This window comes from Streptomyces sp. NPDC000075 (genome assembly GCF_040301925.1).
Lineage (GTDB): Bacteria > Actinomycetota > Actinomycetes > Streptomycetales > Streptomycetaceae > Streptomyces > Streptomyces polychromogenes.
The window spans coordinates 1-54,608 of the sequence record NZ_JBEPFL010000003.1; the positions used below are offsets into that span (position 1 = coordinate 1).

A 54,608-nucleotide genomic window follows, 5' to 3' on the forward strand; every position below is an offset into this window, starting at 1 on the left:
GACGCCGCCTGGGCGGCCTGCGCCCGCGGCGCCCGGTCCCGGTCCGCCGCGGCCTGACCCGGCCCGGCCGGGGCGAAGGCGAGGGCGAGGCCCAGTACCCCCGCCACCACCGCGAACACGGCGGCGGCCGAGAGGCACCACGCAGGGCGACGGCAGGACAAGGTGGGCTGCCTCTCACTCGCACGGCTGGGGGACTCGTCCCGAAATGGTACGGGGAGGGGCACAAATGCGTTCGCCACCCGCCCGGCCCAGGTGAGATCCTCGATCAGGTATGTCTACTTCCTTCGCCGCCCTGCAGACGCTTCTCGGTGAGATCTCCCTCCGGGACGCGCACCGCCTCGGCCGTCGCCTCGAGGGCGCCCGCCGCATCCGCAAGCCCGAGGCCCAGCAGGCCGTGCTCGACGAGATCGCCGCGGAGGCCGAGAAGGCCGCCGCGCGACTGGCCGGCCGCGCCTCGCGCATGCCGGAGGTCACCTATCCCGAGAACCTCCCCGTCAGCCAGAAGAAGGACGAGATCGCCGAGGCGATACGCGACCACCAGGTCGTGATCGTCGCCGGTGAGACCGGCTCCGGGAAGACCACGCAGATCCCCAAGATCTGCATGGAGCTGGGGCGCGGCGTCCGGGGCATGATCGGGCACACCCAGCCCCGCCGGATCGCCGCCCGCACGGTCGCGGAGCGCATCGCCGAGGAGCTCAAGTCCGAGATCGGGCAGACCGTCGGCTGGAAGGTCCGCTTCACCGACCAGGTCAACCCCGACGCGACCTTCGTCAAGCTGATGACGGACGGCATCCTGCTCGCCGAGATCCAGACGGACCGCGAGCTGCGCGCCTACGACACGATCATCATCGACGAGGCCCACGAGCGCAGCCTCAACATCGACTTCCTGCTCGGCTACCTGGCCCAGCTGCTCCCCAAGCGGCCCGACCTCAAGGTCGTGATCACCTCCGCGACCATCGACCCGGAGCGGTTCTCCCGCCACTTCGGCGACGCCCCGATCGTCGAGGTCAGCGGGCGGACGTACCCGGTGGAGGTCCGCTACCGGCCGCTGCTCGAAGAGGACAGCGAGGAGAGCGACCGCGACCAGATCACCGCGATCTGCGACGCCGTGGACGAGCTCCAGGGCGAGGGCCCGGGCGACATCCTGGTCTTCCTCTCCGGCGAGCGGGAGATCCGCGACACCGCCGACGCCCTGATCAAGAAGAAGCTCCGCTTCACCGAGGTGCTGCCGCTCTACGCCCGCCTCTCGCACGCCGAGCAGCACCGGGTGTTCCAGCAGCACACCGGCCGCCGGATCGTGCTGGCGACCAACGTCGCCGAGACCTCCCTGACGGTCCCCGGCATCAAGTACGTGATCGACCCGGGCACGGCCCGCATCTCCCGCTACAGCCACCGCACGAAGGTGCAGCGGCTGCCCATCGAGCGGATCAGCCAGGCCAGCGCCAACCAGCGCAAGGGCCGCTGCGGCCGTACCAGCGACGGCATCTGCATCCGGCTGTACTCCGAGGACGACTTCAACGCCCGTCCGGAGTTCACGGACGCCGAGATCCTGCGCACCAACCTGGCCTCCGTCATCCTCCAGATGACCGCCGCCGGGCTCGGCGAGATCGAGAAGTTCCCCTTCATCGACCCGCCGGACCACCGCAACATCCGCGACGGCGTGCAGCTCCTCCAGGAGCTCGGCGCGCTGGACCCCGCGGAGAAGGACCCGAAGAAGCGGCTCACCCCGATGGGCCGCCAGCTCTCCCAGCTGCCGGTGGACCCGCGCCTGGCCCGCATGGTGGTGGAGGCGGACAAGAACAACTGCGTCCGCGAGGTCATGGTCATCGCGGCGGCCCTGTCGATCCAGGACCCGCGCGAGCGCCCGTCGGACAAGCAGACCCAGGCGGACCAGAACCACGCCCGGTTCAAGGACGAGACGAGCGACTTCCTCTCCTTCCTGAACATGTGGCGCTACATCCGCGAGCAGCAGAAGAAGCGCGGCTCGTCCTCCTTCCGCCGGATGTGCAAGCAGGAGTACCTGAACTTCCTGCGGATCCGCGAGTGGCAGGACATCTACGCGCAGCTGCGCTCGGTGGCCAAGACGATGGGCATCCACGTCAACGAGGCCGACGGCGCCGAGACGAACATCCACGTCTCGCTGCTGGCCGGTCTGCTGTCGCACATCGGCCTGAAGGACACCGACAAGAACGAGTACCTGGGCGCGCGGTCGGCGAAGTTCGCGATCTTCCCCGGGTCGGCGCTGTTCAAGAAGCAGCCGAAGTTCGTGATGTCGGCGGAGCTGGTGGAGACCTCGCGGCTGTGGGCGCGGGTCAACGCCAAGGTGGAGCCCGAGTGGGTGGAGCCGCTGGCGCAGCACCTGATCAAGCGCACGTACAGCGAGCCGCACTGGGAGAAGGACCAGGCGGCCGTGATGGCGTACGAGAAGGTCACCCTGTACGGGGTGCCGATCGTCGCCCAGCGGAAGATCAACTACGGCCGGATCGACCCCGAGGTCTCGCGCGAGCTGTTCATCCGCAACGCGCTGGTCGAGGGCGACTGGCGCACCCACCACAAGTTCTACGCGGACAACCGCAAGCTGCTGACCGAGGTCGAGGAGCTGGAGAACCGGGCGCGGCGCCGCGACATCGTGGTGGACGACGAGACCCTGTTCGACTTCTACGACCAGCGGATCCCCGAGCACGTGGTGTCGGGGGCGCACTTCGACTCCTGGTGGAAGCACAAGCGGCGCGAGGAGCCGGAACTCCTCGACTTCGAGCGCGAGATGCTGCTGACGGAGAAGGCGGCCGGGGTCACCAAGGCCGACTATCCGGACTCCTGGCGGCAGGGGCAGCTGAAGTTCCGGGTGACCTACCAGTTCGAGCCGGGTGCGGACGCGGACGGCGTGACCGTCCACATCCCGCTCCAGGTGCTGAACCAGGTCACCGACGAGGGCTTCGACTGGCAGATCCCGGGTCTGCGCGAGGAGGTCGTCACCGAGCTGATCCGTTCGCTGCCCAAGCCGATCCGCCGGCACTACGTGCCCGCGCCGAACTACGCCTCGCGGTTCCTGGAGCGGGAGCCGGTGCTGGGGGAGCCGCTGCCGGTGGTGCTGGCGCGCGAGCTCCAGCGGATGGTCGGGGTCCCGGTGTCGGCGGAGGACTTCGACCTCTCCCGGATCCCGGACCACCTGAAGATCACCTTCCGGATCGTTGACGAGCGGCGCCGCAAGCTCGCGGAGGACAAGGACCTGGAGGCCCTGCGGCTCCAGCTGAAGCCCAAGGCCCGCCAGGCCCTGTCCAAGGCCGCGGCGGCCACCGCCGAGCGGGCGGGCGGGGAGTCGGTGGAGCGCTCCGGGCTGACCGACTGGACGATCGGCGCCCTGGTGAAGGTCTTCGAGACCCGCCGGGCCGGCCAGCCCGTGAAGGCGTACCCGGCGCTGGTGGACGAGGGGACGAGCGTCTCCGTCCGGCTCTTCGACACCGAGGCCGAGCAGCAGCGGGCGATGTGGCTGGGCACCCGGCGGCTGATCCTCCTCAACATCCCGGTGAACCCGGCGAAGTTCGCCTCGGAGAAGCTGACCAACCAGCAGAAGCTGGCCCTCTCCCGCAATCCGCACGGCTCCATCCAGGCGCTGTTCGACGACTGCGCGACCGCGGCCACGGACAAGCTGATCGCCGACCACGGCGGTCCCGCCTGGGACGAGGCGGGCTTCCGCCGACTCTTCGACGCGGTACGGGCCGACCTGGTGGACACCACCGTGCGGACGGTCGGGCAGGTGCAGCAGGTGCTGGCGGCCTGGCAGGCCTGCGAGCGGCGGCTGAAGGCGACGAGCAGCCTGGCCCTGATGGCCAACGTCGCGGACGTGAAGGCGCAGCTGGCGGCCCTGATGCCGGCCGGTTTCGTGACGCTGACCGGGCTGAAGCGGCTGCCGGACCTGATGCGCTACCTGGTGGCGATCGACCGGCGGCTCCAGCAGATGTCGACGGGCGCCCAGCGCGACACCACGCGCATGGAGAAGGTCCACGAGATGCGCGACGAGTACCTGTGGCTGCTGGAGCAGTTGCCGAAGGGCCGGCCCGTGCCGGAGGCGGTCACCGAGATCCGCTGGATGATCGAGGAGCTGCGGGTCAGCTACTTCGCGCACGCCCTCGGCACGGCGTACCCGATCTCCGACAAGCGCATCGTGAAGGCGGTGGACGCACTCGCTCCGTGATCCGGTTCGACCGCACCCCCTGACCTGCTGTACAGTCTGACTCGCAGCCGAGCGATCGGCGGCGATTCGAGGACCTGTGGAGCAGTTGGTTAGCTCGCCACCCTGTCAAGGTGGAGGTCGCGGGTTCAAGTCCCGTCAGGTTCGCAGAAACGTCAGGGCCCGTATCCCCCAAGGGATACGGGCCCTGACGCATTGTCGGGCCCTACGACCCGGCCCGCACGGACGCGCTCCGCCACCTCATGATCACTCGGGGCTCACGAAGCCCCTGGAAGCCCCTCAGAGGGCCTCGCTCGCCCGCCCGGATCTCCTGGGGCCACCCCCGCCGCCCACGCCCCCCAAGGGGCCCTCCGGAGGCTCGCGGTGCACATCGCCCAGACGGGAGAAATCCCCCGTTCGCGTGAGGCGACCTGCGCAGGACATCCCTTTACGGGGCGCATTGCCGGATGTACAAGAGTCATCACGTGTGACGGGAGTCACCACATGAGTTTTTGGGACTCGCACATTTATCGGAGCCCTACGCACCCTCGATTTAATATGTGCAATGGCACCTACCGGCCCGACCCCTCCCGGGACAAAAAAATCGCGCTGGACCCGGCGGAGTCCAGCGCGATCGACGGCGGTGCCTGTTGGGGCAGGCCCCGCCGCATGAAGCTGTGTGGGTTCATCGGATTGGGGGATCCGATACGCACCCTTTAAAGCGGTGGTGCTGCGGGACCTCAGGCCTCGCTGCGCTGCTGCGGAATTCCCGCGAGCAGTGCGCGAACCTCGGCCTCGCGGTAACGGCGGTGTCCACCCAGGGTGCGGATGGACGTGAGCTTGCCGGCCTTGGCCCAGCGGGTAACCGTCTTCGGGTCCACGCGGAACATGGTGGCAACCTCAGCCGGGGTCAGCAGCGGCTCGGCATCAGGGGTGCGAGCGGTCATGAGCGGCCTCCTCGGGAGAACCGAACCATCTCGGTTCTTTCCTCTAAATTCTGCACCTTGGCCCGCGTTGCCCGAAATGGACATACGCAGGCCGAGTCGGTTATAGGACGAACGGCTTGTCCTCGGCACTACAACTACACCATCCGTCCAGCCTCGACGGCCAAACCGATGGAATTGCCCTCCGAGGTGTTCATCAGCGGCGGAAGCCGATGGACCGCCCTATAACGGACAGTCACCCCACTGTGACGATCAGTCACAGAGCGATCAGGAGTCGTCAGACCCCCCATAGAGTGCAATACCGAGCATTCCGCCCATAGTTGGGCGGAAGGAACCCTCCCCGGACTCCTTGTCCTATTTTGGCATGAGGATAGGGGATGGGCGCAAGGGTGTGGATAGTGCGGTCCGTCACGCTTGAGCCAATGGCCCGGATCGGGACGTAGGTCCTGGAACAAAGACCCTAATACCGTGATCAAGCCCCTGATCTGCGACTTGTGGGCCATTCGGCCGATCGTGACCGATACGGGCGATACGCGTAGCGCCCGAACGGGTTCCGAACTGGTATGTCCATGATCTACGCAGACCCCGTCTCCGGAAAGGGTCAAGGCTGCCTCTAGTTCGCGAAAAGTCTCTCCCGCACCACCCTCCAGCGCCGCGCGAGTTCCTCGTGCACCGCCGCCGCGCCCTCGCGGTCCCCCTCCCGCAGGGCCGCGATCCCCTCCGCGAGGTCGCGGGCCGACCTGTCCGCGGCCAGTCCGTCAGCCGGGAGCGCGTGCAGCAGCCCGCCGTAATCCAGTTCGACCATCGACCTCGGATGGAACTCCTCCAGCCAGCGGCCGACCTCCGCCAGCCCCTCGGCCAGCTGCCCGTACCCCGGCCAGCCCCGCCGGTCCGCCTCGCGCAGGGTCCGCAGCCCCCGCGCCAGCCGGCGCCTCGCCTGCACCATCGGCGTCCGGTAGCGCAGCCGCTCTCCCGGCAGGTACTCCCGCTCCTCGTCCGCCACCAGCACGAACCAGCGCAGCGGCACCTGCCACACCCCGGTGCGGATCCACGGGCGCGCGTCGGGGTTCCTCTCCCGCCAGGCCTCGTACTCGGCGGCGGCCCGCCGACGGGCGGACGGGGGCAGCGCCGCGTCCAGCACCGGCGCCGGGAAGTTCGCCGCCAGCTCCTCCAGCGCCAGCCAGCCGCGCAGCCGCGTCCGCCACGGGCAGACCAGCAGCACCCCGTCCAGCTCGGCGGTGAAGGCGTCCCCGCTCTCGCGGTCCGGGACCCCGACCACGGGGACCCGGACCAAGTCGGACAGGGAGCGGCGCAGTTCGTCCTGCGCGGTCGGCGCGGTCCCGCGCCGGGCGTACGCCGCCCAGTGCGTGCGCTCCGGTTCGGGGAAGGAGGCCAGGGGCTCGTAGACCCTCAGGTAGGAGGCGTACGGGACCGTCGGCGCGGGCCGCGCGGACGGCGGCCGGAGGTCGGGGGATTCGCTCACCCCCTCGTCCTCCCCGCTTCGGGGGCCCGGTTCACCTCCAACTCGCGGGCCGGGAGCGGGAGGCGGGGAGCCGGGCGGAACCCGGGAGCGTTCCGATCCCCGGACAAGGGGTACCGGCATCCGCCACAGGTCTTACTCTGCTCCCAGTGCGCCCTCCCCCACCCGCAGGGCGGGCGTCTTTCCGCCGCATCTCTTCCATGGGAGTCACCACCGTGACCGAAATGACCGACGGCGTCCTGCACACCCTGTTCCGCAGTGAGCAGGGCGGCCACGAGCAAGTCGTGCTGTGCCAGGACCGGGCCACCGGACTCAAGGCCGTCATCGCCATCCACTCCACCGCCCTGGGCCCCGCCCTCGGCGGCACGCGCTTCCACGCGTACGCCTCCGACGAGGAAGCCGTCCGTGACGCGCTGAACCTCTCGCGCGGCATGTCGTACAAGAACGCCCTCGCCGGTCTCGACCTCGGCGGCGGCAAGGCCGTCATCATCGGCGACCCCTCCGTCCTGAAGACCGAGGAGCTCCTGCTGGCCTACGGCCGGTTCGTGGAGTCGCTCGGCGGCCGCTACGTCACCGCCTGCGACGTCGGCACGTACGTCGCCGACATGGACGTCGTCGCCCGCGAGACCCGCTGGGCCACCGGCCGCTCCCCCGAGAACGGCGGCGCCGGCGACTCCTCCGTGCTCACCGCGTTCGGCGTCTTCCAGGGCATGCGCGCCAGCGCCCAGCACCTGTGGGGCGACCCGACCCTGCGCGGCCGCAAGGTCGGCGTCGCGGGCGTCGGCAAGGTCGGCCGCCACCTGGTCGAGCACCTGCTGGAGGACGGCGCCGAGGTCGTGATCACGGACGTCCGCGAGGAGTCCGTGCGCGAGATCCTCGACAAGCACCCCGGCGGCAAGGTCTCGGCCGTCGCCGACACCGAGGCCCTCATCCGCACCGAGGGGCTCGACATCTACGCCCCCTGCGCGCTGGGCGGCGCCCTCAACGACGCCTCCGTCCCGGTGCTCACGGCCTCGGTCGTGTGCGGCGCGGCCAACAACCAGCTGGCCCACCCGGGCGTGGAGAAGGACCTCGCGGACCGCGGGATCCTCTACGCCCCGGACTACGTGGTCAACGCGGGCGGCGTGATCCAGGTCGCCGACGAGCTGCACGGCTTCGACTTCGACCGGTGCAAGGCCAAGGCGTCGAAGATCTTCGACACCACCCTGGCCATATTCGCACGTGCGAAGGATGACGGGATCCCGCCGGCCGCCGCGGCCGACCGGATCGCCGAGCAGCGGATGGCCGACGCCCTGGCCGCCCGCGCCGCCGCCCGCACGGCATAGCCCCACCGGGGTCCGGCCGGACCCCCGCCGGTGACCCGCCGGAGCGTGGCGAGACGGAACTCACTGCGCTTCGGCGGGTCGGCGGCCAGGAAAGCGTTAAAATCGCAGCTGACCAGCGAGTACGGGGTGTCCCGCTGGTTCTGTGGAGAGGCACGTCATGCGGGCGGCGTACCGTATGGCCGCGGAAGCAGGTACCGTTAAACCCCTACGGACGGTCTCTCCACGGAGAGCCCGCTCCGAACCATGAACGCGTGTCAGACTCTGGGGCCGTCGAGCCCCGTCACCGAGGGGGTCGAGCCATGGGGCGCGGCCGGGCCAAGGCCAAGCAGACAAAGGTCGCCCGCCAGCTGAAGTACAACAGCGGCGGGACTGACCTCTCGCGTCTGGCCAATGAGCTGGGCGCATCGCCGACAGAGCCGCTGCCTATCAGCGCGCCGGTCGAAGTCGATGACGATCTGGACGACGACGACCCGTACGCGAAGTACGCGGATCTGTACAACGATGACGACGAGGACGAGGACGAAGAGTCCGGTCCGTCGGCGCACCGTCGCGGGGCTTGACGCACACCACCTCTGCCGTGAGCGTCTGCGCAGTCCAGCTCTCGCTGGCTGAAAGCTGAAAATGCCGAAACCCGGTCCAGGGCCTTAGCCCCGGACCGGGTTTCGGTGCTGCTCAGACCGCGTAGTCGCCGGTCAGGGTCGCACCCTCGGTGTGGTCGCCCCGGTCCAGGATCTCGCCGGCGACCCAGGCCTCGACGCCCCGGTCGGCCAGCGCGGTCAGGGCCACGTCCACCGACTCCTGCGGGACCACGGCCATCATGCCGACGCCCATGTTGAGGGTCTTCTCCAGCTCCAGCCGCTCGACGTCGCCGGCCTTGCCGACCAGGTCGAAGATCGCCCCGGGGGTCCAGGTGGAGCGGTCGACCGTGGCGTGCAGGTGGTCCGGGATGACGCGGGCCAGGTTCGCGGCGAGGCCACCGCCGGTGATGTGCGAGTAGGCGTGGACCTCGGCCGTGCGGGTGAGGGCCATGCAGTCGAGCGAGTAGATCTTCGTCGGCTCCAGCAGCTCCTCGCCGAGGGTCCGGCCGAGCTCCTCGACGTGCCGGTCGAGGGACATCCCGGCCCGGTCGAAGAGGACGTGGCGGACGAGCGAGTACCCGTTCGAGTGAAGGCCGGACGAAGCCATCGCGATGACGGCGTCCCCCGTACGGATGCGATCGGCGCCCAGGAGGCGGTCGTACTCGACCACGCCGGTGCCGGCGCCCGCGACGTCGAAGTCGTCCGGTCCGAGCAGGCCCGGGTGCTCGGCCGTCTCGCCGCCGACCAGGGCGCAGCCGGCCAGGACACAGCCCTCGGCGATGCCCTTGACGATGGCCGCGACGCGCTCGGGGTGGACCTTGCCGACGCAGATGTAGTCCGTCATGAAGAGCGGCTCGGCGCCGCAGACGACGATGTCGTCCATGACCATGGCGACCAGGTCGTGGCCGATGGTGTCGTACACGCCCATCTGGCGGGCGATGTCCACCTTGGTGCCCACGCCGTCCGTGGCCGAGGCCAGCAGGGGGCGCTCGTAGCGCTTGAGGGCGGAGGCGTCGAAGAGGCCGGCGAAGCCGCCGAGGCCGCCGAGGACCTCGGGGCGCTGCGTCTTCTTCACCCACTCCTTCATCAGCTCGACGGCGCGGTCGCCCGCTTCGATGTCGACGCCGGCGGCTGCGTAGCTTGCACCGGTGGTCTTCTCTGTCATGACAGGCGAGAGCTTTCGTGTCGTTGCTGCGTGTGGTGCCGGGCCCCGGGAGAAGCCTCAAAGACAGGGCTCGGCGCAGGTGGAGCCGGGCCGGCCCGGAAAGGGCCGGCCCACGGGCCTACGGGCGGCGGAGCGCGTCGGCGGCGTCGGTGCCGCCCGCGAGCTCGTTCTCCAGGAGCTGCTTGCCCAGGAGCTCCGGGTCGGGCAGCGCCATGGGGTACTCGCCGTCGAAGCAGGCACGGCAGAGGTTGGGCTTCTGGATGGTGGTCGCCTCGATCATCGAGTCGAGCGAGATGTACGAGAGCGAGTCCGCGCCCAGCGACGTGGCGATCTCGTCGACCGTCATGCCGTTGGCGATCAGCTCGGCCCGGGTGGCGAAGTCGATGCCGAAGAAGCACGGCCACTTCACCGGCGGCGAGGAGATCCGGATGTGGACCTCGGCCGCGCCGGCCTCGCGGAGCATCTTCACGAGGGCGCGCTGGGTGTTGCCGCGGACGATCGAGTCGTCGACGACGACGAGGCGCTTGCCCCGGATGACTTCCTTGAGCGGGTTGAGCTTGAGGCGGATGCCGAGCTGGCGGATCGTCTGCGAGGGCTGGATGAAGGTCCGGCCGACGTAGGCGTTCTTGACCAGGCCGGAGCCGTACGGGATCCCGCTGGCCTCGGCGTAGCCGACGGCGGCGGGCGTGCCGGACTCCGGCGTCGCTATCACCAGGTCGGCCTCGACCGGGGCCTCCTTGGCGAGGCGCCGGCCCATCTCGACGCGCGAGAGGTAGACGTTGCGGCCGGCGATGTCGGTGTCCGGGCGCGCCAGGTAGACGTACTCGAACACGCAGCCCTTGGGCTTCGCTTCCGCGAAGCGCGAGGTGCGCAGGCCGTTCTCGTCGATCGCGATGAGCTCGCCCGGCTCGACCTCGCGCACGAAGCTGGCGCCGCAGATGTCGAGGGCGGCGGTCTCGCTCGCGACCACCCAGCCGCGCTCCAGGCGGCCGAGGACCAGCGGGCGGATGCCCTGCGGGTCACGGGCGGTGTAGAGGGTTCCCTCGTCCATGAAGACCAGCGAGAAGGCGCCCTTGACCTGCGGGAGGACCTTGGCGGCCGACTCCTCGATGGTCAGGGGCCTGCCCTCGTCGTCGGTCTGGCCGGCGAGGAGGGCGGTCACCAGGTCGGTGTCGTTGGTGGCCGCCACCTGGGTGGCGCGGCCATCCTGACGGGGGAGGTCGGCGACCATCTCGGCGAGCTCGGCGGTGTTCACCAGGTTGCCGTTGTGACCCAGGGCAATGGAGCCGTGGGCGGTCGCCCGGAAGGTGGGCTGAGCGTTCTCCCAGACGGAGGCTCCGGTGGTCGAATAGCGGGCGTGACCGACCGCGATATGACCCTGGAGCGAGCCGAGGGAGGTTTCGTCGAAGACTTGGGACACAAGGCCCATGTCCTTGAAGACGAGGATCTGGGAACCGTTGCTCACAGCGATTCCCGCGGACTCTTGTCCACGGTGCTGCAGGGCATACAGTCCGAAGTAGGTGAGCTTGGCGACCTCTTCACCCGGAGCCCAGACACCGAAGACGCCGCAAGCGTCCTGGGGGCCCTTCTCGCCGGGGAGCAGGTCGTGGTTGAGTCGTCCATCACCACGAGGCACGCCCCCGAGTGTAGGCGAGATCGACCACTGGTCCGAATTGGGGACGGCTGGGAAATGTCACAGCACAGAGGGTGACGGGATGCCTCCGTCTCGCTATTCGATCTTTTGTTGACATCTACGAGGGAATTCGTACAGGCTCTCGCCCCATGCAGCCCCTCGGTGACCGTTCCGTCACCCTCGTCGAGCGCCGGCACGTGGACCTGGTCCGTGTCGCGAGCGCCATGTGTCGCTGCTTCGCATAGCCGCAACTCTTCTTCCCCTTTTCACATTTCCGCCTCACCCCGGCCTGCCCCGCCGCGCCGCGCGCCGTCCCGCGCCCCGCCGGCGGCGGGCGGGTGAGCCGCGCCTTGGAGTACTTGTGTCTTCGCACAACAGCAAGCTGTCCCGCCGTGCCTTCGGGGGCGCCGTCGGAGCGACCGCGGCGGTCACCGCGGCGGGGCTGGGAGCGGCTCCCGCACAGGCCGCCGACCGGTCTGCGGACGCCCGTGAGGCCGCTCCCGGGGAGCGCGATTTCCGGGCCGCCCGCGAGCGCCGGTCGCGCCGCCCGAACATCCTGTTCATCCTGGGCGACGACCTCGGCTGGGCCGACCTGTCCTCGTACGGCTCCCCCCACATCAAGACCCCGAACCTGGACCGGCTCGCCCGCCAGGGGGTCCGGTTCACCGACGCCTACTCCGGTTCGGCGACCTGCTCCCCGACCCGTTTCAGCCTCTACACCGGGCGCTACCCGGGCCGTACGAAGGGCGGTCTGGCCGAGCCGATCGCGGACAAGACGGCGGGCCTGGACCCGACGCACCCGACGCTGGCCTCACTGCTGCGGGAGGCCGGGTACTCCACCGCGCTGATCGGCAAGTGGCACGCCGGCTACCTGCCGGACTACAGCCCGACCAAGTCCGGCTGGGACACGTTCTTCGGGAACTTCGGCGGGGCGCTGGAGTACTACTCCAAGCTGGGCCTGGGCGGCGAGTACGACCTGTACGAGGGCGACGCCGAGTACAAGGACCTGCGCTACTACACGAGGATCATCACGGAGCGGGCGAGCGAGTACGTCTCCCGCGACCACCACGGCAAGCCGTGGCTGCTGAACCTGAACTTCACCACCCCGCACTGGCCGTGGATCGCCGAGGGGGACACCGCGGAGAGCGCCGAGATCGTCCGGCGGATCAAGGCGGGCGACGCCCGGGCGCTGTGGCACCAGGACGGCGGCTCGGTGGAGAAGTACAAGCAGATGGTGGAGGACCTGGACCGCTCGGTGGGCCGGGTGCTGGACGCGCTGCGGCGCTCGGGCCAGGAGGAGGACACCCTGGTCGTCTTCGGCAGCGACAACGGCGGCGAGCGCTTCTCGTACAACTGGCCGCTCTCGGGCAACAAGGCCTCCCTCCAGGAGGGCGGGATCCGGGTGCCGAACATCCTGCGCTGGCCCGCCCGGATCGACGGCGGCCAGGTCAGCCGGGTCCCGGTGTTCAGCCCGGACTGGACGGCGACCCTGCTGGAGCTGGCCGGGACCCGGCCGCACCGGGCGTACCCGCTGGACGGCGTGAGCCTGGCCGGATACCTGCTGCGCGGGGAGCGGCCGGCCGAGCGGGACCTGTTCTGGCGGGTGCGCGGGGAGCGGGCGCTGCGGCGCGGGAACTGGAAGTACTACCGGGGCAGGTCCGGCCGCGACCAGCTGTTCGACCTGGCCGGTGACCTGCGCGAGCAGGCCGACAAGGCCGCGGTGGAACCCGCCAGGCTGGCGGAGCTGCGGGCGGCCTGGGAGCGGACGGACGCGGGCCTGCTCCCGTACCCCTCCTGACCTCCCTCAGGCGCCGACGGACCCGCCTCACTCGGCCGCCGAGCCCGCCTCCGCGGTCAGGGACCTGCCGTCGGCCGCGGTGAGGGTGAGGGTGGCGCCCCGGACCTGCCAGGTGAGCGGGCCCGCGCCGAACAGCCCGGTCAGGGCCCGCTCGACCTCGCCGGGCGGGCCCTCGCAGGCCATCCGGGTGCTGGTCAGCGGCCCGAAGGTGACGGTGGGTCCCGCGACGGCCGCCCCCGCGCTGAACCGGTTGCAGCCGAGGCTGCCGCCGGCGGTGCCGTCGGGGGCGAGGGTGAACCGGGCCCGGCCGGCCGCCCCGGCGGGCACCGGGACTCCGGAGAGGGCCGTCACGGTCCACCGGGTCACGGTCAGCGGGGCGTCGGGGACCGGGGGCGTGGCGGAGACGGGTGCGGGCACGGGGGTGTCCCTCTCCTGCGGGGTCCCGGCGCAGCCGGCCAGGGCCAGTACGAGGACCAGCCCGCCGGCGGCGAGCCCCGGGGAGTGCCTGAGGATGCGCATGCCCCTGGGACGGCCCGGCCCCCCGGCCGGTTCCCCGCTCAGCTCATCAGCGGCAGCAGCCCGGACAGGTCGGCCCGCTCACCGCTCGCGCTGACCCGGGCCGCGTCCAGGGCCTCGGCCCAGCCGGTCCGGCCCGTCGCGAGCCGGAGCCAGGTGAGCGGGTCGGTCTCCACCACGTTGGGCGGAGTGCCCCGGGTGTGGCGGGGTCCCTCGACGCACTGGACCACCGCGAAGGGCGGGATCCGCACCTCCACCGAGCCCCCGGGCGCCTTCACGGCGAGGGCGTCGGCGAGCAGCCGGGTGCAGGCGGCGAGGGCCTGCCGCTCGACGGGGACGTCCAGGCCGGTGGCCCGGTTCAGGTCGTCGGTGTGCACCACCAGCTCGACGGTCCGGGTGACCAGGAAGTCGGCGAGGGTCATGTCCCCGATCCACAGGTGCATCACCCGGCTGCCGGGGTTCGCCTCCAGGGCCTCGGCCATCCGCGTGCCCGCCCGCTCGAACAGCTCGGCGACCGGGGCGCCGGTCAGGGTCTCCCGGGCGGCCTCGGAGATCTTCCCGGCGAGGGACGCGGTGGCGAAGGGCCACTCGACGGCGCTCAGCTCGGCGACGGCGGCCGGCGGCCGGGCCAGCCCCCCGGCCAGCGAGTCCGCGATCCAGGCGATGTGCCCGGCGAGCTCCCCGACGGTCCACTCCCCGACCCCGCTGGGCCGTGCGAGTTCCCCGGGCCCCAAGTCCCGTACGGCCCGGGCGACATGCCCGAACTGGGCGATGACGGCGGCGCGGATCTTCGCGTCGTCGTAGGTTCGCTGCTTCTTCTTGGCGGGCGGCATGAACCGACCCTACTGGGGAGCCCCGCGGCGGGGCGGTCACGCCGGGGCCCCGCCCGCACACCGCGCGGACGGGGCCCCGTACGACCGGGGGCGATCAGGCCAGCAGGGCCGGGATGGTCGCCTCGTGGGCCTCGCGGAGTTCCGCCAGGGGGAGGGTGAACTCGCCCTGGACCTCGATCTCCTCGCCGTCCACCACGCCGATGCGGGTGGCGGGCAGGCCCCGCGCGCCGCACATGTCGGTGAAGCGGAGCTCCTCGCTGCGCGGGACCGACACGATGGCGCGGCCCGCGGACTCGGAGAACAGGAAGGTGAAGGCGTCCAGGCCCTCGGGGACGACGATCCGCGCGCCGTTGCCGCCCTTGAGGCAGGACTCGGTGAGCGCCTGGATCACGCCGCCGTCGGACAGGTCGTGCGCCGCGTCGACCATGCCGTCGCGGGACGCCGAGATCAGGATCTCGCCGAGCAGCTTCTCGCGGCCCAGGTCCACCTTGGGCGGCAGGCCGCCGAGGTGGTCGTGGACGACCTGGGACCAGGCCGAGCCGCCGAACTCCTCGGAGGTGTCGCCCAGCAGGTACAGCAGCTGGCCGGCCTCCTTGAACGCCATCGGCGTGCGGCGGTTGACGTCGTCGATGACGCCGAGGACCGCCACGACCGGGGTCGGGTGGATCGCGACGTCGCCCGTCTGGTTGTAGAGGGAGACGTTGCCGCCGGTGACCGGGGTGCCCAGCTCCAGGCAGCCGTCCGCGAGACCGCGGGTGGCCTCGGCGAACTGCCACATGACGTCCGGGTCCTCAGGGGAGCCGAAGTTCAGGCAGTCGGAGATCGCGAGCGGCTTGGCGCCGGTGGCGGCGACGTTGCGGTACGCCTCGGCCAGGGCCAGCTGCGCGCCCGTGTACGGGTCGAGCTTGGCGTAGCGGCCGTTGCCGTCGGTGGCCATCGCGACGCCGAGGTTGGACTCCTCGTCGATGCGGACCATGCCCGCGTCCTCGGGCTGCGCCAGCACGGTGTTGCCCTGCACGAAGCGGTCGTACTGGTCGGTGACCCAGGACTTGGAGGCCTGGTTCGGGGAGGAGACCAGGGCCAGGACCTGCGCGCGGAGCTCCTCGGAGGTCTGCGGGCGGGGCAGCAGGCCGGCGTCGTCGGCCTGGAGGGCGTCCTGCCAGGAGGGACGGGCGTACGGGCGGTTGTAGACCGGGCCCTCGTGGGCGACGGTGCCCGGGGGCACGTCCACGATCTGCTCGCCGTGCCAGAAGATCTCCAGGTGGTCGCCGTCGGTCACCTCACCGATGACGGTGGCGATGACGTCCCACTTCTCGCAGATCTCCATGAAGCGCTCGACGTGCTGCGGCTCGACGATCGCGCACATGCGCTCCTGCGACTCGCTCATGAGGATCTCCTCGGGCGAGAGCGTCGCGTCGCGCAGCGGGACGGTGTCGAGCTCGACCCGCATGCCGCCGGAGCCGGCGGAGGCCAGCTCGGAGGTGGCGCAGGAGAGCCCGGCGCCGCCGAGGTCCTGGATGCCCGCGACCAGCTTCTCCTTGAAGATCTCCAGGGTGCACTCGATGAGGAGCTTCTCCTGGAAGGGGTCGCCGACCTGGACGGCGGGGCGCTTGGTGGGCTTGGTGTCGTCGAAGGTCTCGGACGCGAGGACCGAGACGCCGCCGATGCCGTCGCCGCCGGTGCGGGCGCCGTAGAGGATGACCTTGTTGCCGGGGCCGGAGGCCTTGGCGAGGTGGATGTCCTCGTGCTTCATCACGCCGATGCAGCCGGCGTTGACCAGCGGGTTGCCCTGGTAGCAGGAGTCGAAGACGACCTCGCCGCCGATGTTGGGCAGGCCCAGGCAGTTGCCGTAGCCGCCGATGCCCGCGACGACGCCCGGCAGGACGCGCTTGGTGTCGGGGTGGTCGGCCGCGCCGAAGCGCAGCGGGTCCACGACGGCGACCGGGCGGGCGCCCATGGCGAGGATGTCGCGGACGATGCCGCCGATGCCCGTGGCCGCGCCCTGGTAGGGCTCGATGTACGAGGGGTGGTTGTGCGACTCGACCTTGAAGGTGACCGCGTAGCCCTGGCCGACGTCGACGACGCCGGCGTTCTCGCCGATGCCGACGAGCATGGCGTCGTTCTCCGGGACCTTCTCGCCGAACTGGCGCAGGTGGACCTTGCTGCTCTTGTACGAGCAGTGCTCGGACCACATGACGGAGTACATGGCGAGCTCGGCGCCGGTGGGCCGGCGGCCGAGGATCTCACGGATCCGGGCGTACTCGTCCTCCTTGAGGCCGAGCTCCTTCCAGGGCTGGGAGGCGTCCGGGGTCTCCGTCGCGTTCTTGACCGTGTCGAGGCTCATGCGTTGACCAGCTTCTTCAGGACCGAGGTGAAGAACGGGAGGCCGTCGGTGCGGCCCGTCCCGATCAGCGGCTCGACCGCGTGCTCGGGGTGCGGCATGAGGCCGACGACGTTGCCCGCGGCGTTGGTGATGCCGGCGATGTCGCGCAGCGAGCCGTTGGGGTTCACGTCGAGGTACCGGAAGGCCACTCGGCCTTCGGCCTCCAGTTCGTCGAGCGTGCGCTCGTCGGCGACGTACCGGCCGTCCATGTTCTTGAGCGGGACGGAGATCTCCTGGCCGGCGGTGTAGTCGCCGGTCCACGCGGTGTCCGCGTTCTCCACCCGCAGCTTCTGGTCGCGGCAGATGAAGTGGAGGTGGTTGTTGCGGAGCATCGCCCCCGGCAGCAGGTGGGCCTCGGTGAGGACCTGGAAGCCGTTGCAGATGCCGAGGACGGGCATGCCGCCCTTGGCCTGCTCGATGATGGTCTCCATCACCGGCGAGAAGCGGGAGATGGCCCCGGCGCGCAGGTAGTCCCCGTAGGAGAAGCCGCCCGCGAGGACGACCGCGTCGACCTGGTGGAGGTCCTTGTCGCGGTGCCACAGCGAGACCGGCTCGGCCCCCGCGAGGCGGACGGCGCGCAGCGAGTCACGGTCGTCGAGCGTTCCGGGGAACGTGACGACACCGATGCGAGTGGTCACCGTCAGGCCTCGACCTTCACGGTGAAGTCTTCGATGACGGTGTTGGCGAGGAACGTTTCGGCCATCTTGTGGATGCGGTCGAGGGCGGCCTGATCGACCTCTCCCTCCACTTCCAGTTCGAAGCGCTTCCCCTGGCGGACGTCGGCGATCCCCTCGAAGCCCAGGCGCGGCAGTGCACGCTGCACCGCCTGGCCCTGGGGGTCGAGGATCTCCGGCTTGAGCATGACGTCGACTACGACGCGTGCCACTGGCACTCCCGATGAGGTGGTTGGTGCAAGGCGGTTCCCTCAGCGTACCCGTCCGAAATTTCTACGCGGGTAGATATGGGGCGGCGGGGTACCGCGTCCGGTTTCGGCTTCACCAACGCTTCGCAAAATCCACCGGAAAACCACTCGCCCGGCATTGCGGCGGGACACGCGGGAGGAATTAACTGGGCTTCGCAATTCAATGAGAATCGCGGTACAAAGGAATCAGCCGGGATTCCTACGGTTTGACGCATTCCACCGAAACATCCACACAGGCGACATCACCGCACGTCAGCACGGGCGGCGAGGCGCACGAAGGGACCGATATCCGTGGCGCAGCGCGTAGTAGTCACGATCTCCGACGACCTCGACGGCGGGGAAGCGGCGGAAACCGTGACGTTCGCCCTGGACGGTAAGTCCTACGAGATCGACCTCAATGTGGCGAACGCAAAGAAACTGCGGAAGGGCCTGGCCCCCTTCGTGGCCGCCGGCCGCAGGCAGTCCCGCTCGGGCAAGACCTTCAAGCACACGTCCGTGGCCCCCGACCCGGCCGTCGTCCGCGCCTGGGCGCGCTCCAACGGCCACGACGTGCCCCCGCGCGGGCGCATCCCGAAGGCCGTCTACGCGGCGTACAACGAAGCCCACTGACCCCGGATTTGCCATGCACCCCCTCGGATCGGCTAGTGTGTGGATCACGCCGAGGGGCCAGGCCGAAAGGCCGGGAACCGAAGTCGTGCGGGTGTAGTTCAGTAGCAGAACACCCCCCTTCCAGGGGGGAGGCGCAGTGTGCAATCCCTGTCACCCGCTCTGCATCGCTTTACCGACCACGGTCGTGGATCAGGTAGAGTGAGGCACACAGTGAACGGCCCACAAGCCGTCGCTGGGCATGCGGACGTAGCTCAGTTGGTAGAGCACCACCTTGCCAAGGTGGATGTCGCGCGTTCGAGTCGCGTCGTCCGCTCAGACGACAAAGGCCCCGATCTCCGGATCGGGGCCTTTGTCGTTCTCCCACTCCCATTGCCGACGCGCGCCCGGCTGTGGCACAGCTCACTTTCCGATGACAAATGTCATCGCCGGTCATGACAGCGCGCACTGCTCCCCCGCCCGGACCGCCGGGAGGCTTGGAGCATGACCACCGACACAGTGATCCGGGCCGAAGGGCTCCGCCGCGGCTACTCCGGCGGCTTCGAGGCCGTGCGCGGCGTCAGCTTCTCCGTCACCCGCGGCGAGGTTTTCGCCCTGCTCGGCACCAACGGCGCCGGCAAGACCTCCACCGTCGAGCTGCTGGAAGGGCTCGCCGCCCCCACCGGCGGCGAGGTCCGGGTGTTCGGGCTCGACCCGTACGCCCGCCGGGCCGAGGTCCGCCCGCGCACCGGCGTCATGCTCCAGGAGGGCGGATTCCCCTCGGACCTGACCGTCGCCGAGACCCTGCGGATGTGGGGCGGGGTCACCTCCGGCGCCCGCCCGGCGGGGGAGGTGCTGGAGCTGGTCGGACTGGCCGCGCGGGCCTCCGTACGGGTCAAGCAGCTGTCCGGCGGCGAGCGGCGGCGCCTGGACCTGGCGCTCGCCCTGCTGGGCCGGCCCGAGGTGCTGTTCCTCGACGAGCCGACCACCGGCATGGACCCCGAAGGCCGCCAGGACACCTGGGACCTCGTACGGGACCTGCGGGCGCAGGGCACCACGGTGCTGCTGACCACGCACTACCTGGAGGAGGCCGAGGCCCTCGCGGACCGGCTCGCGATCATGCACGAGGGGGAGCTGGTACTGACCGGCACCCCCGCCGAGGTCACCGCCACCCGCCCCTCCCGGATCCGCTTCACCCTCCCCGACGGGGTGCCCGCCGCCCGGCTGCCGCTCGCGCTGCGCGCCGCCGCCGAGGGCCCGCGCGTGGAGATCCGTACCGAACGGCTCCAGGCCGACCTCACCGCCCTGCTGCTCTGGGCCGGGGAGGCCGGGGTCGAACTGGCCGGGCTCGACGCCCGCCACGCCTCCCTGGAGGAGGCCTTCCTGGAGATCGCCCGCAGCCGCCGCGACGCGGCGGCCGCCGCCCACCGCACCCACGACACGATGGCGGGGACCCGATGAACGCGCCGACCCTCAGCCCCGGCCGGCTCGCCGCGCTGGGCCGCTCCGAACTGACCCTGCTGGTGCGCAACCGGGCCACCCTGAGCGTGGCCGTGCTGATGCCCGCGTCCATGGTCTTCGTGCTGCGCACGATCGTCGGCGGGGACGGCGCCGCCGACGCCGCCCGGGCCACCCTCACCGGGGGCATCGGGATGGTGCTCCTCCTCGTCGTCTACATGAACCTGGTCTCCGCCTACGTCGCCCGGCGCGAGGAGCTCGTGCTGAAGCGGCTGCGCACCGGCGAGGCGGGCGACCTGGAGATCCTGGCGGGGACCGCGCTGCCCGCGGCGGTGATCGCCCTCGTCCAGATCGCCGCCCTCGCGGTGGCCGGCGCCGCGGTCCTGGGCGCGCCGATGCCGCGCAACCCTGCGCTGGTGCTGGCCGGCGTCCTCGCCGCCTTGCCGCTGCTCGCCGGAATGGCCGCACTGACCAGCGCCTTCACCCGCAGCGTGGAGACCGCCGGGCTGACGACGCTGCCGCTGTTCCTGGTGTCGGCGCTCGGCTCGGGGCTGTTCGCCGATCCGGACGCGCTGCCCGCCACGGTGGCCTCGGTGTGCGAACTGCTGCCGCTCAGCGGGGTGATGGCGCTCGTCCGGGCCGGCTGGAGCGGCGGGACGGGTGCGTACGAGCTGCTGGGGGCCGCGATCACCACGCTGGCCTGGATCACGGTCACGGTGTTTGCTGTCCAGCGGTGGTTCCGCTGGGAACCGCGCCGCTAGACCAGAGGGAAGAGCCGGGGGGACGGGCCGTGTCGAAGCTGACCGGATGGTGGAGGAACCGCAGCAGTGCGGGCAAGGTCGAGGTGTACACGCGCTGGTCGTTCCACTTCTTCGTCCTCGTGGAGATCATGTCCTTCGGGTCGATGGCCTTCACGATCCGCGACCCCGCCGACCCGAGGCCGCTGGCCCCGTCCGTGGCGGCCTTCCTGGTGGTCTGCGCGCACTCCGTGCTCGTCGGGTTCCTCTCCTCCAGGGCCCTGGACTTCGTCACCGGCCGCCGTGAACGGCCGGTGCGGCTCGCGGTGGTGACCACGGCCGCGACGGCCGCGACCGTCCTGCTCTTCCTGTGCCTGCGCCGGTTCGCCGGCCTCCACGAGGCGGCGGCGCCCGGACTGGTGGTCGGGGTGAGCTGCTTCGGCTGCGGGTCCCTGGTCCTGACCCTGGAGAAGGTCCGGCACATGCGGTACGTGCCCCCGGCCGCGGCGGCCGGCGCGGCGGTGGCCGTCGCCGCGCTGGGCCTGCCGCTGAACGAGGCCCTCGGGTACTTCCTCGGGGTCCTGATCACCTGCGCCTTCCTCGCCTTCACCTGCGGGTTCTCCGGATGGCTGCTGCGCACCGTCTACGAGCTCGACCACGCCCGGGAGATCCAGGCGCGGCTGGCGGTCGCGGAGGAGCGGCTGCGGTTCGGGCGGGACCTGCACGACGTGATGGGCCGCAACCTGGCGGTCATCGCCCTCAAGAGCGAGCTGGCGGTGCAGCTGGCCCGGCGCGAACGCCCCGAGGCCGTCGACCAGATGATCGAGGTGCAGCGGATCGCGCGCGAGTCGCAGCGGGAGGTGCGCGACGTGGTGCGCGGCTACCGGGAGGCGGACCTCGCGGTGGAACTGGAAGGCGCGCGCGGGGTGCTGAGCGCGGCCGGGATGGACTGCCGGGTCGAGCTGTCGACGGCCGCCCGGGAACTGCCGGGCGAGGTGCAGTCGGCGCTCGGCTGGGTGGTCCGCGAGGCGACCACGAACGTACTGCGGCACGGGGACGCCCGCAGCTGCCTGATCCGGCTGACGGACCGGGAGGCCGCGGGCACCCTGACGCTGCTGGTGGAGAACGACGGGGTGCCCGAGGCACCGGCCGGACCGCCCGGATCCGGGCTCGCGGGGCTGCGGGAGCGGCTCGCGGCCGTGGACGGGACCCTGCACGCCGGACCGGCCGACGGCGGCCTGTTCCGGCTGCGGGCCGAGATACCGCTGGACGCACGACGAGTGGAGGTGCGGGCGTGAGCCCCGTACGGGTACTGCTGGCCGATGACGAGCACCTGATCCGGGGGGCGCTGGCCGCCCTGCTGGGGCTGGAGGACGACCTCGCGGTCGTCGCGGAGGCGGCCTCCGGGCCGGAGGCGCTCGCCATGGCGCGGGCGCACCGGCCGGACGTGGCGGTGCTGGACCTCCAGATGCCGGGGGCGGACGGTGTGAGCGTGGCCACGTCCCTGCGGTCGGAACTGCCCGACTGCAAGGTCATGATCGTAACCAGCCACGGCCGGCCGGGGCACCTGAAGCGGGCCCTCGCGGCGGGGGTGCGGGCCTTCGCCCCGAAGACGGTCTCGGCGCAGCGGCTGGCCGAGCTGATCCGCACCGTGCACGCCGGAGGCCGTTACGTGGACCCGGAGTTGGCGGCCGACGCGATCAGCGCGGGGGACTCCCCGCTGACGGCCCGCGAGGCGGAGGTGCTGGAACTCGCGGCCGACGGGGCGCCCATCGCGGAGATCGCGGAGCGGGCCTCGCTGTCGCAGGGGACCGTGCGGAACTACCTGTCCTCGGCGGCCACGAAGCTCGGCGCGGAGAACCGGCACACGGCGGTGCGTCTCGCCCGGTCCCGAGGTTGGGTATAGTAGGCATCGCGCTACGGCGCACAGGCGGACATAGCTCAGTTGGTAGAGCACCACCTTGCCAAGGTGGATGTCGCGCGTTCGAGTCGCGTTGTCCGCTCAGCGAACGAAGGCCCCGATCGGTTGATCGGGGCCTTCGCCGTATCAGCTCCAGGTCTGGCCGGTCAGGCGCTCGTAGGCCTCGACGTACTTGGCGCGGGTCTGCGCCACGACCTCCTGCGGGAGGACCGGCGGCGGGAGCTCGCCCTTGGAGTCCCAGCCGGAGGCCGGGGAGGCCAGCCAGTCGCGGACGTACTGCTTGTCGAACGAGGGCTGCGTGCGGCCCGGCTGCCACTGGTCGGCGGGCCAGAAGCGGGACGAGTCCGGGGTGAGGACCTCGTCGGCGGCGATGAGCGTGCCGTCCTCGTCGAAACCGAACTCGAACTTGGTGTCCGCGAGGATGATGCCGCGCTCGCGGGCGATGTCGCGGGCCCGCCCGTAGACGGCCAGGGTGGTCTGGCGCAGCAGGGCCGCCGTCTCGGCGCCGGTGGTGCGGGCGACCTCCTCGTAGGAGACGTTCTCGTCGTGGTCGCCGACCTCGGCCTTGGCGGCCGGGGTGAAGATCGGGGCGGGCAGCTCGGAGCCGTCCACCAGGCCCTCGGGGAGGGCGAGCCCGCAGACCGTGCGGGACTGGACGTACTCCTTGAGGCCGGAGCCGGTGAGGTAGCCGCGGGCCACGCACTCGACCGGGACCATGTCCAGGCTCTTGCAGACCAGCGTGCGGCCCTCCCAGTCGGCGGGGGCGCCGGCGGGCAGGTCGGTGCTGATGACGTGGTTGGGGACCAGGTCGGCGAGCTGGTCGAACCACCAGAGGGAGAGCTGCGTCAGGATGCGGCCCTTCTCCGGGATCTCGGTGGGCAGCACCCAGTCGGCGGCGGAGATGCGGTCGCTGGCGACCATGACGAGGTTGCCGTCCTCGCCGCGGTAGAGGTCGCGGACCTTGCCGGTGTGGAGGTGGACGAGGCCGGGCACCTGCACCGGCTCGGGCTTTTCGACGAATCCGGGCACGGGGTCTCCCTGTGGTTCTGTACGAGCGCGGGACCATTCTCCCGCACGGGGTGCCGTGCCCGGGTCAGGGGGTGCGCCGGGGGCGGGGCGGGGGCTGGGCCGGGGGCGGGGCGGGGGCTGGGCCGGGGGGCTCAGTCCCGCTTGCAGATCCGGTCGAGGAGGTTGGCCGTCGCCCGCTGGATCCGTTCGTCGACGTGGCCCGGGCGGTCCAGGGCCGGGGACCAGGCGAAGGTGCCGGAGGCGAAGACGAGGGCCCCGCTGGGTGCCCGGTAGAGGGAGGTCTCCTGGTGGCGCTTGGCGCCCTCGCCGTCGAGGTACGGGGAGTGGGCGAGCAGGATCCGGTCCTGGTGCTCGGGGAGCTGGGTGCGTGGGAAGTACCGGTCGGCCTCGCCCGCCACCAGCCCGTCGAGCTCGTCGTTCTCGCCGGCTCCGGTGGAGTCCCAGAGCCAGTGCTTCGCGTTGCGCACGATCAGGGGCGCGGGCTCCGGGACCCGGCCCGCGTACTGGATGCCGAGCAGCTGCTGCTCCGGGCGGTCGACCTCACGCCACAGACTGGGGCGGCCGGGGCCGCGGCGTTTTCGGCAGGTCAGGAGCCGGTCGGGCACTCCCGAGGGGGAGGGGGCCAGCTCGACCTGCCAGTACATGGTGTTGGCGGAGAGGAAGACCAGCGAGGTGCCGTGGTCGCGGGCGCGCTCGACGGTGCGGCGCATGGGCAGCGACCAGTACTCGTCGTGGCCGGGGAAGACCAGGCCCCGGTAGCGGGTGGGGTCGACGCGGCCGGCGTGCAGGTCGCGGGTGTCGGCGTAGGCGAGGTCGTAGCCGTAGCGCTCGGCCCAGCGGATGAAGTCGTAGGCGTGGCCGACGTGCAGCGGCAGGCCGGCGCCCGCGTAGGGGCGGTCGAAGGAGACGGTGATCGCGGCGTCCTGCTCGCCGAGCAGCCGGCCGTCCTCGTCCCAGGCGTGGTAGAGGCTGGCGCCGGTGCGGCCGTCCTCGGGGTAGAGGTTGTAGGCCTGCCAGGTGATGTCCGGGAGCAGGAGCAGGAGGTCCGCCGGGTGGTCGTCGCGGACCGTGAAGGGGATGTGGGAGCGGTAGCCGTCGGCGGTGGTGAGGACGGCCACATAGGCCCCGATGCTCCAGTACGAGGGCACCTGGAGGCGCCAGGACTGCCACCAGTGGTGGCAGGAGACCGTGCGGTCGGCGGTGAGCGGGGGCGGCTGGACGATGCCGGACAGCCGGGGGCTGGTGGTGATCTTGGAGGCGCCGTCCCCGCCGTAGTGGCCGATGCGGTAGACGTCGACCTGGAACTGCTGGGGCGGGTCCACGGTGATGTGGAAGTCGATGGCCTCGCCGGGGGCGACCGCTCCGGTCGAGGTGAAGCCCTTGATCTGCCGGTGCACGTCGTCGGCGGTACGGGGGCCGCCGCCGCGGACCTGGGAGCTGCGGCCGGGGGCCAGGGACGGGTCCACGTACCAGGGGACGACCTGGCCCGTGTCGTCGAAGTACAGCTCGCTGCCCCGGAACCAGGGCAGCGGACCCTGGCCGAAGGGGTCGTTCACCGCGTGCGCGAGCGCACCCGATTCCCACCGCCTGATCTGGTCCGCACCCATTCCGCTCCCCTCCCTCGCGCCCCCGAACGCGTTCTCGACACGGTGGCGCGCGGCGGATTCGGACACCGCCGTCGCGACCGGTCCCAGCACATCACATAACGCACTCACTCCGTCACCGTTCGTCGCGAATTGACGGGAACGGAACCCAAGGTGCCGCTTTGCGTGGCGCACGGGGTGGCGCCGGGGTGGCGGCCCGGGGTGGCGGGGGCCCGGGGGGGCTCAGACCAGGCGGATGGGCTTCTCCGGGCGGACTCCCAGCTCCGCCAGCCAGTCGCGCAGGGGCTCCGGATCGCCGTCCTCGACGAGGGAGAGCACCCGGGGGCCGAGGTCCGCCCGCCGCTCGCCGCCGACCAGCAGCACCGGGCCGTCGAGCCAGTCCAGGCCGGGGCGGGCTCCCGCCGCGTCCACGGCCGCGCAGCAGACCAGGGCGGTGACGTGGTCGGCCAGCAGGTCCCGGCCGCTGCGCGGGGGCTGGAGGGGGAACAGGGGCAGGGTCTCGGCGCCCCCGGAGCGGCCGCCCCGAGTCCCGGCGGCGGCACCGGCGGTACGTTCCTCCCGCGCCAGGTCTCCGCTGAGCCGCCCGGCGAGCGCCTCCCCGGCGGCGCCGTCGCCGGCGGGGTCCGCGAGGTAGCCGAGCACCCGCTCCAGCGTCGGCCCGCCGAAGGCGTCACGGGCGGGCCCGGCGGCGGCCGGGACGCCCCCGGCACCGGCGGGGGCCGCCTGGGCCGTAGCGGTGCCACCGGCGGCCGCCTGCGCGGCGGCGGGGGCGGGGGCGGCCGCGGCGGGGGCGGCGCCGGGGGCCGCCTGCCGGGCGGCGGCGGACGCGGGGCCTTGGCCGGTACCGAGAACCGCCGGCTGCGCGGCGGCCGACGCGACCCCCGTGGCGGCGGCCGGAGCCGCCGACTGCGCGGTGCGGGCTGTGGAACCCTGGGCGGGCTCCCGCTCCGGGCGGGGCGGGACCGGGCCCGCCGGGACGGAGAGGGCGTCCAGGGCCGCGTGCAGACGGGCCGCCTCCGTACGCCACTTGCGGTCGACGACCTCCTCCGGGTACGCCGCCCAGTCCACCGGCGACCAGTCCGGCCCCGCCTCCGCCGGGCCGCCGTGGAAGAGCCGGGCCGCCAGCAGCGAGGCGGCCTCGTCGATCAGGCCGGGCTGCTCCAGCAGGTCGCAGGCGGGGCGCTCGCCGAGCCGCGAGGTGAAACCGTCCGCCAGCCGGTCGCGCCGGGACAGCTCGGTCAGGGCGGAGACGACCCCCGCGTCCAGGTGCGCGGGCCAGCGGCCCATCCGCCAGGCGGGCAGCGCGACCCGGGTCAGCAGCCGGTCCCAGCCCGCGTAGGCCAGGCCGACCTGCTCCTGGGCGACGGTGCGCATCTCCTGGTCCACACCCTGTGCGCGGTCCGAGGCGGCCGCGGCCACCCCGCGCTCCATCTCGGCGGCGTCCGTCCCGCACAGCCGCAGCAGCAGCCGGGCCGGCCTGCCGACGAGCCAGCCGAGGCCGGTCCGGCTCCCGACGTCGGCCGCGGCGTCCAGCCCCCGGACGAAGCCCCGCGCGTCGGCTATGTCCGGGTGCGCGGAGGGTCCCGTACCGGCGACCACGGGCGCGAGGAGCGCCCGCAGCTCCGCGACCCGCATCCACCACAGGAACGGCGAGCCGATCACCAGCACCGGCGCCGCGCCGGGCCGCGCCTCCGGACCGCCGGGCCCGGCTATGCCGGCCGAGTCGCGCGCGGCACCCCGGCGGTGCGCGGCGTGGCTGCGGTCCTCCAGCCAGCTGTCGCAGTCCGGGGTCAGGGCTATCGCGGAGGGCGCGGGCACGCCCATGCGGTCGGCCAGGTCCCGTACGAGCCGGTACAGGTCGGGCGCGGCGGCCTCGGGCAGCGGCACGGTGGGCGTCACGGCGGGACGCGCCCGCAGCACCACGGCACCGAAGATCCCGCCCGCCAGCAGCACGAGCACGGCCACCGCGCAGACCGCCAGGGTCACGGCGGGCCAGGGGTCACCGGCCAGCCGGCCGGTCATCCGGGCGGTGACCAGCACCACCGCGAGGGCGGCGGGCAGCAGCACGGCGGCCAGCGCCCTGCTGCGGACCCGCAGCACGGCGAGGGCCCGGGAGCGCGCGGACGGCACGCCCACTTCTGCGATCGAACCGGTTCCGGACACGGCCGGACCTCACCCCCTCTGCCCTGCGGCGGCTTTGCTCACTCCCCCACTGTGACACCCGCCACTGACATCGCAATGCCGGTGGGCCATGTGCCGGAATGCTTGCGCCGCACCTTAGTTGGGGCGCAGACGGACGTCAGGCGGACAAGGGGACCATCACCCGATGGAATGGCTTTGGGGAAAGGTGGGTGCGCTCGAGCGCCACTGGAGGCAGGCGCACGCGGGCGCGCGCGGGGGCCCGGTGCGCGCCGTCGCGCCCCGGGCCCCCGATGCTCACGAGCCTGCTGGTCAGCGGCCCTCGGCCGCCTTGGCGGCGATGTCCGTACGGTGCTGGCCGCCGTCGAGCCGGATCCGCGCCACGGACTTATACGCCCGCTCGCGCGCCTGCGCCAGATCGGAGCCGATCGCCGTCACGGACAGCACGCGGCCGCCCGCGCTGACGACGGCGTCGCCCTCCTGCCGGGTGCCGGCGTGCAGCACGTACGCCTCGGGCCCGTCCTCGGCGGCCACCTCGGCGAGGCCCTCGATCGGGTCGCCGGTGCGCGGGGTGCCGGGGTAGTTGTGCGAGGCGATGACCACCGTGACGGCGGCCTCGTCGCTCCAGTTCAGCGGCGGCAGGGTGTCGAGGGTGCCGTTCGCGGCGCCGAGCAGCACGCCCGCGAGGGGGGTGCGCAGCCGGGCGAGGACCACCTGGGTCTCGGGGTCGCCGAAGCGGGCGTTGAACTCGATGACCCGGGTGCCGCGGCTCGTGAGGGCCAGGCCGGCGTAGAGCAGCCCGGAGAACGGGGTGCCGCGGTGGCGGAGCTCGTCCACGGTCGGCTGGAGGACGGTCTCCAGGACCTCGTCCACCAGCTTCGGGTCGGCCCACGGGAGCGGGGAGTACGCGCCCATGCCGCCGGTGTTGGGGCCCTGGTCGCCGTCGAGCGCGCGCTTGAAGTCCTGCGCGGGCTGGAGCGGGAGCACGGTGACGCCGTCGGTGATGGCGAAGAGGGAGACCTCGGGGCCGTCGAGGTACTCCTCGATGACGACGCGGTCGCAGGCGGCGGCGTGCTCGCGGGCGGCCTCGCGGTCCTCGGTGACCACGACGCCCTTGCCGGCGGCGAGGCCGTCGTCCTTGACCACGTACGGGGGGCCGAAGGCGTCGAGGGCCGCGTCGACCTCCTCGGCGGTGGTGCAGACGTAGCTGCGGGCGGTCGGGACGCCTGCGGCGGCCATCACGTCCTTGGCGAAGGCCTTCGAGCCCTCCAGCCGCGCCGCCTCGGCGGACGGGCCGAAGACGGGGATGCCGGCCGCGCGGACGGCGTCGGCGACCCCGGCGACCAGCGGGGCCTCCGGGCCGACGACGACCAGGCCGGCGCCGAGTTCGGTGGCGAGCGCGGCGACCGCGCCGCCGTCGAGGGCGTCGACCGGGCGCAGCTCCGCCACCTCGGCGATGCCGGCGTTGCCGGGGGCGCAGTACAGCGCGGAGACGTCGGGGTCGAGGGACAGAGAGCGGCACAGGGCGTGTTCGCGGGCGCCGCCGCCGATGACGAGGACCTTCACGCCGCCCAGGGTAGCCCGGACGGCGTGGCCGGTTTCGTGCGGCCACCCAATACCGGGGGCCTACTCGTTCGTGTATTCCTCCACAACGGTCGCTCCGAGCTCGCGCACGATCAGGTCGTGTCCGGTCAGGGCGCTGTCGACGAGGTCGGGGTCGTCCGCCTCGGGCACGTCGTCCTCGGGGGCCACCGGCGGGGGCGCCTGCCGGACGGGCGGCTGCGGCGCGGGAGCCGCCGGCGGCGGCTGGGGCGACGCCTGCTGAGGCTGCGGGGCGGAGGCCTGCGGAGGCGGCGGAGGGCTGTGGGCGGGCGCCGGGGGCGGGCTGTAGGCCGGGGCGGACGGGGCCCCGTACGAGGGCGCCGGGGACGCGGGGCCGCCACCGCCGACGACGGCGTCGATCTTCCAGTTCACCTGGAACTGCTCGGCGAGCACCGCCTTGAGGACGTCCTCGCTGCCGCTGCTCGCGAAGTTGTCGCGGGCTCCGGGGTTGGGGAAGCCGAGCTGGAGGGTGGTCCCGTCGAAGCCGGTGACCTGGGCGTTCTGGCTGAGCAGGATCCAGGTGAAGCGGCGGCGGTTCTTGACGGCCTCCAGCACGCCGGGCCACATCGCCTGGACCTGCCCGGCACCGGCCGCCATCTCGGCGGAGGGCGCGGCGGACGGCGCGGCGGGGCCGGCGGCGGGCGCGGCTGGGGCCGGGGCGGGGGCGGGCGTCCGTGCGGGGGCGCCGCTGCCGGGCGCGGCGGCGGTGGGCCAGGCCCCGGCGGCGGGCGCGGCGGGAGCACCGCCTCCCGGCCAGGCACCGGGCGCGGCGGCAGCGGGCGGGGTGGCGGCCGGCGGGGCGGCGGGCGCGGGCGCGCCGCTGCCGGGCTGCGCGGCCCCGGGCCACGCCCCGGGTGCCTGCGCGGGCGGCGCCTGAACGGGCGGAACCTGAACGGGAGCCGCGGCCTGGACGGGAGCCTGCACCGGCTCGGGCACGGGCGCGGGGGCCGGCACCGGGGCGGGCGCGGGCACCGGCCCGGCGTCCGGCACGGGACCCCGTACGGCGGCGCGGGCGGCGGCGACCCCGCCGCCCGGACCGGCCGGGGCCATGCCGTGCGCGTCGGGCGCGGGCACGTATCCCATGGCGGGCGCGGACGCGGCGGGGGCCGCGAAGACGGCACCGGCGGGCGGACCGCTCCGCTCCAGCCGGTCGAGCCGGGCCTGGAGGGACCGCTCGTCGTCGAAGGCGGCCGGGAGCAGCACCCGGGCGCAGATCAGCTCCAGCTGGAGGCGAGGCGAGGTGGCCCCGCGCATCTCCGTCAGCCCGGCGTTGACCAGGTCGGCGGCGCGGCTCAGCTCGGCGGCGCCGAACACCGACGCCTGGGCCTGCATCCGCTCCACCACGTCGGCGGGGGCGTCGATGAGCCCCTTCTCGGCGGCGTCGGGCACGGCGGCCAGGATCACCAGGTCGCGCAGCCGCTCCAGCAGGTCGGCGACGAACCGGCGCGGGTCGTTCCCGCCCTCGACCACGCGGTCGACGACCTCGAACGCGGCGGCGCCGTCCCCGGCGGCGAAGGCGTCCACGACGGAGTCGAGCAGCGAGCCCTCGGTGTACCCGAGCAGGGAGGTGGCCATGGCATACGTCACACCCTCCTCACCGGCACCGGCGAGGAGCTGGTCCATGACGGACATGGAGTCACGCACGGAGCCCGCACCGGCCCGCACGACGAGCGGCAGCACGCCGTCCTCGACCTTCGCCCCCTCGCGGCCGCACACCTCGCCGAGGTAGTCGCGCAGGGTGCCGGGCGGCACGAGCCGGAAGGGGTAGTGGTGCGTGCGCGAACGGATGGTCCCGATGACCTTCTCGGGCTCGGTCGTCGCGAAGATGAACTTGAGGTGCTCCGGCGGCTCCTCGACCACCTTCAGCAGGGCGTTGAAGCCCGCCGAGGTGACCATGTGGGCCTCGTCGATGATGTAGATCTTGTAGCGGCTGGAGGCGGGCCCGAAGAAGGCCTTCTCGCGCAGGTCACGGGCGTCGTCGACACCACCGTGCGAGGCGGCGTCGATCTCGATCACGTCGATGGAGCCCGGGCCGTTGCGCGCCAGGTCCCGGCAGGACTGGCACTCGCCGCAGGGGTCGGGAGTGGGACCCTGCTCACAGTTGAGGCAGCGGGCCAGGATGCGCGCGCTGGTCGTCTTTCCACACCCGCGCGGCCCGCTGAACAGGTACGCGTGGTTGACCCGGTTGTTCCGCAGGGCCTGCATCAGCGGGACAGTGACATGCTCCTGCCCGATGACCTCGGCGAACGACTCGGGGCGATAGCGGCGGTACAGCGCAAGGGACGACACGTCTACGAGGTTATCCGGGCCCACCGACAACAGCCGCCCGCCGCCCGCCCCGGAAACGCAAAGCGCCCCTCACGCACCCGCCAGAGCCCACTTACCCTTGCTGCCTTCCGGCCCTGGGGGAGTTGGGTGAGATAGCGCCACGTGAGGGGCTGGGCCCCACCCTAGCGGATGGAACCCCCCGGAATCGAGCCCGCCCCCTCCCCCCTCCCCGGCCGGCCCACCCCCCGGACCACCGATCCGGATCGTGTTCGCGAGCACCCCTCAACGTCTTGTATTGTTTGCGGCGGAGGATTCGCCTAGAGGCCTAGGGCGCACGCTTGGAAAGCGTGTTGGGGGCAACCCCTCACGAGTTCGAATCTCGTATCCTCCGCAGCCGCCTGTACAGGCGAACGAAGAGCCGGACCGCTGAATGCGGTCCGGCTCTTCTGCGTTCCGCGTGCCGTGGTCACATTCCGGGTTGCGTCCCCATCGCCCCGATCCGATCCACCATGCTTGAGCTCTGCGCCGGGCCGTTCCGGTGCCGCTGCGGTCCGGTCTGACGAGGTGCCCATGACATCCCGATCAACGCTGGCGCCCTGGCTGGGCAGCCTCGACGCTCCGCGCCTGGCCCGCGTGCTCGCCGCACGGGAGGACGCGGCGTCAGCTCCGGAGCCACGGACGGTGGGGGAGGTGGCGGACCGCCTCCAGCGTCCGGGGTCGGTGGCGGCGGCCCTGCCGCGGCTCCCCCTGCCGTGCCTGCAAGTGGCGGAGGCGCTGGCGGCTCTGGCAGGACCCGCGTCGCGCGATGCCCTGGCGAAGCTGCTGGGAGCCACGGGCGGCGAAGCCGCCCGGAGGCTGGACGCCACGCTGGAGGTGCTGGCCGATCACGCCCTGGTGTGGCCGGACGGCGCGGGAGCGCTCCATATGGCCCCTCCCCTGGAGCAGGCGTGGGAGGCGCCTCTGGGGCTGGACGCCCCTCTGGCGGAACTGCTGGCGGGCGCGACCTCGGAGGAGCTGCGCGCCATGCTGGTGGCACTCGGTATCAAGCCGCCGAGCACCAAGCCGCAGCGACTGGCGGCCCTGGTGGAGCACCACGGCGACCCGGGAGCCGTCACCGAGGTCGTGGCACGGGCACCCGCGGTCACCCGGAAGCTGCTCACCCGCCGAGCGGACCCGGCCGCGGGGCGGGGGCGGTTCATCCTGTTCGGGTCGTCCGGGCCCGAGTCCGAAACCGGCGCGCGGTGGGCACTCGACCGGGGGCTCCTGATCACGGACCACCACCGGTACGGCCCCGCGCGCATGCCCCTCGAAGTCGCGCTGGCACTGCGCGGGCCGAGCTGGTGCGCCCCGTTCGACCCCCTGCCTCCTTCCCCGCAGACGGTGTCCGTCAGCTCCGCCGAGGTGGAACGGGAGGCCGCGGCCACGGCCACGGCGTTCGCCGGCCAGGCCGCGTCGGTCCTGGCCGCCTGTTCGGCGGCTCCGCCGGCCAGACTCAAGTCCGGCGGGATCGGCGCCCGTGAACTGGCCCGGATCGGCAAGGCCGCTCACGCCGACGACGCCGTCGTACGCCTCACCCTGGAGACCGCGTACGCGGCCGGACTGCTGGGCCGGGACCACGACCGCGTGGTACCCACAGAGGCCTACGACGCCTGGGCGGACCGGCAGCCCGCCGAACGGCTCACCGCACTGCTCCACGCATGGCACCACCTGGCGCTCACCCCGACCCGGGCACGGGACGAGGACGACAAGGCCCTCCCCGCCCTCGCGGGAGCACCTCCCTGCGGCGGCTGCCTGCAAGCCCGGGACGGGCTGCTCCACGCGGCGGCAGGGCTCCCGCCAGGGCGCGGCGCGACCACCGGCTCCGGCCTGGGTCCGCTGGTGGCCTGGTACCGGCCCCTCGCCGACGCGTCACCCCTGGACGGGACCCCCTTCGCCGCCCTGATCCGCGAAGCCGAGCTGCTCGGGGCACTCGCTCGCGGCGCCTTGTCGCCCATCGGCACCGCCCTGCTCGAAGACGACGAGACGGGACTGGCCTCGGCGTGCCGGCGGCTCCTGCCCACGGCCACCCGGACCGCCCGGATCGGCGCCGACCTGACCGCGGTCGTCACAGGTACGCCGTCCGCGCCACTGGCCTCGCTGCTGGATTCCGTCGCCGACCGCGAGACGAGCGGGACGGGCTCGGTGTGGCGGTTCAGCACCGGCAGCGTCCGCCGCGCCCTGGATGCGGGACATACACCTGACGGCCTCACAGCGGGCCTGGCCGCCGTCGCGTCCGGGCCGCTGCCCCAGCTCCTCACCCGTCTCATCACTGACACCGCCCGCGGTCACGGCCGTGTACGCGTCGCCCCCGCCGCCTGCGTCATCCACGGCGACGATCCGGCGCTGCTCGCCGAGCTCGCCGTCCACCGCCGGCTGGCCGTGCTCGGCCTGCGGCGGCTCGCGCCCACGGTGCTGGTGAGCCGCAGCCCGCTGGAGACGACCCTCGCCGCCCTCCGGGCCGAGGGCTACGCCCCCGTGGCCGAGACCGCCGACGGAGCCGTGCGCATCGAGAAGACCGGACCGCGCAGGGCCACTGCCCCCGTACCGGCCCCGCGACGGCCCGGCACGGCCGCCGGCCGCCCCCACGCGGTCCGCCACACCGCGGGGACACCGGCCGCCGCCGGCCTGGAGACCCTGGCCGCCCGGCTGCTCACCGCCCCACTGACCATGCCGGATCCCGACCCGTTCGGCAGCGGGGTCCCCTTCGGCACCGACACGGAGGAGATCGTCGCCGGGTACGCGAAGCGGCTGTCCTACGCCGATGTCCGCCAGCTCGCCCATTCCGTCGACGCCGGAACGCCCCTCACCGTCGAATACGTCGCCACCTCCGGCAACCGGACGGTACGCACCCTCAGCCGCCTCGCACTCGACCCGCCCTACCTCACCGCCTGGTGCCACCTGCGCGAGGACGAGCGCGTCTTCACCCTCTCCCGCATCCACGGCGTGATGCCCTCGTAGGTGCCGGAGAACCGGCGGTGACGGACCGGACCTCCTCGCGCTCAAGCGGCACTCAGGTGGGAGTCCGGCGGCGGCGCCTAACGTCGGGGCCGGGACCGCGGTGTCCGCCGCGGGCTTCGCCCCCCAGGCGTCTCTCAACAAGGAGTCCGATCATGACCGTGCGCGTCCTCGCCCTCGTCGGCAGCCTCCGGGCCGGCTCGCACAACCGCCAGCTCGCCGAAGCCGCCGTCAAGCACGCCCCCGGGCACGTCGACGTCGAGATCCACGAAGGCCTCGCCGAAATCCCCTTCTACAACGAGGACATCGACGTCGAGGGCTCCGTCCCCGCCGCCGCCGTGGCCCTGCGGGAGGCCGTGTCCGGTGCGGACGCGCTCCTGCTCGTCTCCCCCGAGTACAACGGCACCATCCCCGCCGTGCTGAAGAACGCGATCGACTGGCTGTCCCGCCCGTACGGCACCGGCGCGATCACCGGCAAGCCGGTCGCCGTCATCGGCACGGCCTTCGGCAGCTACGGCGGCGTCTGGGCCCAGGACGAGGCCCGCAAGTCGGCCGGCGTCGCCGGCGGTGCGGTGCTCGAGGAGGCCCGCCTGTCGGTCCCGGGCTCCGGCACCCGCTTCGCCGACACCCACCCCGCCGACGACACCGAGGTCACCACCGGGCTCCTCGAGGTCATCGAGCAGCTCACCGCCAAGGCGAACGCCTGACGCACCCCTGCCGCAGCCCCGTCGGCCCGTATCGCCGCGGCCGGGTCACCGGCCTGAAAGGAACACCTCCATGCTCACGCTGACCCCCCGCGAAGGCGCGGCCCCGAAGGTCTTCGGCCCGGCGCCCCACGGGCAGGGCTCCCAGATCTCCCCGATCATGCTGCAGGAGGAGCTGTGGGGACGGATGCGCGCGCTGCCGTACGTGTACATGGCGCCCACGCTCGTCTCGGTGCCGCACGCCCGCTCGCTCTTCCTGCCCGAGGGCGTCGGCACGGGCCCGGCCGAGGCCTTCCAGCGCGGTAGGGAGTGGGCCCACATCCACCCGCACCACGACGGCTCGCTCCACCTCACGCTCCCGAAGGAGGCGGAGGAGGACGTGATCGCCGCGGGCTGGGGCGTGCACCACCCGGTCCAGGCGGTGACGCTCGTCTACGGTCCCCGGACCTACGCGGAGCTGGAGACGGTCTGGAAGATCATCCAGTTCTCGTACCGGTACGCGGTGGGCGCGCTGAACTCCCACTGAGGCACCGCCTCGCACCGGAGGGCCGGACCCGCGTCGTGGGGTCCGGCCCTCCGGCGTCTACCGTCGGGGCCATGGGCAGCCACTTCCAGACCGTCGTCGACCTCGACGCCACCCCGGCCGACGCCCGGGCCCTCGCGGAGCTCGGGCTCGACTGGCTCGTGCGCGAGGGGATCGTGCGGGCCGGCCTGACGCCGTGCGTGCTCGGGGCTCCGCTGGGGCATCCGCCGGGGGACTCCTGGGCCTCGGCGGTGGCCGAGGCGGAGTGGGAGCCCACGGAGGGGCTGAGGATCGAGGCACCGCGGCGGACGGTCTTCGACGGCGGGCAGGGGGAGCCCCGGTACGCGCGGTGCCCGCACTGCGCGCACCGGGTGGAGCTGCTCGACGACGACTGGGACCCGGTCGACGGGGCGTGGGATCCCTTCGACGCGGCCATCGACGCCTGGCGGGCGACCGGCCTGGCCGCCGTGGCCTGCCCCGGCTGCGGACGGGACGGCGAGCTCGCCGCCTGGCGGTGGGAGGGCGACCAGTTCGCGTTCGGCTGCCTGGGCTTCGAGTTCTGGGACTGGCCGGAGTTCAGCCCCGCGTTCCTCGAACGGTTCGCCCGCGCGCTGGGCGGCCACCGCCTCGTGGTGGTGGCCGGCAAGTTCTGAGGCGCGGCCGGACGAGGCGCGGTCGGCCGGGGCGTGGCTAGCCGAGGCGTGGCTAGCCGAGGCGTTCGGCGGCCCAGGCGGCCCATTCGCGCTTCATCTCGTTGAGGCGCAGGCCGTACTCCAGGGCGATGCGGCCGTAGACGGACAGCCGGTCGTCGCCCCAGTCGACGGACCGCTCCAGGGCGCGCAGGTCCTCGTACTCCTTCGCGGACGTCTCCATCAGCCCGGTGAGGTAGGCGCCCGCCTGCTCCCTCGGGAGCACCCCGAGGAAGAAGACCCGCAGCAGGGTGTCGCTGCGCGGGTTGCGCTGCGGTGCGGTCTCCGTCAGCCAGTGACGCAGTTCGGCCAGGCCCTCGTCGGTGAGGGTGTACTCCTTGCGGCCGCGCGGTCCCTCCGCCGAGACGCTGATCAGCCCGGCGGCGGCGAGCTTGGTCAGTTCTCCGTACATCTGGCTCTGGGTGGCGGGCCAGACGTTGGCCAGTGAGGTCTCGAAGCGCTTCAGCAGGTCGTAGCCGCTGGCCGGGCGCTCGGAGAGGAGTCCGAGGAGGGCGTGTCGAAGGCTCATACCCCTCACCATACATTCCATCCTTGACATGTCATCACTGGAAGGTCTAACTTCGACATGTCAGAACAGGAATGTCAGGGCAGCAGCCGGGGGTCTCCGATGTCGTACGTACGCACCTTCCTTCCGTGGATCGTCTTCGCGGTGGTCCCGTCCGCCCAGTGGCAGTGGGGCGCGCTCGCCGCACTGGTGGCCGCCGTGGCCGTGACGGTCCAGCAGCGGCGCGAGGGGGCCGGGTTCGACGCGCTGATCATCGAGACCGGGTCGGCGGCCTTCTTCGCGGCACTGGCGGGCATCGCCTTCGCCGACCCGCACTCGGCCGCCCACGCCTACTCGGCGGCGCTCTCCTCGGCCGTCCTGGCCCTGGTCGCGGCGGTTTCACTGCTGATCCGCAGGCCGTTCACCCTCGGCATCGCCAAGCGCACCACCCCGCGCGAGGTCTGGGGACTGCGCCCCTTCATCCGGGCCAACACCGTCATCACCGGCGTCTGGACGGCCACCTTCGCCCTGACCGCCGGCGCCCTCGCACTCCTCGCCCACGCCGGCCAGGGCCACTCGACGGCGGCCACGGCCGTCCAGGCCGCCGGGTTCGCCCTGCCCATGCTGTTCACCTCCCGCTACACGGCCTCCCTCCGGGCCGCGACCACCGCCGGCTAGGGATCGGCGGGTTACGGGCGGCGCAGCGCCTCCTGGGAGGCCACGTACTTCACCATCAGGCGGGCGAGTTCCAGGCGGTCGCGCTCGCTCCAGTCGGCGGTGATGTACTCGTACGCCGAACGCTGGTGGCGGCGGAAGCGGGCCATCAGCTCCTCGCCCCCGGGGCTGAGGTGCAGGACCGTGCGGCGGCCGTCGCGCTGGGAGGCGGCGCGGACCAGGTAGCCGGCGGAGATGCAGTCGGAGACCATCCGGCTGGCCACCGAGGGGTCGACGCCCAGGTGGGAGCCGACGGCGCCGACGGTGACCTCGCGGGCGCCCTCCTGCGCGAGCTCCAGGACGACGTTGAGGACGAGGGTCCGGCTGAGGTCCTTCGGGGAGATCGGGTTCTCGACCTCGAGGAGCGAGGAGCGGCGCAGCTTCCCGAAGGCGGGACCCACGGCGTTCAGCAGCTCTTCGGCCACGGCGGCCTCGACGGCCGTCTCCGCCTCGTGATTCTTCATGGCCGCCATCGTATCTACGTGACGCTCCGCAAGCATGTGTTGACATGAAAACGTGTGCGTGTCAGCATGCATATGTCTTCAGTCAATGAAAACGTGTGAGCGGAGCTTCTCATGACCACCCTCATCACCGGCGCCCGCGGCAAGGTCGCCCAGGGCGTCATCGCCCGCCTGCACGCCTCCGGCCAGGCCGGTCACGACGGTCAAGTCGGCCAGGCCGGTCACGACGTCCGGGCCGGTCACGCCGTCCGGGCCGCCAGCGCCCGCCCGGACGAGCTGACCGTCCCGGCCGGCGTCGAGACCTCCGGGCTCGCCCTCGACCGGCCCGAGACCTTCGCCGGCGCCCTCGACGGCGTCCGGCGGGTCTTCCTCTACCCCGAGCCGGCAGGCATCCACGAGCTGGTCAAAGCCGCCGAGGCCGCCGGCGTCGAGCACGTCGTACTGCTGTCCTCGTCCTCGGTCCTCGGCCCGGACGCCGAGACCGATCCCCTCGCGAGCCACAGCCTCCGGGTCGAGCGCGCCCTCGCCGACTCCTCGCTGACCTGCACCTTCCTGCGCCCGGACGCCTTCGCGAGCAACTCCTTCGGCTGGGCGCGCGCCATCGGCCGCTCGCTGCCGGTCCAGCTCGCCTACCCGGACGCGCACATCGCCCCCATCCACCCCGAGGACATCGCCGACATCGCCTTCGAGGCCCTGACCGGCGACTCCCTCACGGGCCGACGGGTCACCCTCACCGGCCCCGAGTCGCTGACCTTCCGCGCCCAGCTGGCCGTCCTCTCCGAGGCCATAGGCCGGGAGATCCCGGTCGAGCGCATATCCCGCGAGGAGGCCGAGCGGCAGATGTCGGCCTTCATGCCCGCGCCGATGGTCGCCTCGCTGCTCGACCTGTGGTCCGCCGCCGTCCACGGCCCGGCCGCCGTCGCCGACACCACCGAGACCCTCCTCGGCCGCCCCGCGCGCAGGTACGCCCAGTGGGCCGCCGAGAACGCCTCCGCCTTCACCGGGTCCTGATCGGCCCGGCCCCGCCGACCCTCCGGGAGCATCGCCATGAAGCCCATCGGCTACTGGCTCAACCGCACCGACCGGGCCCTCACGGCCACCATGAACACGCTGCTGGCCGACTTCGGCCTGACCCGCCTCGCCTGGCAGGTGCTCAAGGTCGTCGAGGACGACCCCCGGGCCACCGACACCACCGTGCGGACCGTGCTCGCGGCCAACGCCGGTCCCGAGGCCCTGACCGCCGCCATCGGGGCGGTCCTCTCCGGCGGATGGGTGGTCCGCCCCGAACCGGGCCGGCTGGCCCTCACCGGCGACGGGCGCGCCCGGCTCGCCGAAGTCGCCCTGCGGGTCGGCGATTTCCGCGAGCTGTCGACGGCGGGGATATCCCACGGGGAGTACGCGGCCGCCGTCGGCGTCCTGGAGCGCATGACGCGCAACCTGGAGCAGGCGGCGCGGGTCCGCCCCGGCCGGGGCGGAGGGGGCCGCCGATAGGGTGGGCGGGTGCCCTCGTACTCCATCGGTCAGGCCGCCGGTCTGCTGCGCGTGAGTCCCGAGACCGTCCGCCGCTGGGCCGACTCCGGGCGGCTGCCCGCCCGGCGCGCGTCCGACGGGACGCGGGCCGTCGACGGGCCGGTGCTCGCCGCCTTCGCCAAGGAACGCGCCGCCGGACAGCACCCGGTGCCCGAGGCCGCCGCGGCCACCTCGGTGCGCAACTCCTTCGCGGGGATCGTCACGGCGGTACGGGTGGACGAGGTGGCGGCCCTGGTCGAGATCCAGTCGGGCCCGCACCGGATCGTCTCCGTGGTGACCCGGGAGTCCGTGGAGCGACTGGGCATCGCGGTCGGCGTCAGCGTCACCGCCCGGGTGAAGTCCACCGAGGTGTACGTGGACGTGCCCGACGGGTCCCGCGTGCCGTAGGGAGCGCGCGGCCGGGGGCGTCGGCGTCGGGCGGGGCGGCATGGGGGTTGGTCGGCAATCCACCGGAACCTGCAAGGCGGAAACGACAATTGATCACACAGGTACCACTCATAGGAGCCTCTCAACCTGGCAGATGAGGTTCCACGGCCGCTCCAGCGGGGCATGACTGCCCCATGGCCTCACTCCTGCTGCACGGCGACCTCGACCACCCGGCGACGCTGACCGTCGCCGACCTGCGGCGATGGCCGCGGCACCGGGCGGACGTCGTCTTCGACTGCGCGACCAACGGCCCGCAGCACCACGTCTTCGAGGGCGCACTGCTGCGGGACGTCATCTCCGGGGCGGGTCCGGTCTTCGACGCCCGGCGCCGCAAGGACCGCGGCCGCTACCTCCTGGCGGTCAGCGGCGGCGACGGCCACCACACCGTCCTGTCCTGGGCGGAGCTGGACGACGACTTCTGCGGCAGCCCGGTCCTGCTGGCCACCCGCCTCGACGGGGAGGAGCTCGACGGTCCCGGCAGCCAGCTGGTGGTCCCGTCCGACCGCTGCGGGGCCCGCTACGTCAGCGCGGTGACCCACGTCTGGTTCGGCACCCTGGACGTCCCGGCGCTGATCGGCGTCTGAGCGACGCACCCCGTCGGCTTCGGTCACCCATCGCCACCTTTCGCTACCATCCGTGACGAGAACTGGTCGGGCGGGTCGAGAGGCGGACGGACGATGAGGCGAACGGCACGGCGCGCCGGGAAGGCCGTGGGAGCGTGCGCGGCGGCCGCGCTGCTGGCACTGGCGGCCCCGGCGGGCACCGCACAGGCGGCGACGGGGACCCTGTCCATCGACGGGACCGAGCACGAGGACCCGTCGGGCTGCTACCGGCTGGGCGACTTCGCCCCGCCGAAGGTCGTCAACGAGACGGACGGCGTGGCGTGGGTGTGGTCCGGGACGGACTGCGACGGCCAGGTGACGCAGCAGATCGATTCCGGCACGGCCGCGATCGGACGCGGCCGGAGCCTCTTCATCGAGTGAGACCCCGGCCGTACCCCGGCCATGCCTCACGCGGCCTGGAGCGAGACCTCGGTCGCCTTGATCAGTGCGACGACGGAGGAGCCGGCGGCCAGCCCGAGCGCCTCCACCGCGTCGGCGGTGATCGCGGCGGTGAGGCCGCCGCCGTTCACGTCCACCTTCACGGAGGCCATGGCGGGGCCGGTGGTGACGTCGACCACGGTCCCGGCGAGCCGGTTGCGGATGGACAGACCCTCGACGGGGCCGGTCGCCAGGGCCACCTCGGTGGCCTTGACGAGGGCCTTCACCGAGGAACCGGCTGCCAGCCCCAGCTCCTTGACGGCGTCGACGGTGATGGCGGCGGTGATGTCCTGACCGCCCTCGAGGCGGACCTTGACCGCCGCCATGGCCTCACCGGTGGTGATGGCGGTGACGGTTCCGGCGATCTGGTTGCGGATGCTCAGGCTCATGGGTGGTTCGGCCCCTCACGTAGTCACTTCGCACGGTCCGGGAAGGGCCGCACGGAGCCGACCGTAGGCCCGATTGGATCATCGTGCCGGGAGCCCCTCGCATCCACGAACCCGAACCACCCGTGCGCCTCGCCCCTGCCGTGTCCGGCGCGGCGAAACCGGGGCGGGCGGAGCCGAGTTGCGGGCTAGGGGGTGTCGCGGGCCGCGGCGGGGCGGCGTCCGGCCATCCGGCAGCCGAGGCACTCGGCGTGGCCGTCGCGCGCGGTGTGGTCGCGGGCGCCCATCGGCCAGTGCGACTGCGGACGCGGGCCCGGCCCCTTGCCCCAGCCGGCCAGGTGCAGCACCCAGGTCAGGACGGCGGCCGCGGCCATGACGGCCACCCCTATCCCTATCCCCGGTGTCCAGCCGCACACCCCCAGGCCCACCACCGCGGTCCCCACGGCGGCGACGGCGGTACCCGCCCAGCCGGCGACCGTGTGCCCCTCGTCGTATCCGTGCGCGCTCATACGTCACCCCTGTCGACCTATGATGTCTTAGTCAGTAAGCAATTTATCTTAGGCGCTAAGGGATTTTCAATGGAGGGCACACCCCGCCCCGAGACGTCCGTCCCGGCGGCGATCAGCGCGATGGACGACCTGATCGCGACGAGCATGGTGGCCCAGCAGGAGTTCGCCCGGAACCTGGGACTGAGCCCGACGGACCTCATCTGCTTCGCGTACGTCCTCCAGGCCGGGGACACCCCCGTGACCGCCGGCGACCTCGCCGCCCGCGCGCACGTCACCACCGGCGCCGTCACGGGCATCGTCAACCGGCTGGAGCGCGGCGGGTACGTGACCCGGCGGCCCGACCCCGCCGACAAGCGCCGCGTGCGCGTGGTCGCCGTACCGGAGGCGGCGCAGCGCGTGCGCGAGGTCTACGAGCCGTACTACGCGCTCCTCGCGCAGCTCTTCGCGACGTACAGCCCGCAGGAAGTGGCGGTGCTGGGCGACTGGTTCACCCGGGCGGGCAGGCTGGCCGCCACCTACCTGGAGGAGTCCTGCGGACCCTGATGCGGCCCCGGCGTGGCGTTCACTCTCATTCCATTGCAACGGAACCGCTCCGATTCATTGCGTTAAATCCAGGCCCACTGCAACGATTTAATGGCGCTGACCTGCGATAAGACACCCATCAGGAGAATTCACCGTTGCCGCCTTCATGAACGCAACATAGCGTTTCCCTTGTCGGAAACGCCGACGAGCACACGATGAGCGCAGGAGCCCGCCATGCAGAAGTTCGCCACCACCGCACCCGTCTCCGCCGTCCTCGACATCCCGGCCGGACGCATCCAGCTCATCGCCGCCGACCGCGCCGACACCACCGTCGACGTCCGCCCCGCGAACCCCTCGAAGGGCCGCGACCTGAAGGCGGCCGAGCAGATCACCGTCGACTTCCACGAGGGCGTCCTGCGGATCGTGGCCGCCCCGGCGAAGAACCGTCTCCTCGGCCACTCCGGCGCCGTCGAGGTGACCGTGCAGCTGCCCGCCGGCTCCCGGGTCGAGGCGAAGGCGGCCGCCGCCGACCTCCGGGGCGTCGGCCGGCTGGGCGACGTCGTCTTCGATGGCGCGCAGGCCCAGGTGAAGCTCGACGAGACGGCCTCCGCCCGGCTGACCGTCCAGGCCGGTGACGTCGCGCTCGGCCGCGTCGGCGGTCCGGCCGAGATCAGCACCCAGAAGGGTGACATCGCCATCGCCGAGGCCGTCCGGGGCGCGCTCGTCCTCAGCACCCAGTACGGCGCCATCTCGGTCGGCGCCGCGCGCGGGGTCTCCGCCTCGCTGGACGCCGGGACCTCCTACGGCCGGATCGACAACGCCCTCACCAACGCCGAGGGCGCCGCGGCCGCTCTCACCATCCACGCGACCACCGCCTACGGCGACATCAGCGCCCGCAGCCTCTGACGGCCGCCCGCCCCGGGCGGCCCGCTCCCCCACCAGGGGGAACGACGACGCCGGTTGAACCTTTCTGCGGTGAACCGGTTGCGGCAGACGGGTGACGGAGCGTGTCCTCGACTGGCGGACGGTCACTCACAGCCACTATCTCTGCACGCATGATCAAGAACATCGCCGCCGCCGCGGCGCTCGCTCTCGGTGCCGGCCTCCTGACCTGCATTCCCGCCCAGGCCGCGCAGAACTCCGTCCCCTTCCCGCCGCCGGCCGGGTACCCCGTCGTCCTCACCCTGGCCCCCGCCCCGCTGCTGTGGCCGGCCGTCCCGCTGGTGCAGCCGGCGTACGTGGTCTACGGGGTCGTCTGAGACACCCGTGCGCCCGTGCCCCGGCCGGGGGACACGGGCGCACGGGGCACAGGGCACAGGGCCCGGGGCTCGGGCTCGGGGTACGGCTCAGGCGAACTTCGGCATCTCCCCGACCCGCGTGTCCATGTCGATCACCGCGAACACCGCGCCCTGCGGGTCGCCGAGCGCGGCGAAGCGGCCGAAGGGGCTGTCCATCGGGCCGAAGTAGAGCCGCCCGCCGCGCGCCTTCGCCTTCTCCACCGCCACATCGCAGTTCGGGACCCCGAAGTAGACCTGGACGTAGGACGGGACCTGCGGCGGGAACTCCTCGCCCATCTTCATCCGGCCCAGCACCGGGTGGTCGGCGCCGCCCACGCTGAAGATCTTGAAATCCATCCCGGCGTCCCCGGAGCCGTCACCGTCGGAGCCGCCGGTGTCCATCTGCTGTGAGGTGTACGGGAAGACCCGCTCCAGGAACGGGTCCGACTTCCCCGGCTCGCGGGTGTAGACCTCGGCCCAGGCGTACGAACCCGCCTCGCCCTGCTTCTCGAAGCCCTTGTGCTCGCCCGGCTGCCAGACGCCGAAGACCGCGCCGCTCGGCTCCTTGGCGATCGCCATCGTCCCGAACGTGCCGACCTGCATCGGCTCCATCATCAGCGTGCCGCCCGCCGCCTTGATCTTCTCGGCGGTGGCGGCCGCGTCGTCCGAGGCGAAGTAGAGGCACCACTGCGAGGGCGCGTCACCGCCCGGCATCGGCGGGACGACGGCCGCGACCGCCTTCCCGCCGGAGTAGGCCTGCGTGTAGTCGCCGTACTCGCTGCTGGCCTCGCCGAAGGTCCAGCCCAGCACGTCGGCGTAGAACTCCTTCGCGGCCTCCACGTCGGTGAACATCGCGTCCACCCAGCAGGGGGTGCCTTCCGGGAACTCGGCCATGGTCGATCGACTCCTGTGTCGTGCGTCGTCCGTCATCCGTCGTTCGTCATCCGTCGTCACGCCGTCTCTCGCGTACGCCCTCCCACGCTAGGGCGGGGGTCTGACAACCGCGCGCCGAACGGGCGCGGGGGGCGGTCCCGGGGGAGGCTGGGGGCATGGACGAGATCACCATCCGGCTCGCACAGGACCCCGAGGCCGACGCCCTCCTCGGCCGCAGCCCGCTGGCCGCGCTGACCGGGATGCTCCTGGACCAGCAGGTACCGATGGAGTGGGCGTTCTCCGGGCCGCTGACGATCGCGCGCCGCCTGGGCGCCGACGACCTGGACGCGCACGCCATCGCCGCCTACGACCCGGAGGCCTTCGCGGCGCTGCTGTCGCAGAAGCCGGCGGTGCACCGGTACCCGGGGTCGATGGCGAAGCGGATCCAGCAGCTGTGCGCGTACCTGGTGGAGCACTACGAGGGGGACGCGGAGGCCGTCTGGGCGGATGCGGCGACGGGGGCGGAGCTGCTGAAGCGGCTGAAGGCGCTGCCGGGGTTCGGGGAGCAGAAGGCGAAGATCTTCCTGGCCCTGCTGGGGAAGCGGTACGGCGTACGGCCGGCCGGGTGGCGGGAGGCGGCGGGGGACTACGGCCTCGCGAACTGCTACCGCTCGGCGGCGGACATCACGGGGCCGGAGTCCCTGGCGAAGGTCCGCGAGTACAAGCAGGCGGCGAAGGCCGCCGCGAAGGCCGCCCGGTAGGGACCCGCTCCGCGCGGCGGCGAGTTGACGCACCGGCAGGCCCGGCGGGGCCGGAGGACCGGGCCCCGGGGGGCGGGCGGCTGGCCGGGAGCCGCACCCGCGCCACCACCGCGGAGCGCGCCTCCCCGGCCGGGTGCGCGCGGGCGAGGCCGCCGCACAGGACGTCATCGGCGGCGGCCGGCCCCCGTACGGCGACCCCTACGCCGGGAGCGAGGCCCTGGCCGTCCGGCTGCCGCGCAGCGCCGAGGCGTAGACCTCGTCGGCGTCGAGGCGCCGCAGCTCCTCGGCGATCAGCTCCGCCGTGCTGCGTATCTTGAGGGCGACCTTCCGGTCCGGCCAGCCCGGCAGGACCAGGGTGGCGAGCGAGCCGGTGGGCCGGTCCACGACGACCTCCCCGCCGGCGGTCTCCAGCCGGACCCGGGTGATGACCGGCCCGCCGGTGGCCACCCGGGCCGCCGGCACGCCGAGGCGGTCCTCCAGCCAGCGCGCCAGCAGTTCGGCGCTCGCGTTGTCGGGCTCGCTCTCCACGGCGACGGCGGTCACCTGCGCGGTGTTCTGGTCGAAGGCGCAGGCCAGCAGCGAGCGCCAGGGCGTGAGCCGGGTCCAGGCCAGGTCGGTGTCGCCGGGGGCGTACGCGGCCGCGCGCTCGGCCAGGACGCCGACCGGGTCCACCGCCGCCTGCGCGTCGGTGATCCGGCGCTGCGCGAGGGCGCCCAGGTCGTCGCGGGCCGGGTCGGCGGGGGCTTCGGCGGGCCACCAGGCCACCACCGGCGCGTCCGGGACCAGCAGCGGCAGCACGATCGAGCCGGCCTGGGTGGTGAGTTCCCCGTGCAGGCGCAGGATGACGATCTCCCCGGACCCGGCGTCCGAGCCCACGCGCAGCTCGGCGTCGAGCCGGGTGCGGCGGCGCCGCTCGGGGCCGCGGTGGGTCCGCTTGATCACCGCGATGATCCGGCACGGGTGCTCGCGGGCGGCCTCGGAGGCCGCGCGTACGGCGTCGTAGGCGTTCTCCTCGTCGGTGACGATGACGAGGGTCAGCACGAGCCCCATGGTGGGGCTGCCCACGGCCCGCCGGGCCGCCAGCAGGGCCCGGCCGATCTTGCTGGAGGTGGTGTCGGTGAGTTCGGTCCGCATGGACACGAGTCTGTCAGCGGCTGCCGTGAGGCGGACAACCGGTTCGCTCGATTCCTCCTGGAGTGCGGCGCGTCAGCGGCGCCGGCGGGCCGTACCGAAGAGGGAACGGGAGATCTCGCGCCCCAGCTGCGTACCGATCGAGCGCGCCAGCGAGCGGAACAGCCCGCTGCCGACGACCTGTTGGGCCAGCGAGGGCTCCGGCTTCGGGGCCCCGCGCGCGGCCCGTACCTCCGCCTTCGCCTGCTTGTCGGCCTCGGCCGCCGCGGCGGCGGCCTCCGCCTCGGCCTCGGCGGCCGCCTGTTCGGCGGTGATCTTCTCGTACGCCGACTCCCGGTCGACGGGCTCCGCGTAACGGGAGTACAGGAGCGAGGCCTTGACTGCCGCGTCGAGGGCCGCCGCGTCGACCGGGCCCATCAGCGACTGCGGGGCGCGCAGCCGGGTGGCGGCGACCGGGGTGGGGGCGCCGTTCTCGCTGAGCACGGTGACGACGGCCTCGCCGGTACCGAGCCGCGTGAGCAACTCCTCCAGGTCGTAGGCGGAGTTGGGGAAGGTCCGCACGGTGGCCCTGAGTGCCTTGGCGTCGTCGGGGGTGAAGGCGCGCAGGGCGTGCTGGACGCGGTTGCCGAGCTGGGCGAGGACGTCGGCGGGGACGTCCTTGGGGGTCTGGGTGACGAAGAAGACGCCGATGCCCTTGGAGCGGATCAGCCGCACGGTCTGGGTGATGGATTCCAGGAAGGCCTTCGAGGCCCCGTTGAAGAGGAGGTGGGCCTCGTCGAAGAAGAAGACGAGTTTGGGGCGGTCCAGATCACCGACTTCGGGGAGGTCGGCGTAGAGGTCGGCGAGCAGCCACATCAGGAATGTAGAGAAAAGCTGCGGTTTGTCCTGTACGGCCGGAAGTTCCAGTACGGAAACCAGCCCGCGCCCGTCCGGAGCCGTTCGCAGAAATTCACTGGTATCGAATTCGGGTTCGCCGAAGAATTCCGAGGCGCCCTGCTGCTCGAATGCGGTGAGCGCCCGCAGAATCACCCCGGCGGTGACCGTGGAGAGCCCGCCGATCCCCTTCAGCTCCGGTTTCCCCTTGTCGGAGACGAGGAAGGCGACCACCGCCCGCAGGTCCTTGAGGTCGATCAACTCCAGGCCCTTGGAGTCGGCGTAGTGGAAGATCAGGCCGAGCGACTGCTCCTGCGTCTGGTTCAGCTGGAGCACCTTCGACAGCAGGACCGGCCCGAACGCGGTCACGCTCGCCCGGACGGGGATCCCCGGGCCGATTCCGCCGAGCGAGTAGAACTCGGCCGGGCAGCCGGCGGGCTCCCACTCCTGGGCGACCTCCGCCGCCCGCTGCGCCGTCCTCCCGCCCGGCACGCCCGGGGCGGAGATGCCCGACACGTCGCCCTTCACGTCGGCGAGGAAGACGGGCACGCCGTTCGCGGAGAGCTGTTCGGCGATCAGCTGGAGGGTCTTGGTCTTGCCCGTTCCGGTGGCCCCCGCGACGAGTCCGTGGCGGTTGAGCATGGACAGCGGGATGCGGATCTGCCGGCCGGGCAGGCAGGTCCCGTCCCAGAGCAGGGCCCCCAGCTCCAGCGCGGGCCCGGTGAAGGCGTACCCGGCGGCGATCTCCTCGGCCGGACCCTGCGGCTCCGCTCCGCCTCCCGCAGCGGCGGCCGGCTCGGGCGGGTCGGTGCTCTGGCTCATGCGTCACTCCCGGAATAGCCCTGTGTGCCACTTTTGCACCGCTGGAGCGAGGCTGCGCCCGGAGGCACCGGCCCGGTAGGCTTTCCGTGTGATCTTCAAGCGCATCGGAAGCGGACGGCCGTACCCCGACCACGGCAGGGAAACCACCCGGCAGTGGGCGGACGTCGCCCCGCGCCCGGTCCGGCTGGACCAGCTCGTGACGACCAAGGGACAGCTGGACCTGGAGACGCTGCTCGCCGAGGACTCCACGTTCTACGGCGACCTCTTCGCGCACGTCGTGAAGTGGCAGGGCGACCTCTACCTGGAGGACGGGCTGCACCGCGCCGTGCGCGCGGCCCTCCAGCAGCGTCAGGTCCTGCACGCGCGCGTCCTCGAAATGGACTGACCAGGGGCGGACCGGGCGCCGGTTGCGCCTTTCGGGTCTGCCTTACCCGATCAACAGATCATTTAGTAGGCATCGTTCCGGTACGGCACTACGCTGCGCCCATGAGCATGCTCACTCCCCCCGGCATGGGCGGAAAGTACCGCGTCACGGGGACCGCCTACCCCCGTATGAGCCGGCCCCGGCGACGCCGGAAGATCGTGTTCGCCCTGGTCGGTTCCGTCCTCGCACTGGCCCTGCTCGGCTACGGAGCACTGCAGCTCATCGACGTGTTCGGGGGCGGCGACAAGAAGAGTGCCGCGGCCGCCGCGAAGGACTGCCCGACCGCGTCCGCCACGCCCGCCAAGGCCGCCCCCGGCCCGGCGGCCTCCGCCGCACCCGCGGTCGCCCTGCCGCAGCCCGGCCAGATCACCGTCAACGTCTACAACGCGACCCCGCGCGCGGGCCTCGCCAAGGCCGTCGGCGACGAGCTGAAGAAGCGCGGCTTCACCATCGGCCACGTCGGCAACGCCCCCGCCGACTTCGACAAGAAGGTCCCCGGCCCCGGGATACTGCTCGGCTCCCCGCGCACCGACAAGGCGGCCTACTCCGTCCTCGGCACCCAGCTCACCGGCGTCACCCAGCAGACCGACACCCGCGAGGGCGCGGACATCGACCTGATCCTGGGCGGCTCCTTCAAGGAGCTGAACACGAAGGAGGACGCGGACAAGGCGCTGGCCGTCCTGGCCAACCCCGCACCCGCGCCCTCCCCGAAGAAGTGCTGAGAGGCGACCCGCCCCGCTACTCGGCCGAGCCGTACATGCGGTCGCCCGCGTCGCCCAGGCCCGGCACGATGTAGCCGTGCTCGTTGAGCCGCTCGTCCACGGCGGCCGTCACGACCGTCACCGGCGTGCCCGCGAGCTCGCGCTCCATGACCTCGACGCCCTCGGGCGCGGCCAGCAGCACCACGGCGGTCACGTCGTCGGCGCCGCGCTTGATGAGCTCCTGGATCGCGGCGACCAGCGTGCCGCCGGTGGCCAGCATCGGGTCGACCACGTAGACCTGGCGCCCGGAGAGGTCCTCGGGCATGCGCGTCGCGTACGTGGAGGCCTCCAGGGTCTCCTCGTTGCGGACCATGCCCAGGAAGCCCACCTCGGCCGTCGGCAGCAGCCGGACCATGCCGTCCAGCATGCCGAGGCCGGCGCGCAGGATCGGGACGACCAGCGGGCGCGGGTGCGACAGCTTGACGCCGGTGGTCGGGCCGACCGGGGTCATGATGTCGGACTGCTCGGTGCGTACGTCGCGGGTGGCCTCGTACGCGAGGAGCGTCACCAGCTCGTCGGCGAGCCGACGGAAGGTGGGGGAGTCGGTGCGCTTGTCGCGCAGCGTGGTGAGTTTGTGCGCCACCAAGGGGTGATCGACGACCTGCAAACGCACAACATCCTCCAAGACTCAGCCGGGCTTCGACCTGCGATCAGCGACCTGCGACCCTGCTACCTGCGAAAAAACGGCCGCCTGTGCGCGACCTGCTCCCGAAAGGCTACGCGGTGGAAGGGGCGCGGCGCGTCCCGCACGCGCCCCCGGTCCCTTCCGGATGCGGACCGCCGCGCCGCCCAGCACCCTGGACGGATGAGCGACGGCCCCCTGAGCGGCGGACTGGTGATCGCCGCCGTCGACGGATCCGACCACAGCCTGCGCGCCCTGGAGTGGGCCCGCCTGGCCGCCCTGCGCCACGGCACGGGCCTGATGGTCGCCCACGTCCTGCCCGAGGTCTCCCAGCTGTACGCGGGCCGCCGCTCGGCCCTGCACGACCCGAACGAGCCCGAGGAGTACGCCGACCCCGTGCGCGACCGGGTGCGCGCCCTGCTGGAGTCGGGGCCGCAGCTCCCCCCTGAGGTCCGCTACGAGGCCCTGGAGGGCTCCGTGCCCGAGGCACTGCGGGCCGTCAGCGGCGAGCGGGAGCCCCTGATGCTGGTCATGGGCTCCCGGGGGCGCGGCGGGTTCGCGGCCCTGCTGCTCGGGTCCAGCAGCCGGGCCGTGGCCACCACCGCGAGCTGCCCGGTGGTGGTGGTCCCGCACGAGGGCCGGGCGGTGGAGGACCCCGAGGGGGCTTCGGCCGGGCGGGTGGTGCTCGGGCTGCACGCCGCCGAGACGCCCGAGGACGTCCTGTCCTTCGCGTTCGCGGAAGCCGCCGCCCGGGGGACCACCGTCCAGGTGGTATCGGCGTACGCGCTGCCGCCCGGGCCGATGGCGGTGATCGACAGCCCGTTCGCGGTGATCCCTCCCGAGGCCCTCGCCGACGGCCCCGACGGGGTGCCGGCCGAACGGGAGATGCTGCGGGCCCAGACGCGGCGGCTGGACCCGCTGCGGGCCCGCTTCCCCGGCGTGCCGGTCGAGCAGGCCGTCGTACCCGGGGACCCGGCGGGACGGCTGGTGGAGGCCTCCCGGTCGGCGGCGCTGGTCGTGGTGGGCCGCCACCACCCGCGCCGGCGGTCCCTGCTGATCGGCTCGGTCGCGCACGCCGTGCTCCAGCACGCGCACGGCCCGGTGGCCGTCGTACCCGCGCTGCACGACGACGAACCGGGCTGAGCCGGTCCGAGCCACCACGAGTGACCTGACCCTTCAGCCGGCCCACGCCCTGACCTGGGCCGATCCGGAAGAGGGTGGCATCAAACGCGCCGGCGGGGGGAAGGTGGAAGCCGGGGGACTGCTTCGCGCCGGCGGAGGAGGACGACCGGACCAGCCCGGGGTGGTGGCCGATGCCCGAGACGAAGCCCGAGAACGACGGCAAGGGGAGCGAGGCGGACCAGCCGCCCGAGACGGCGGCGCAGCGCAGGGCGCGGCGTGCCCAGTTCCTGCGCGACCTGATGGAGGCCCGGGCGCTGCGCGACCGGGTGCAGCCGCGCCGTGCCCGCGCGGCCCGCATGCGCCAGCAGATGCGGATGCGTACCTTCCGTTGGTGACGGGCACGATGCCCACGGCAGCCTCCGGCCCCTGACCGGACCTCCGCCCGGCGCCGCGACACGGCCGCCGCGCGGAAGACCTCTCGCAAAGCCGCTGTTTCTGCCACGATGCCGATTGGGCGGGGTGCGAACAGCTTGTGTCAGGACCGTTCACACCCCAACCTCCGGCCGGGGGGACCTCCAACCGGCACGCCTATGACCAGTGGGAGAGTCACGGTGTATTTCGCCGCACTGCTCGCGCGCACCGAAGACGGGTGGGAAGCGAGCGACCTGGAACTCGACGACGTCGAGTCCCTCAGTGATCTGATCGATCTCGCACGTTCCGCCGCTGTCGACGACGACACGGTGGTCGCCCTCATCGAGCAGGAGGACGCCTGGTTCGGCGTCGTCCGCGTGGACGGAGAGGAGGACCCCCGGTACTTCGTGTCGAACGCCTCCGCCGCCGACCGGAGCTCCTACGGATCGATGCTGACCAAGGAGCTGCTGGGCAGCGTCGACGAGGACGACGAACTCGACGAACTGGACCTGGACGGCACCGAGGACGGAGAGGACGAGCCCGTCGCCTCCTACACGGACGACGACGAGGACGAGGACGAGGCCCGGGCGGGATCCGGCTCCGAGCCGGTGCCGGCCGGGCCGCTCGGCGACCCCCGGCTGCTGGACGACCTCGGCGTCGGCCACAGGGAGCTCATGTCCCTCGACGGGGACGCCCTCACCGAGATCGCCGACGCCCTCGGCGCCACCGAGGTACTGGAGGCCGTCCGCTAGTGACCCCCGCGCACCACCTCACGCACGACGTGCACGAGCACGAGCACGACTCGCGGGGCGTCCGGGACGCCCGGGACGCCCCGGACGCCGGAGACCCCGTACGGGATCCCTGGCGCGAGTCCATGCGCCTGGCCCTCCGGGAGGCGGCCCTGGCCGTGCCGGCCGGTGACGTACCGGTCGGGGCCGTCCTCCTGGGACCGGACGGGGCCGTCCTCGCCACCGGGCACAACGAACGGGAGGCCGTCGGAGATCCCACGGCGCACGCCGAGGTGCTGGCGCTGCGCCGGGCGGCCGCCCGGCTCGGGGAGTGGCGGCTCACGGGGTGCACCCTCGTGGTCACCCTGGAGCCGTGCGTGATGTGCGCGGGCGCGCTCGTCCAGTCCCGGGTGGCCCGGGTCGTCTACGGCGCGGCGGACGAGAAGGCGGGCGCGACGGGGTCGCTGTGGGACCTCGTGAGGGACCGCAGGCTCAACCACCGGCCGGAGGTGATCCGCGGGGTGCTGGAGGAGGAGTGCGCGCGGCAGCTGACGGAGTTCTTCCGTGAGCGGTGAGCAGGGCCACTCGGCCGGAAGTTGCGAAGCACTCCCCACCATCCGCTAGGATCTCTCTCGGTGGTGTGTCCGAGTGGCCGAAGGAGCTCGCCTCGAAAGCGAGTATGGGGCAACCCATCGGGGGTTCAAATCCCTCCACCACCGCTCTGGAAACGAGAGCCCCGGTTCGTACGAACCGGGGCTCTCGTGCGTGCCCGCCGTGACCGGGCGTCCGCTCGGCCGTTGGACACGGCATGACCAAGACCCAGCGCCTCCTCGCCGCCTTCGCCCTCGCGGGGGCCGCCGCGGGCCTCGCCGCGCCCGCCGCCTCCGCCGCGCCGCCCGCCCCGCTCACCCTCCCGGACCTGCCGACGGCCGCGCCGGGCATGCCCGCGGGCGCGACGCCGGCCTCGGTCCAGGACATCGGGGCGAGGGTGAGCGAGGGGGCCAATCAGCTCAACCAGCTGATGACGCTGCCCGACCAGCTCCAGCCCGCGATCGCCCCCGTGGCGCCGCTGGTGGACCTGCTCGGGGCCATCCAGTAGGAAGCGCCGGGGGCCGCCGGAACGCGAAGAAGGCCCCGACCGGAGCCGGGGCCTTCCACGCGGACGGGGGAAGTGACATCGGGGGGACAAAGCCACTTCCCCCGGTGAGGACGGAACCCGCCAGCCCGAGCCGCAGTCAGGGGGGAAGCTTGCGGCTCGGACCCCGCAGTGAGGTCCTGTCCCTCACCCACCGGTTTCCTGCCAGAACCGGTGGGCTCGTGTTCAATCCTGCGCCTCCCACGACCGGACACCCAGCGGCAAAGGGCCCGTACGACAGGGTCATTGGTCCTTAAAGGACAGGTGAGTGTCCAAAGCTGACCGGTTAGACTCACCCGACTTCGCAGTACCGGTTGGGGAGGCCGACACCGCTCATGGACACCAAGAAGCTCATCACGGGCGCCCTCACGGTGTTCGTCCTCTTCGTGATCATCACTCAGCCCAAGCGGGCGGCCGAGATGGTCGGAATAGGCTTCCAGGGCATATCGGATGCCGCCTCGGGCATCGGCGAGTTCATCACCGAACTGGTGACCTGAGCCCGTACGCTGAAGCGATTTCCGGACATCCAGGCCCCTCACTCCGCGGGTGGGGGGCCTTTCGCGTTCGCCTTTCACGTTCACGGCGGTAAAAAGAATACCCCTAAATGCCCAACTTGCCCTCAACACGGCTATATACGGTGCTTGCACACAGTGCACATCTCTTGTGATGCTATGACCGCTTTTGACGTATGAGACGGATGAGTTGACCGAAGGGGTGGCGTGACCGTGCCGGCCAGTACTGCGCCTCAGGTGCCTCCCCAGCAGGAATCCCGGCAAGAGCCCCGGCAAGAGCCCCGGCAGGACGCTCGTCAGGACGCCCGTCAGGAGCCGGCGCACGAGCCGCCCGCCGACGCCCGGGAGCCCGGGGCGGCCCCACCGAGACCGCAGGGCCGGGGCGCCGACACCCGGGCCCTGACCCAGGTCCTCTTCGGCCAGCTGAAGGGCCTGGAGCCGGGCACCAGCGAGCACCACCGGGTGCGCGGGGCCCTGATCGAGGCCAACCTCCCGCTGGTGCGCTACGCGGCCGCCCGCTTCCGCAGCCGCAACGAGCCGATGGAGGACGTGGTCCAGGTCGGCACCATCGGGCTGATCAACGCGATCGACCGCTTCGACCCGGAGCGCGGGGTCCAGTTCCCCACCTTCGCCATGCCGACGGTCGTCGGCGAGATCAAACGGTACTTCCGCGACAACGTCCGCACCGTCCACGTCCCGCGCCGCCTCCACGAGCTGTGGGTGCAGGTCAACGCCGCCACCGAGGACCTCACCACCCTCCACGGCCGCACCCCCACCACCCCCGAGATCGCCGAGCGGCTGCGGATCAGCGAGGACGAGGTGCTCTCCTGCATCGAGGCCGGCCGCAGCTACCACGCGACCTCCCTGGAGGCCGCCCAGGAGGGCGACGGGATGCCCGGGCTGCTCGACCGGCTCGGCTACGAGGACCCCGAGCTGGCCGGCGTCGAGCACCGTGACCTCGTCCGCCACCTGCTCGTACAACTGCCCGAGCGGGAGCAGCGGATCCTGCTGCTGCGCTACTACAACAACCTGACGCAGTCGCAGATCAGCGCCGAGCTCGGG

The 54,608-nt window shown here is 72.6% G+C and carries 55 protein-coding genes, 6 tRNA genes and 1 other RNA gene (1 of these 62 running past the window's edge); 39 read left to right on the plus strand and 23 right to left on the minus strand.

Annotated features, from left to right (window positions below; translation table 11 throughout):
* Nucleotides 1-271: 271 nt before the first annotated feature.
* On the plus strand, nucleotides 272-4,195 hold the full coding sequence (hrpA, locus tag ABT403_RS04125) for an ATP-dependent RNA helicase HrpA (RefSeq protein WP_344160779.1): 3,924 nt from the start codon (nucleotides 272-274) through the stop codon (nucleotides 4,193-4,195).
* Nucleotides 4,196-4,265: 70 nt separating this feature from the next.
* Nucleotides 4,266-4,339 (plus strand) — tRNA-Asp (locus ABT403_RS04130).
* 572 nt (nucleotides 4,340-4,911) lie between these two features.
* On the opposite strand, the gene bldC is transcribed toward ABT403_RS04130, so the two are convergent.
* Complete coding sequence (gene bldC / locus ABT403_RS04135; protein ID WP_003949541.1) at nucleotides 4,912-5,118, minus strand: developmental transcriptional regulator BldC; 207 nt, start codon at nucleotides 5,116-5,118, stop codon at nucleotides 4,912-4,914.
* Between the two features lie 610 nt (nucleotides 5,119-5,728).
* Nucleotides 5,729-6,598, minus strand: a complete 870-nt coding sequence (locus ABT403_RS04140; RefSeq protein WP_344160776.1) for a DUF8083 family protein — start codon at nucleotides 6,596-6,598, stop codon at nucleotides 5,729-5,731.
* 212 nt (nucleotides 6,599-6,810) lie between these two features.
* On the opposite strand from ABT403_RS04140, the gene ABT403_RS04145 reads away from it, so the two are divergent.
* Nucleotides 6,811-7,920: a Leu/Phe/Val dehydrogenase gene (locus ABT403_RS04145; protein ID WP_344160773.1), complete on the plus strand. Its 1,110-nt coding sequence runs from the start codon at nucleotides 6,811-6,813 to the stop codon at nucleotides 7,918-7,920.
* A gap of 299 nt (nucleotides 7,921-8,219) precedes the next feature.
* Nucleotides 8,220-8,480, plus strand: coding sequence for a DUF3073 domain-containing protein (locus ABT403_RS04150; protein WP_030225602.1), 261 nt, complete (start codon nucleotides 8,220-8,222; stop codon nucleotides 8,478-8,480).
* A 112-nt stretch (nucleotides 8,481-8,592) separates the two neighbouring features.
* Here ABT403_RS04150 and purM read toward each other — a convergent pair whose 3' ends face one another.
* Nucleotides 8,593-9,663, minus strand: a complete 1,071-nt coding sequence (purM, locus tag ABT403_RS04155) for a phosphoribosylformylglycinamidine cyclo-ligase (RefSeq protein WP_344160766.1) — start codon at nucleotides 9,661-9,663, stop codon at nucleotides 8,593-8,595.
* 118 nt (nucleotides 9,664-9,781) lie between these two features.
* The gene (gene purF / locus ABT403_RS04160) at nucleotides 9,782-11,299 is read right to left on the minus strand and encodes an amidophosphoribosyltransferase (protein WP_344160763.1); all 1,518 of its coding nucleotides are present in this window, start codon (nucleotides 11,297-11,299) and stop codon (nucleotides 9,782-9,784) included.
* 146 nt (nucleotides 11,300-11,445) lie between these two features.
* Between purF and ABT403_RS04165 the strand changes: the two genes are divergently transcribed.
* Nucleotides 11,446-11,541: a putative leader peptide gene (locus ABT403_RS04165; RefSeq protein WP_351647872.1), complete on the plus strand. Its 96-nt coding sequence runs from the start codon at nucleotides 11,446-11,448 to the stop codon at nucleotides 11,539-11,541.
* Between the two features lie 116 nt (nucleotides 11,542-11,657).
* Nucleotides 11,658-13,094: a sulfatase-like hydrolase/transferase gene (locus ABT403_RS04170; RefSeq protein ID WP_344160760.1), complete on the plus strand. Its 1,437-nt coding sequence runs from the start codon at nucleotides 11,658-11,660 to the stop codon at nucleotides 13,092-13,094.
* Nucleotides 13,095-13,121: 27 nt separating this feature from the next.
* On the opposite strand, the gene ABT403_RS04175 is transcribed toward ABT403_RS04170, so the two are convergent.
* From ABT403_RS04175 to purS, 5 genes are all read right to left on the minus strand, one after another.
* The gene (locus ABT403_RS04175) at nucleotides 13,122-13,613 is read right to left on the minus strand and encodes an META domain-containing protein (RefSeq protein ID WP_344160757.1); all 492 of its coding nucleotides are present in this window, start codon (nucleotides 13,611-13,613) and stop codon (nucleotides 13,122-13,124) included.
* A gap of 38 nt (nucleotides 13,614-13,651) precedes the next feature.
* Nucleotides 13,652-14,443, minus strand: coding sequence for a maleylpyruvate isomerase family mycothiol-dependent enzyme (locus tag ABT403_RS04180; RefSeq protein ID WP_344160754.1), 792 nt, complete (start codon nucleotides 14,441-14,443; stop codon nucleotides 13,652-13,654).
* A 94-nt stretch (nucleotides 14,444-14,537) separates the two neighbouring features.
* A complete protein-coding gene (gene purL, locus ABT403_RS04185) occupies nucleotides 14,538-16,787 on the minus strand; it encodes a phosphoribosylformylglycinamidine synthase subunit PurL (protein ID WP_344160751.1) in 2,250 nt (749 codons plus the stop codon).
* Entirely contained in the window at nucleotides 16,784-17,464 is a 681-nt protein-coding gene (gene purQ, locus ABT403_RS04190) for a phosphoribosylformylglycinamidine synthase subunit PurQ (RefSeq protein WP_344160748.1), read from the minus strand. Before purQ ends, purL begins: the two co-directional genes overlap by 4 nt.
* A gap of 2 nt (nucleotides 17,465-17,466) precedes the next feature.
* On the minus strand, nucleotides 17,467-17,718 hold the full coding sequence (purS, locus tag ABT403_RS04195; RefSeq protein WP_257790362.1) for a phosphoribosylformylglycinamidine synthase subunit PurS: 252 nt from the start codon (nucleotides 17,716-17,718) through the stop codon (nucleotides 17,467-17,469).
* 321 nt (nucleotides 17,719-18,039) lie between these two features.
* Between purS and ABT403_RS04200 the strand changes: the two genes are divergently transcribed.
* The 8 genes from ABT403_RS04200 to ABT403_RS04235 all read left to right on the plus strand — a co-directional run bounded on the left by ABT403_RS04200 (nucleotide 18,040) and on the right by ABT403_RS04235 (nucleotide 22,531).
* The gene (locus tag ABT403_RS04200) at nucleotides 18,040-18,357 is read left to right on the plus strand and encodes a histone-like nucleoid-structuring protein Lsr2 (RefSeq protein WP_344160743.1); all 318 of its coding nucleotides are present in this window, start codon (nucleotides 18,040-18,042) and stop codon (nucleotides 18,355-18,357) included.
* Nucleotides 18,358-18,444: 87 nt separating this feature from the next.
* Nucleotides 18,445-18,516: transfer RNA gene (locus ABT403_RS04205), tRNA-Gly, on the plus strand.
* 81 nt (nucleotides 18,517-18,597) lie between these two features.
* A tRNA-Gly gene (locus ABT403_RS04210) sits at nucleotides 18,598-18,670 on the plus strand.
* Nucleotides 18,671-18,837: 167 nt separating this feature from the next.
* Nucleotides 18,838-19,794 (plus strand): ABC transporter ATP-binding protein, encoded by a 957-nt coding sequence (locus ABT403_RS04215; RefSeq protein WP_344160740.1) that lies wholly within the window; start codon nucleotides 18,838-18,840, stop codon nucleotides 19,792-19,794.
* Nucleotides 19,791-20,552 (plus strand): ABC transporter permease, encoded by a 762-nt coding sequence (locus ABT403_RS04220; RefSeq protein ID WP_344160737.1) that lies wholly within the window; start codon nucleotides 19,791-19,793, stop codon nucleotides 20,550-20,552. The genes ABT403_RS04215 and ABT403_RS04220 overlap by 4 nt, the downstream gene beginning before the upstream one ends.
* Before the next feature lie 29 nt (nucleotides 20,553-20,581).
* Entirely contained in the window at nucleotides 20,582-21,826 is a 1,245-nt protein-coding gene (locus ABT403_RS04225) for a sensor histidine kinase (protein WP_344160734.1), read from the plus strand.
* A complete protein-coding gene (locus ABT403_RS04230; RefSeq protein ID WP_344160731.1) occupies nucleotides 21,823-22,434 on the plus strand; it encodes a response regulator in 612 nt (203 codons plus the stop codon). The genes ABT403_RS04225 and ABT403_RS04230 overlap by 4 nt, the downstream gene beginning before the upstream one ends.
* A gap of 24 nt (nucleotides 22,435-22,458) precedes the next feature.
* Nucleotides 22,459-22,531, plus strand: a tRNA-Gly gene (locus tag ABT403_RS04235).
* A gap of 44 nt (nucleotides 22,532-22,575) precedes the next feature.
* Here the strand turns inward: ABT403_RS04235 and ABT403_RS04240 are convergent.
* The 6 genes from ABT403_RS04240 to ffs all read right to left on the minus strand — a co-directional run bounded on the left by ABT403_RS04240 (nucleotide 22,576) and on the right by ffs (nucleotide 31,266).
* Complete coding sequence (locus ABT403_RS04240; protein WP_344160728.1) at nucleotides 22,576-23,478, minus strand: phosphoribosylaminoimidazolesuccinocarboxamide synthase; 903 nt, start codon at nucleotides 23,476-23,478, stop codon at nucleotides 22,576-22,578.
* A gap of 131 nt (nucleotides 23,479-23,609) precedes the next feature.
* Entirely contained in the window at nucleotides 23,610-25,085 is a 1,476-nt protein-coding gene (locus ABT403_RS04245) for a N,N-dimethylformamidase beta subunit family domain-containing protein (RefSeq protein WP_344160725.1), read from the minus strand.
* Nucleotides 25,086-25,304: 219 nt separating this feature from the next.
* Nucleotides 25,305-27,245 (minus strand): hypothetical protein, encoded by a 1,941-nt coding sequence (locus tag ABT403_RS04250; RefSeq protein ID WP_425580213.1) that lies wholly within the window; start codon nucleotides 27,243-27,245, stop codon nucleotides 25,305-25,307.
* Nucleotides 27,246-27,533: 288 nt separating this feature from the next.
* Nucleotides 27,534-28,787, minus strand: a complete 1,254-nt coding sequence (purD, locus tag ABT403_RS04255) for a phosphoribosylamine--glycine ligase (protein WP_344160721.1) — start codon at nucleotides 28,785-28,787, stop codon at nucleotides 27,534-27,536.
* Nucleotides 28,788-28,847: 60 nt separating this feature from the next.
* Nucleotides 28,848-31,112, minus strand: coding sequence for a DNA polymerase III subunit gamma and tau (locus ABT403_RS04260; RefSeq protein WP_344160718.1), 2,265 nt, complete (start codon nucleotides 31,110-31,112; stop codon nucleotides 28,848-28,850).
* Between the two features lie 55 nt (nucleotides 31,113-31,167).
* An RNA gene (gene ffs, locus ABT403_RS04265) (signal recognition particle sRNA small type) lies at nucleotides 31,168-31,266 on the minus strand.
* Between the two features lie 131 nt (nucleotides 31,267-31,397).
* Between ffs and ABT403_RS04270 the strand changes: the two genes are divergently transcribed.
* The 5 genes from ABT403_RS04270 (at nucleotide 31,398) to ABT403_RS04290 (ending at nucleotide 35,965) form a co-directional block, all read left to right on the plus strand.
* Nucleotides 31,398-31,482 (plus strand) — tRNA-Ser (locus tag ABT403_RS04270).
* A gap of 179 nt (nucleotides 31,483-31,661) precedes the next feature.
* On the plus strand, nucleotides 31,662-34,088 hold the full coding sequence (locus ABT403_RS04275) for a helicase-associated domain-containing protein (RefSeq protein WP_344160715.1): 2,427 nt from the start codon (nucleotides 31,662-31,664) through the stop codon (nucleotides 34,086-34,088).
* 152 nt (nucleotides 34,089-34,240) lie between these two features.
* Complete coding sequence (locus tag ABT403_RS04280; RefSeq protein WP_344160712.1) at nucleotides 34,241-34,792, plus strand: NADPH-dependent FMN reductase; 552 nt, start codon at nucleotides 34,241-34,243, stop codon at nucleotides 34,790-34,792.
* Nucleotides 34,793-34,862: 70 nt separating this feature from the next.
* A complete protein-coding gene (locus ABT403_RS04285) occupies nucleotides 34,863-35,315 on the plus strand; it encodes a luciferase domain-containing protein (protein WP_344160709.1) in 453 nt (150 codons plus the stop codon).
* 71 nt (nucleotides 35,316-35,386) lie between these two features.
* Nucleotides 35,387-35,965 carry a hypothetical protein gene (locus ABT403_RS04290; RefSeq protein ID WP_344160706.1) on the plus strand — a complete coding sequence of 193 codons (579 nt, stop codon included), beginning with the start codon at nucleotides 35,387-35,389 and terminating at the stop codon, nucleotides 35,963-35,965.
* Nucleotides 35,966-36,017: 52 nt separating this feature from the next.
* On the opposite strand, the gene ABT403_RS04295 is transcribed toward ABT403_RS04290, so the two are convergent.
* Entirely contained in the window at nucleotides 36,018-36,530 is a 513-nt protein-coding gene (locus tag ABT403_RS04295; protein ID WP_344160703.1) for a PadR family transcriptional regulator, read from the minus strand.
* Between the two features lie 99 nt (nucleotides 36,531-36,629).
* Between ABT403_RS04295 and ABT403_RS04300 the strand changes: the two genes are divergently transcribed.
* Entirely contained in the window at nucleotides 36,630-37,184 is a 555-nt protein-coding gene (locus ABT403_RS04300) for a hypothetical protein (protein ID WP_344160700.1), read from the plus strand.
* An 11-nt stretch (nucleotides 37,185-37,195) separates the two neighbouring features.
* On the opposite strand, the gene ABT403_RS04305 is transcribed toward ABT403_RS04300, so the two are convergent.
* Nucleotides 37,196-37,684: a MarR family winged helix-turn-helix transcriptional regulator gene (locus tag ABT403_RS04305; protein ID WP_344160697.1), complete on the minus strand. Its 489-nt coding sequence runs from the start codon at nucleotides 37,682-37,684 to the stop codon at nucleotides 37,196-37,198.
* Nucleotides 37,685-37,795: 111 nt separating this feature from the next.
* Between ABT403_RS04305 and ABT403_RS04310 the strand changes: the two genes are divergently transcribed.
* The 5 genes from ABT403_RS04310 (at nucleotide 37,796) to ABT403_RS04330 (ending at nucleotide 40,620) form a co-directional block, all read left to right on the plus strand.
* Nucleotides 37,796-38,692, plus strand: coding sequence for an NAD(P)H-binding protein (locus ABT403_RS04310; protein ID WP_344160694.1), 897 nt, complete (start codon nucleotides 37,796-37,798; stop codon nucleotides 38,690-38,692).
* Nucleotides 38,693-38,728: 36 nt separating this feature from the next.
* Nucleotides 38,729-39,172 carry a winged helix DNA-binding protein gene (locus tag ABT403_RS04315; protein ID WP_344160691.1) on the plus strand — a complete coding sequence of 148 codons (444 nt, stop codon included), beginning with the start codon at nucleotides 38,729-38,731 and terminating at the stop codon, nucleotides 39,170-39,172.
* Between the two features lie 9 nt (nucleotides 39,173-39,181).
* Nucleotides 39,182-39,598 carry a TOBE domain-containing protein gene (locus ABT403_RS04320; RefSeq protein WP_344160688.1) on the plus strand — a complete coding sequence of 139 codons (417 nt, stop codon included), beginning with the start codon at nucleotides 39,182-39,184 and terminating at the stop codon, nucleotides 39,596-39,598.
* 173 nt (nucleotides 39,599-39,771) lie between these two features.
* Entirely contained in the window at nucleotides 39,772-40,221 is a 450-nt protein-coding gene (locus ABT403_RS04325) for a molybdopterin-dependent oxidoreductase (protein WP_344160685.1), read from the plus strand.
* Between the two features lie 93 nt (nucleotides 40,222-40,314).
* Nucleotides 40,315-40,620 carry a hypothetical protein gene (locus tag ABT403_RS04330; RefSeq protein ID WP_344160682.1) on the plus strand — a complete coding sequence of 102 codons (306 nt, stop codon included), beginning with the start codon at nucleotides 40,315-40,317 and terminating at the stop codon, nucleotides 40,618-40,620.
* Between the two features lie 26 nt (nucleotides 40,621-40,646).
* On the opposite strand, the gene ABT403_RS04335 is transcribed toward ABT403_RS04330, so the two are convergent.
* Nucleotides 40,647-41,066 carry a TOBE domain-containing protein gene (locus ABT403_RS04335; protein ID WP_344160679.1) on the minus strand — a complete coding sequence of 140 codons (420 nt, stop codon included), beginning with the start codon at nucleotides 41,064-41,066 and terminating at the stop codon, nucleotides 40,647-40,649.
* A 185-nt stretch (nucleotides 41,067-41,251) separates the two neighbouring features.
* Nucleotides 41,252-41,572, minus strand: coding sequence for an HGxxPAAW family protein (locus ABT403_RS04340; protein WP_425580212.1), 321 nt, complete (start codon nucleotides 41,570-41,572; stop codon nucleotides 41,252-41,254).
* A gap of 69 nt (nucleotides 41,573-41,641) precedes the next feature.
* On the opposite strand from ABT403_RS04340, the gene ABT403_RS04345 reads away from it, so the two are divergent.
* From ABT403_RS04345 to ABT403_RS04355, 3 genes are all read left to right on the plus strand, one after another.
* Entirely contained in the window at nucleotides 41,642-42,115 is a 474-nt protein-coding gene (locus ABT403_RS04345) for a MarR family winged helix-turn-helix transcriptional regulator (protein WP_344160676.1), read from the plus strand.
* A gap of 213 nt (nucleotides 42,116-42,328) precedes the next feature.
* The gene (locus ABT403_RS04350) at nucleotides 42,329-43,000 is read left to right on the plus strand and encodes a DUF4097 family beta strand repeat-containing protein (protein WP_344160673.1); all 672 of its coding nucleotides are present in this window, start codon (nucleotides 42,329-42,331) and stop codon (nucleotides 42,998-43,000) included.
* Nucleotides 43,001-43,149: 149 nt separating this feature from the next.
* Nucleotides 43,150-43,353 (plus strand): hypothetical protein, encoded by a 204-nt coding sequence (locus ABT403_RS04355; RefSeq protein ID WP_344160670.1) that lies wholly within the window; start codon nucleotides 43,150-43,152, stop codon nucleotides 43,351-43,353.
* A gap of 87 nt (nucleotides 43,354-43,440) precedes the next feature.
* Here ABT403_RS04355 and ABT403_RS04360 read toward each other — a convergent pair whose 3' ends face one another.
* Nucleotides 43,441-44,265: a VOC family protein gene (locus tag ABT403_RS04360; RefSeq protein ID WP_344160667.1), complete on the minus strand. Its 825-nt coding sequence runs from the start codon at nucleotides 44,263-44,265 to the stop codon at nucleotides 43,441-43,443.
* A 155-nt stretch (nucleotides 44,266-44,420) separates the two neighbouring features.
* On the opposite strand from ABT403_RS04360, the gene ABT403_RS04365 reads away from it, so the two are divergent.
* Nucleotides 44,421-45,005, plus strand: a complete 585-nt coding sequence (locus tag ABT403_RS04365; protein ID WP_344160664.1) for an HhH-GPD-type base excision DNA repair protein — start codon at nucleotides 44,421-44,423, stop codon at nucleotides 45,003-45,005.
* Nucleotides 45,006-45,203: 198 nt separating this feature from the next.
* Here ABT403_RS04365 and opcA read toward each other — a convergent pair whose 3' ends face one another.
* Both opcA and ABT403_RS04375 read right to left on the minus strand, forming a co-directional pair.
* Nucleotides 45,204-46,139 carry a glucose-6-phosphate dehydrogenase assembly protein OpcA gene (gene opcA, locus ABT403_RS04370; protein WP_344160661.1) on the minus strand — a complete coding sequence of 312 codons (936 nt, stop codon included), beginning with the start codon at nucleotides 46,137-46,139 and terminating at the stop codon, nucleotides 45,204-45,206.
* 72 nt (nucleotides 46,140-46,211) lie between these two features.
* The gene (locus tag ABT403_RS04375; protein ID WP_344160658.1) at nucleotides 46,212-47,831 is read right to left on the minus strand and encodes a helicase HerA-like domain-containing protein; all 1,620 of its coding nucleotides are present in this window, start codon (nucleotides 47,829-47,831) and stop codon (nucleotides 46,212-46,214) included.
* Nucleotides 47,832-47,919: 88 nt separating this feature from the next.
* On the opposite strand from ABT403_RS04375, the gene ABT403_RS04380 reads away from it, so the two are divergent.
* Both ABT403_RS04380 and ABT403_RS04385 read left to right on the plus strand, forming a co-directional pair.
* A complete protein-coding gene (locus ABT403_RS04380) occupies nucleotides 47,920-48,216 on the plus strand; it encodes a type II toxin-antitoxin system VapB family antitoxin (protein ID WP_008740979.1) in 297 nt (98 codons plus the stop codon).
* A 101-nt stretch (nucleotides 48,217-48,317) separates the two neighbouring features.
* A complete protein-coding gene (locus ABT403_RS04385; RefSeq protein ID WP_344160650.1) occupies nucleotides 48,318-48,977 on the plus strand; it encodes a LytR C-terminal domain-containing protein in 660 nt (219 codons plus the stop codon).
* Between the two features lie 16 nt (nucleotides 48,978-48,993).
* On the opposite strand, the gene upp is transcribed toward ABT403_RS04385, so the two are convergent.
* Complete coding sequence (upp, locus tag ABT403_RS04390; protein ID WP_344160647.1) at nucleotides 48,994-49,629, minus strand: uracil phosphoribosyltransferase; 636 nt, start codon at nucleotides 49,627-49,629, stop codon at nucleotides 48,994-48,996.
* A gap of 192 nt (nucleotides 49,630-49,821) precedes the next feature.
* Here upp and ABT403_RS04395 point away from each other — a divergent pair, with 192 nt between their 5' ends.
* The 8 genes from ABT403_RS04395 to ABT403_RS04430 all read left to right on the plus strand — a co-directional run.
* Nucleotides 49,822-50,781 carry a universal stress protein gene (locus ABT403_RS04395; RefSeq protein WP_344160644.1) on the plus strand — a complete coding sequence of 320 codons (960 nt, stop codon included), beginning with the start codon at nucleotides 49,822-49,824 and terminating at the stop codon, nucleotides 50,779-50,781.
* A gap of 170 nt (nucleotides 50,782-50,951) precedes the next feature.
* Nucleotides 50,952-51,155 carry a hypothetical protein gene (locus ABT403_RS04400; protein ID WP_344160640.1) on the plus strand — a complete coding sequence of 68 codons (204 nt, stop codon included), beginning with the start codon at nucleotides 50,952-50,954 and terminating at the stop codon, nucleotides 51,153-51,155.
* Nucleotides 51,156-51,371: 216 nt separating this feature from the next.
* The gene (locus tag ABT403_RS04405; RefSeq protein WP_344160886.1) at nucleotides 51,372-51,923 is read left to right on the plus strand and encodes a tRNA adenosine deaminase-associated protein; all 552 of its coding nucleotides are present in this window, start codon (nucleotides 51,372-51,374) and stop codon (nucleotides 51,921-51,923) included.
* 122 nt (nucleotides 51,924-52,045) lie between these two features.
* Entirely contained in the window at nucleotides 52,046-52,474 is a 429-nt protein-coding gene (gene tadA, locus ABT403_RS04410) for a tRNA adenosine(34) deaminase TadA (RefSeq protein WP_344160883.1), read from the plus strand.
* Between the two features lie 59 nt (nucleotides 52,475-52,533).
* Nucleotides 52,534-52,618, plus strand: a tRNA-Ser gene (locus ABT403_RS04415).
* Nucleotides 52,619-52,707: 89 nt separating this feature from the next.
* Nucleotides 52,708-52,998: a hypothetical protein gene (locus tag ABT403_RS04420; protein WP_344160637.1), complete on the plus strand. Its 291-nt coding sequence runs from the start codon at nucleotides 52,708-52,710 to the stop codon at nucleotides 52,996-52,998.
* A gap of 371 nt (nucleotides 52,999-53,369) precedes the next feature.
* Nucleotides 53,370-53,531 (plus strand): hypothetical protein, encoded by a 162-nt coding sequence (locus ABT403_RS04425; RefSeq protein ID WP_167747595.1) that lies wholly within the window; start codon nucleotides 53,370-53,372, stop codon nucleotides 53,529-53,531.
* A 228-nt stretch (nucleotides 53,532-53,759) separates the two neighbouring features.
* Nucleotides 53,760-54,608, plus strand: the 5' portion of a protein-coding gene (locus ABT403_RS04430) for an RNA polymerase sigma factor SigF (protein ID WP_425580211.1). It continues 78 nt past the right edge of the window; 849 of the gene's 927 nt are visible here — the first part of the coding sequence; it begins with the start codon at nucleotides 53,760-53,762; the stop codon falls past the right edge of the window.

Bases quoted from the DNA above. Each gene is read 5' to 3' on its own strand.
- ABT403_RS04280 (WP_344160712.1), top strand. From the start codon at position 34,241: ATGACCGTGCGCGTCCTCGCCCTCGTCGGCAGCCTCCGGGCCGGCTCG.
- ABT403_RS04275 (WP_344160715.1), top strand. From the start codon at position 31,662: ATGACATCCCGATCAACGCTGGCGCCCTGGCTGGGCAGCCTCGACGCT.
- hrpA (WP_344160779.1), top strand. From the start codon at position 272: ATGTCTACTTCCTTCGCCGCCCTGCAGACGCTTCTCGGTGAGATCTCC.
- opcA (WP_344160661.1), bottom strand. From the start codon at position 46,139: ATGCGGACCGAACTCACCGACACCACCTCCAGCAAGATCGGCCGGGCC.
- ABT403_RS04345 (WP_344160676.1), top strand. From the start codon at position 41,642: ATGGAGGGCACACCCCGCCCCGAGACGTCCGTCCCGGCGGCGATCAGC.
- ABT403_RS04180 (WP_344160754.1), bottom strand. From the start codon at position 14,443: ATGCCGCCCGCCAAGAAGAAGCAGCGAACCTACGACGACGCGAAGATC.
- ABT403_RS04175 (WP_344160757.1), bottom strand. From the start codon at position 13,613: ATGCGCATCCTCAGGCACTCCCCGGGGCTCGCCGCCGGCGGGCTGGTC.
- ABT403_RS04300 (WP_344160700.1), top strand. From the start codon at position 36,630: ATGTCGTACGTACGCACCTTCCTTCCGTGGATCGTCTTCGCGGTGGTC.
- ABT403_RS04340 (WP_425580212.1), bottom strand. From the start codon at position 41,572: ATGAGCGCGCACGGATACGACGAGGGGCACACGGTCGCCGGCTGGGCG.
- ABT403_RS04335 (WP_344160679.1), bottom strand. From the start codon at position 41,066: ATGAGCCTGAGCATCCGCAACCAGATCGCCGGAACCGTCACCGCCATC.
- purL (WP_344160751.1), bottom strand. From the start codon at position 16,787: ATGAGCCTCGACACGGTCAAGAACGCGACGGAGACCCCGGACGCCTCC.
- ABT403_RS04285 (WP_344160709.1), top strand. From the start codon at position 34,863: ATGCTCACGCTGACCCCCCGCGAAGGCGCGGCCCCGAAGGTCTTCGGC.
- ABT403_RS04375 (WP_344160658.1), bottom strand. From the start codon at position 47,831: ATGAGCCAGAGCACCGACCCGCCCGAGCCGGCCGCCGCTGCGGGAGGC.
- ABT403_RS04325 (WP_344160685.1), top strand. From the start codon at position 39,772: ATGGCCTCACTCCTGCTGCACGGCGACCTCGACCACCCGGCGACGCTG.
- ABT403_RS04365 (WP_344160664.1), top strand. From the start codon at position 44,421: ATGGACGAGATCACCATCCGGCTCGCACAGGACCCCGAGGCCGACGCC.
- tadA (WP_344160883.1), top strand. From the start codon at position 52,046: ATGCGCCTGGCCCTCCGGGAGGCGGCCCTGGCCGTGCCGGCCGGTGAC.
- ABT403_RS04150 (WP_030225602.1), top strand. From the start codon at position 8,220: ATGGGGCGCGGCCGGGCCAAGGCCAAGCAGACAAAGGTCGCCCGCCAG.
- ABT403_RS04165 (WP_351647872.1), top strand. From the start codon at position 11,446: ATGCAGCCCCTCGGTGACCGTTCCGTCACCCTCGTCGAGCGCCGGCAC.
- ABT403_RS04385 (WP_344160650.1), top strand. From the start codon at position 48,318: ATGAGCATGCTCACTCCCCCCGGCATGGGCGGAAAGTACCGCGTCACG.
- ABT403_RS04290 (WP_344160706.1), top strand. From the start codon at position 35,387: ATGGGCAGCCACTTCCAGACCGTCGTCGACCTCGACGCCACCCCGGCC.
- ABT403_RS04395 (WP_344160644.1), top strand. From the start codon at position 49,822: ATGAGCGACGGCCCCCTGAGCGGCGGACTGGTGATCGCCGCCGTCGAC.
- ABT403_RS04355 (WP_344160670.1), top strand. From the start codon at position 43,150: ATGATCAAGAACATCGCCGCCGCCGCGGCGCTCGCTCTCGGTGCCGGC.
- ABT403_RS04220 (WP_344160737.1), top strand. From the start codon at position 19,791: ATGAACGCGCCGACCCTCAGCCCCGGCCGGCTCGCCGCGCTGGGCCGC.
- ABT403_RS04400 (WP_344160640.1), top strand. From the start codon at position 50,952: ATGCCCGAGACGAAGCCCGAGAACGACGGCAAGGGGAGCGAGGCGGAC.
- purM (WP_344160766.1), bottom strand. From the start codon at position 9,663: ATGACAGAGAAGACCACCGGTGCAAGCTACGCAGCCGCCGGCGTCGAC.
- ABT403_RS04420 (WP_344160637.1), top strand. From the start codon at position 52,708: ATGACCAAGACCCAGCGCCTCCTCGCCGCCTTCGCCCTCGCGGGGGCC.
- ABT403_RS04350 (WP_344160673.1), top strand. From the start codon at position 42,329: ATGCAGAAGTTCGCCACCACCGCACCCGTCTCCGCCGTCCTCGACATC.
- ABT403_RS04315 (WP_344160691.1), top strand. From the start codon at position 38,729: ATGAAGCCCATCGGCTACTGGCTCAACCGCACCGACCGGGCCCTCACG.
- ABT403_RS04360 (WP_344160667.1), bottom strand. From the start codon at position 44,265: ATGGCCGAGTTCCCGGAAGGCACCCCCTGCTGGGTGGACGCGATGTTC.
- ABT403_RS04295 (WP_344160703.1), bottom strand. From the start codon at position 36,530: ATGAGCCTTCGACACGCCCTCCTCGGACTCCTCTCCGAGCGCCCGGCC.
- ABT403_RS04425 (WP_167747595.1), top strand. From the start codon at position 53,370: ATGGACACCAAGAAGCTCATCACGGGCGCCCTCACGGTGTTCGTCCTC.
- ABT403_RS04305 (WP_344160697.1), bottom strand. From the start codon at position 37,684: ATGAAGAATCACGAGGCGGAGACGGCCGTCGAGGCCGCCGTGGCCGAA.
- bldC (WP_003949541.1), bottom strand. From the start codon at position 5,118: ATGACCGCTCGCACCCCTGATGCCGAGCCGCTGCTGACCCCGGCTGAG.
- ABT403_RS04310 (WP_344160694.1), top strand. From the start codon at position 37,796: ATGACCACCCTCATCACCGGCGCCCGCGGCAAGGTCGCCCAGGGCGTC.
- ABT403_RS04215 (WP_344160740.1), top strand. From the start codon at position 18,838: ATGACCACCGACACAGTGATCCGGGCCGAAGGGCTCCGCCGCGGCTAC.
- ABT403_RS04245 (WP_344160725.1), bottom strand. From the start codon at position 25,085: ATGGGTGCGGACCAGATCAGGCGGTGGGAATCGGGTGCGCTCGCGCAC.
- ABT403_RS04330 (WP_344160682.1), top strand. From the start codon at position 40,315: ATGAGGCGAACGGCACGGCGCGCCGGGAAGGCCGTGGGAGCGTGCGCG.